The sequence below is a fragment of the Cryobacterium sp. TMT1-66-1 genome (assembly GCF_004403435.1).
Lineage (GTDB): Bacteria > Actinomycetota > Actinomycetes > Actinomycetales > Microbacteriaceae > Cryobacterium > Cryobacterium flavum.
The window spans coordinates 57672-114466 of the sequence record NZ_SOGP01000017.1; the positions used below are offsets into that span (position 1 = coordinate 57672).

Sequence of the window (56795 nt, forward strand, 5' to 3'; positions counted from 1 at the left end):
TTTCAGGGGCATGGTACCGCCGGCGTTCTCGAACCGGGTGGTTGCGGCCTGGGTCTCGTTCATCCAGACCCGGTCGCGGCTCGGATTGTCGACCAGTTTCGGCACCCGCGCGCTGATTCCGCCGAGGTAGCGCGGCAGGTGGCGCAGCCGGGCCAGGCCGGTATCGCTGACGAACCCGGGGTAGACCAGGGCCGTGAGCTGCTGGCGGGCATCGCTGATTCCGGGCAGCAGCGCCATGCTGGTCGCGGCCTTGAGCGCCTTATCGGCCAGGCGCTGGGCGGTGAGGATTCGCGCGACCAGGCCGACAGTTTCAAACATGGAATCCATCACGACCCCCGACACCCGGTCGCGAATGGTGTCGAATTCCGCCTTCATGAACACCTGGCCGCCTGGACGCACCCGAAACAATACGTCGTCGACCGCAGCGGCGAGGCAATCCTCGAACAGGGCCTGCGTGCTCTTGTAGGGGCTGGTCGCGAGCGAAAGCTTCTCGGCCGCGGTCAGGTGCTGCTGTACGTACGCGGCCGGCGACGGCGTCGCGAGCAGCAGCAGCCGCCGCACCCCGCGGGGCAGCGCACGGGCCTGCTCCAGCTCGGTGCTCATCATGCGAATAGAAACGGATGCCCCGTCATCGACCAGCGTCGGATACCCGCGAATCGTGTTGTCACCCTGCTTCGTGTCGAGGAAGCGGGGGAGTTCACCGAGGTCCCACGTGGTGATGCCGCCGCGTTCGATGGCATTGCTGGGGGCGGCGGCGCTGGTCGCCTTCGCGACGCTCTCCCGCACCCGGGTGACCAGGCGGCGCTGCAGGTCGGCGAGGTCCTTGTCGGAGGCGACCGTGCGGCCGCGCTCGTCGGTGACGACGAAGGTCATGCGTAGGTGGGAGGGAACGCGGCCGAGCTCGAAGTCGCGTGCGGTGACCGGCACATAGGTGAGCTTCTGAATCAGCGCGGCGAGGGTTTCAGCGAACGAAACCTCGGGCACCGGCGTCGGCAGGGTCTCCACAATTCCGGGTTCGCCAGGCAGCTCGCCGAGCAGGCGCGCGGCCCAGTCGGCGGCCGGAACGACATTGCGCCGGATGCTTTTCGGCAGCGACTTGATCATGGCGGTCACGAGTTCGGCGCGGAGGCCGGGCACCTGCCAGTCGAATCCGTTCGGCGACAGTCGGGCGAGCAGGGCGAGCGGGATGCGCACGGTTACGCCGTCGTCCTCCTCACCGGGCTCGAAGCGGTACCCGAGGGTCAGGCGCTGGTCACCCTGCTGCCAGCTCGGCGGAAACAGCCCCTCGTCGATCTCGGGGGAGTCTTCGGCCACGAGCGCGTCGGCGGTCATCGTGAGCAGGTCGGGGGTGTCGAAGCGGGCACTGCGCCACCAGCCCTCGAAGCTCTTGGTCGACGAGACATCAGCCGGAATACGCCGTTGGTAGAAGTCGAAGACAGCCTCGTCGTCAAAGAGGATGTCCCGGCGCCGGGTACGCTCCTCCAGCTCGGCCAGTTCCTCCCGCAGCCGGGCATTGGCCCGTTCGAACGCCCACATGCCGGGGTCGCCGGTCTGCCCGGGCCTTCCGCCGCGGCTCGCGCTGGAACCTACCGCGGGCGCGCCGCCGGACCCGCGCCCGCCCGAGGCAGCGCCCCCGTCCACGGAGATGCTGACGCGCTCGCTGCGCGAAGGCCCGCGACCGCCGCGGTCGGCTTCCTTCTCGGCGGCGACAGACTGCGGCCCCGACGCGCGGTCCCACTCGCCCTCGACCAGAGCGTGCCGAATGAACAGCTCGCGGGCATAGGCCGGGTCGATGCGGGAGAACTGCACCCGGCGCCGCGCCACGATCGGCACGCCGTACAGCGTCACGCGTTCGTACACGACGGCGGCGCCCTGCTTCATCTCCCAGTGCGGTTCGGAGTAGCTGCGCTTGCACAGGTCGCCGGCGAGCGGCTCGGCCCAGGCCGGGTCGACGACAGCGTTCATGCGGGCGAACAGTCGGCTGGTCTCGACCAGTTCGGCGCTCATGACGGCGTTCGGTTGCTTCTTCGCGAGGGTCGAGCCGGGAAACAGCACGAAGCGCTGCTGCCTCGCCCCGACATAGTCCTTCTTGGCGACGTCCTTCAGCCCGATGTGGGAGAGCAGCCCGGCCAGCAGCGAGCGGTGCACGCCGTCGGGGTTCGCGCTCGGCTCACCGAGGTGCAGGCCGAGCGGTTTGGCCAGCTGGCGCAACTGGCGCAGCACGTCCTGCCATTCGCGCACCCGCAGGTAGTTGAGGTACTCGTTCTTGCACAGCCGCCGAAAGGCGCTCGAGCCCAGTTCGGACTGCTGCTTCTCGAGGTAGTTCCATAGATTGAGCAGGCTGAGGAAGTCACTCGTGGGGTCAGCAAATCGCGCGTGGAACTGGTCGGCCTGCGCACGCCGCTCGAGCGGGCGCTCCCGCGGGTCCTGAATGGTGAGCCCGGCCACGATCGCCATGACTTCGCGGCTGGTGCCCTGGGTTTTCGACTCGATCACCATGCGGCCAAACCGCGGGTCGATCGGCAGCTGCGCGAGTTGCTGGCCGATTCGGGTGAGGCGCGGGGTGGCCGGGCCGGCCGGGGCCGCGGCATCCGTTGCAACGCGGCCGCGGCCGCTCTTGGTGCGGCCGGCTCCCTCTGCCTCGATCGCGCCGAGTTCGGCGAGCAGGTCGAGGCCGTCCTTGATATTGCGGGAATCCGGCGGGGTCAAAAACGGGAACGAGGCGATATCGCCGAGCCCGAGCGAGATCATCTGCAGAATGACGGCGGCGAGGTTGGTGCGCAGAATCTCCGGCTCGGTGTATTCCGGGCGCCGCAGATAGTCTTCCTCGGAATACAGGCGGATGGCGATGCCGTCGCTGGTGCGCCCGCTGCGGCCGCTGCGCTGGTTGCCCGAGGCCTGCGAGATGGCTTCGATCGGCAGCCGCTGCACCTTCGAGCGCACGCTGTACCGGCTGATCCGCGCAGTTCCGGCGTCGATCACGTAGCGGATGCCCGGCACCGTCAGGCTGGTCTCGGCGACGTTGGTCGCCAGCACGATGCGCCGCTTCACCCCCGCCACGGTCGATGGTTGGAACACGCGATGCTGGTCGGCAGACGACAGCCGGCCGTAAAGCGGCAGCACCTCGGTCGGGTTGCGACTGGCCGAGGAGGCGTATTTACCCTGCAGGGCGTCGGCCGCGTCGCGAATCTCGGTCTCGCCCGAGAGAAAGACCAGTACGTCACCGTTCGACTCGCGTTCGAGTTCGTCGAGGGCGGCGGTGATCCCCTCGATGTAGTCGCGGTCGACCGGGGGAGCGGCATCCGTCGTGTCGTCATCGTCGTCGATGCCGGGCTCGGCCACCAGCGGCCGGTAGCGAATCTCCACCGGAAAGGTGCGCCCGGACACCTCGACCACCGGCGCCGGGGTGCCGTCGGCGGCGGCAAAGTGCTTTGCGAAGCTGGCCGGATCGATGGTGGCCGAGGTAATGATCAACTTCAGATCAGGGCGCTTGGGTAGCAGCTGGCGCAGGTAGCCGAGCAGAAAGTCAATGTTGAGGCTGCGCTCGTGCGCTTCGTCGATGATGATCGTGTCGTACTTCTGCAGCATGCGGTCGCGGTGAATCTCATTCAAGAGGATGCCGTCGGTCATCAACTTGATCCGGGTATCGGCGCCGACCTTGTCGGTGAACCGCACCTGGTAGCCGACCAGCTGGCCGACCTCCTGGCCGAGCTCCTCGGCAATGCGCTCGGCGATCGTGCGGGCGGCGAGCCGGCGGGGCTGCGTGTGGCCGATGTTCTGGCGGCCGAGTTCGAGGCAGATCTTGGGCAGCTGGGTGGTCTTGCCCGACCCGGTCGAGCCGGCGACGATGACGACCTGGTTGTCGCGGATGGCTGCGGCGATGTCTTCGCGGCGCTGGCTGACCGGCAGTTCGGGCGGGAAGGTGATGTTGAGCGTTTCCATGAAGCTCCAATAATACTTCGTCGCACTCCGAGGGTGTTTTCGCGGTCAGTGAACACTGGGTATTCGGGGGGTGCACGGCTTTCGGGGCGCATAGGGTGAGGGGATGACGAAATCTGTTCCCACCATCACCCTCAACGACGGCCACACGATTCCGCAGCTCGGTTTCGGCGTGTTCAAGGTCGAACCTGACGAGACCACCCGCATCGTGGCCGACGCTCTGTCGGTCGGTTATCGCCACATCGATACCGCCGCCATCTACGGCAACGAGGCGGGCGTGGGCAAGGCTCTGGCCGCCTCCGGCATCGACCGCTCCGATTTGTTCATCACGACCAAGCTGTGGAACGACCGTCAGGGTACCGAGTCGGCCTTTGACTCGTTCGAGGAGAGCCTCGAGAAGCTTGGCCTCGACTACGTCGACCTCTATCTGATTCACTGGCCGGCTCCGGCGAACGACAAGTTCGTAGAGAGCTGGCGCGCCCTGGAGAAGATCCAGGAATCGGGCCGCGCCCGATCCATCGGTGTCTCGAACTTTCTGGTGCCGCACCTGGACCGCCTGCTGCACGAGACCAGCATTGTGCCCGCGGTCAACCAGATCGAGCTGCACCCAGCGCACCAGCAGCCGGAAGTCACCGCGTTCGCTCGCGAAAACGGCATCAACATTGAGGCCTGGGGCCCGCTCGGCCAGGGCAAGTACCCCCTGTTCGACGAGCAGGTCATAACGGATGCTGCCGACGCGCACGGCAAGTCGCCCGCGCAGATCGTCATTCGCTGGCACCTGCAGGTGGGCAACATCCTGTTCCCCAAGTCGAACCGGCTGGAGCGCATGATTGAGAACTTCAACGTGTTCGACTTCGAACTCACCCACACCGAGGTCACCATGATCTCCGCGCTCGAGCGCGCCGGCCGCGTCTCGGCGCACCCCAACGAGGTGAACTAGCCCGAAGCATCCGTTTGAGTGGCCCCGCAGACTCTGCGGGGCCACCGCTCTGTCATCGGGCGGCAGAGGGCCGGGCAGCAGCGGCGTAGATTGGACGCGCCGCGCTTCGTCAGGCGCGGCACATGCCGCGCGCGCAGAAAGATCCCCATGAACCCGATTGAATGGCTGTTCGACGCCCAGTTGCAGATCGGCACCCAGACCATTCTCTGGCGCGAGGTCGTCGGCAACGCCTTCGGCATCGCGAGCGCCGTCGGCGGCATGCGCCGCAAGATCTGGGCCTGGCCGGTCGGCATCATCGGTAACGCCCTGCTGTTCACCGTGTTTCTTGGCGCTGTGTTCGGCACTCCCAACCCGGTCAATCTGCTCGGGCAGGCCGGCCGGCAGATCATGTTCATCATCGTGTCGATCTTCGGCTGGGTACAGTGGCAGCGCAGCCGCAACTCGGCGGTGCACGTTGCCGTCGCCCCGCACTGGGCCGGTAACCGCACCCGCATCCTGCTGGGGCTCGGGCTCGTCGCCGGCACCCTGGTGCTCACCCCCATCTTTCGCGCCCTCGGCTCGTTCGAACCGGTCTGGGCGGATGCCTGGATCTTCACCGGATCGCTGCTGGCGACCTACGGAATGGCCAAGGGCTGGACCGAATTCTGGCTGATCTGGGTAGCCGTCGACGTGGTCGGCGTGCCGCTGCTGATCAGCGCCGGCTACTACGCCTCGGCCGTGCTGTACCTGTTCTACGGCGCCTTCACCCTTGTGGGTTTCGTGGTCTGGGTGCGGGTTCAACGCCGCCGCAACGCCCTGCTCGGTGCTGCCCTGCTGCCCTGACCTCGCCCGCCCGGGCAACGGGGCGCACAATAGAGCATGCCCAACAGCCTCGCCGACGCCATCAGCCCCTACCTGCGCAGCCATGCCGACAACCCGGTCGACTGGTTCGGCTGGGGCGAGGAAGCCTTTGCCGAAGCCCGCGAGCGCGATGTGCCCGTGCTGGTGTCGATCGGCTACTCCACCTGCCACTGGTGCCACGTCATGGCGCGGGAGAGTTTCAGCGACCCGGCGATTGCCGAGTACCTCAACACCCACTTCGTCAGCATCAAGGTCGACCGGGAGGAGCACCCCGATGTCGACGCGAGCTATCTCTCTGCCGCGAGTGCCTTCATCGAGGGACTCGGCTGGCCGCTCAACGTGTTCGTCACCCCCGACGGGCAGGCGTTTCACGCGGGAACGTACTTTCCGCCGGTGGCCCTTGCGGGGCATCCGTCGTTTCGCGACGTTCTGACCGCGGTGACGACGGCCTGGCACACCCGGCGGGCCGAGGTCAGGGCCGGCGCCGCCAAGGTGGCCGAGTTGCTCGCCGAATCGGCGCGCGAGTTCGCCGAGGGTGCCGCGGCGGCGGGTGGTGCCGCGGTGCCCCTGCATCCCAGCACCGCAGTGCTCGACCGGGCGGTCACCGAGCTGGTCGGTTATGAAGACGCCCGCTTTGGTGGCTTCGGCGGTGCACCAAAGTTTCCGGTGGCCCCTGCCCTCTCCTTTCTGCTCGGGCACGGCGACGCGAACGGCGACGGGCCAATGCTCGCGCTGCGCACACTCAAGCTCATGGGCGCGTCACCGCTTCGCGACCCGATCGAGGGCGGCTTCTTTCGCTACGCGGTCAACCGTGATTGGAGCGATCCACATTACGAACGGATGCTCTACGACAACGCCCAGCTGCTCAGCCTCTACACCCGCGCCTGGATGCTCACCGGCGCACCGTGGGCACGTCACGTCGCCGAGGGAATCGCCCGCTTTCTCTGTGACGTGATGCAGCTTCCGGGAGGCGGGTTTGCCAGCGCCCAAGACTCGGAAAGCACCGTCGACGGCCATCGGGTCGAGGGCGGCTACTACGCACTCGAACCGGGCGACCGCCTGCGGCAGACCCCGCCGGCCCTCGATACGAAAGTACTCACCGGCTGGAACGGACTCGCGATTCAGGCTCTCGCCCGGGCCGGCTTCGCCTTCGACCAGCCCCGTCTCATTGACGCCGCCCGCCGCGCGGCCGACTACCTGCGCGAACACCACGTGCGCGCCGACGGCACCCTCGTTCGTGCCTCCGTTGCCGCACGCACCTCCACAGCGAACGCCACGCTGGAGGACTACGGCATGTACGCACGGGGACTCCTCGAACTCGCACTCGTCACCGGTAACGTTTGCTACGCCACCCAGGCTCGTCACCTGCTCGACAGCACGCTACCGGCAGCCACCGACGCGCCTGCCTTCCGCTCTCCGAACGGCGCGGATCCAGTGCTCAGCGGGCAGGGCCTGGTTAGCGCCATCGACCCTTCCGAGGGCGCCTACCCCTCCGGACTCTCCGCCACAGCGGATGCCGCACTGCTGTTGCACAGCCTCACCGGCGACGACCGCTATCGTTTGGCCGCGCAGGCCGGCCTCGGCCTCGTCGCAACTCTGGCACCGAGCCGGCCACTTGCCTACGGCGCCGCCCTGCGCCTGTTCGACGAACTCAACGCCCCGATCGAGCAGCTCGTGATCGTCTCGCCCGACCGGTTTGGTGCCGCCGCGGCAAACCGCCCGGCCATCACCCTGCACGACCTCGCCCGACGCCACGCGGCGGGAGTGGTCGCATCCGTTTCAGAGTCACAGGCCCAAGCATTTGCGGCGGCTGGCTTCGATTTGTTCCTGGCGCGGACGGCCAAGGCCGGCCAACCCACCGCGTACTTCTGCCGCGACTTCGTCTGTCAGCTGCCGATCACTGACCCGGCGCAGCTGCCACCGATCGCGGGCACGGCCAGACTCCTGAGCGAAATTGCCGCCGAAGCGCAACAATCGGTGCGGTCGCACAAGCGCTAACATCGGCGTATAACCTCGCCCCACTTCCTCATTTCACATTTCCTGGGCTCATCTCCCTGACTGCTAGACGCCGCAGTAAACTACCGACATCGCGACGTACACTAAAGACAAATGCCCCCGCGTTTCACCAAACGCCAGTCGCTCATCGAGAACCTCGTCACTTCTCGACAAGATCGTCGCTGCGAAACACTCTGAACCATTCACGCCGGCACTTTCGGCCGCACTCCTCGGTTTCAGCCCCCGGCTGGTCGCGCTGGAGTGCTCCACTTTCTCAAGGAGGACCATGGCGACACGCAATATTCCGGACGCACAACCGGAGACTGGCGAGCAGGGGTACCCCGACTCGTTCGGCGGTGACATCTTCGACACCGACGCCTTTCGCCCCGACTCCGTGGGCTACGACTCCAGTGAACCCGAACCACCCACCAACACCGGCCTGATCCCGACGCTGTCGCTCAGCAGCGAGCCGGAGCTGGTGCTGATCACACCGGATGCCCGTACGCGCCGGTTCGACCGCGACGACCTCGTCGTGCGCAAGGGTGAGATCGCCCTCATCAACGGTCACTACACTCCGCACGAGTCCATGGTCAAGGACCTCGTGGCCGTGTACGACGCCCTCACCAACGCCGGCATCGACTTTCTACTCGTGCGCGGCGACCACAACCGTCCGGTCGTCGCCGTCGACCGCAAACGGCGCAAGGAAATCACCAAGGTCCTGACTGCGGCATTCGCCAACGAGCCGTTCTACGCCAAGCCGCTCGATGGCAACGTCAGCCAGCAGTTTCTGCTCGCCGATGGCGCCCTCATGACGCTGCGCAAGTCCTCCGTCTTTCGCGTCTACCGGCCGCGCATCGAACCGATCGGCCGCCTGCGCTACGGCGCCCAGACCGCGTTCCAGTTCGAGCTGTGGCGTTTCGGCGAAGATGAAATCATCGCCCCGGTCGAGAACGCGCTCATGCGCACCCGGCTGCCACGCTCCGAAGCCCGCGAAACCACGATCGACCTGTATGGACGCACCTGGCGGACCCTGCAGAACATGTTCGACGACCTGGCCAGCGACGTGTCCTTCGACATCGACCTGGTGTTCAGCTGGGTCGACGGTTCTAGCGACGAGTTTCAGCGGGAACGTGCCAAACGTATGAAGGCCTATGTCATCGGGGAGGGTGACGATTCCGACGCCCGTTTTCGCCAGATTGACGAGCTCAAGTACGCCCTGCGCAGCGTATACATGTTCGCACCCTGGATTCGACGCATCTTCATCGCCACCGACTCACCGGTGCCGGAGTGGCTCTCCGAGCATCCTCGCGTCACCATCATGCGCAGCGAGGACTTCTTCGTCGACACGAGCGTGCTGCCCATTCACAACTCGCACGCCGTGGAAAGCCAGCTGCACCACATTCCCGGGCTGGCCGAGCACTTTCTCTACTCCAACGACGACATGTTCTTCGGTCGCCCGGTCGGTCCGGAGCTGTTCTTCTCACCCGGTGGGGTGACCAAGTTTGTGGAGGCAGCCACTCGGATCGGCCTCGGCGAGAACGATCCGACCCGCAGCGGGTTCGAGAACGCCGCTCGCGTGAACCGGGCGCTGCTGCGTGGGCGCTTCGGCAAGGTCACCACCCGGCACCTCGAGCACACGCCAGCTCCCATGCGCAAGAGTGTGCTGCTCGAGTTGGAACAGGAATTTCCCGAGGACTTCAGCCGCACCGCGGCGAGTCGTTTTCGTTCGGCGACCGACATCTCGGTCACCAACTCGCTGTACCACTATTACGCCTTGATGACCGGTCGTGCGGTCGCCCAAACTCAGGTGCGTTCGCTCTACATCGAGACGACACTGCGCATCGCCCTGCGCCAGATGAATCACCTGCGCAAGCGTCGCGATCAGGACATGTTCTGCCTGAACGACGGCAGTCACCCAGAGATTTCCACCGAGGTGCGCCGCGCTGCGGTCACCGAATTTCTGGAGCTGTACTTTCCGATCGTGGCACCGTGGGAACGGGCCAGTGTTGCCACTATCGCAGAACTGGGATCGGTCGAGTCATTGGCGGCTCACGCAATGCAGGCAGAGTCTCCGACGGCGTGATCTCGACGCCGGAAGCGCGCAGACGACGTGCGCTTTCGGCGGCGTCGACGTAGTCGAGCGTTGGATAGTGGCCGAGCGGCACCACGGAGTGCAGCACGGTGCCCGGGTAGACGTGCACGAGGTTGAAGGCTCGTGCGCCGTCGCGACCCAGGGTGCCGCCCACCGGAACGTTCAGATCCTGGGTGTAGCAGGTGGCCGACGACACCGACACGGGGATACCGGCGAACATGGCCATGGACGAGTAGTGCAGGTGTCCGGCGATGATGCTGCGCACGTCAGTGCCGCGGAGCACGCTGGCGAGGCGATCCTGGTCGCGCAGCTCCACCGCGTTGGCCAGGTCGAGCACGCTCGGGATCGGCGGGTGGTGCATGGCCAGAATCGTGCCGTCGGGCGCCGGTACCCGCAGCTCGTCGGCGAGCCAGAGCAGCTGCTGGTCGCTCACCGCGCCGTGGTGGTGACCGGGCACCGAGGTGTCGAGGGTGATCAGGCGCAGGCCGTTGAGGTCATAGGACCGGTCGATCGGGGCCTCGCTCGCGGCCTGGTCGAGCAACTCGGTGCGAAAAACCGAACGATTGTCGTGATTGCCCATCACCCAGATGACGCGTGCACCGAGCCTGGCCGCGGCTGGCTCGACGATCTCGCGCAGCAGCTCGTAGGCGCCCGGTTCGCCCTTGTCGGCGAGATCACCGGTGAAGACGATGGCCTCGGGGCGGGCCCTGGATGCCTCGACCTCGGCGAACAGTTCGGCCAGATGGGCTTCAGCGTTGACGCTGCCATAGAGCTTTGAGCCTCCCGCCAGCAGGTGGGTGTCGCTCAGGTGTAACAGGAAGTGGTCCGGCCGGGGGTACTCAGCCGTTCGAATGCTCACAGAGCGTCCATTCGTTTGTCGGGTGCACGCTCTTTCGGCATGCCCTCTCGGTGGTAGACACTATTCGATCAGAAGTTCTTGAACAACCGGTGTACGCCACGCATCAATCGTGCAGCAATTGGGGTAAATGGGCGAGACAGGTCGTGGTCGGTCGGTGACATTCGAGCGGGCCTCTAGGCTGGCGGCGTGGCTCGATACGTACGCATTGACGAATTTGGTGAGCCAGAGGTGTTGAGCATCGTGCACGATGAGCAGCCGCAGGCCGGGCGCGGTGAGGTACGGGTGCGCGGGCGTAACCGAGGTGGGCGGACAGTTCGCGGACATCAACGACCTCGAGGCGCTGGCCACCCTGATTGCGAACGGTGAGATCGTGCTGCTGATCGACCGGGTGTTCCCGCTCGACCAGGTGCAGGACGCCTACCGCTACCTCATGGCCGGCCACTTGCGCGGCAAAGTCGTTCTCGCCACCCGGTAGCGGGCCCCAGAAACCGCGTCTCCCAGAAACCGCGTCTCCCAGAAACCGCGTCTCCCAGAAACACTGTGGCATGCTTGACCGTGCGCAATTGGTCCCCTCGAAACTCCCTGAAACAGGGTTCGCTCGGGTACGTCGCCGGGGCCGCGCTTACCACCGTGGCCTTCATCGGTCTCTACCTGTTCTTCGTGCGCAGCCACGCCGGCCAGGAAGCCGACCAGCTTGCCTATGACGGCGCCGAATTCGGCCGTCGCAGCATTACCTCGTTCACCGGTCGGATGCTGGACTCTGTTCCGGACATCGCCGTGGCATTCGGCGTGGTGCTGACCGCCGTCATCGCGCTCGTGCGCCGCAACTGGCGCACCCTCGTGGTTGCCCTGGTCGCCGCAGCGGCGGCGACTGCCTCGGCCCAACTGCTGAAGTATGGCATTCTGGCCCGTCCCGACCTCGCGGTCGAGGGTTACGCCGGAAACTCATTCCCGTCGGGGCATACGACGGTGGCGGCGGCATCCGCACTGGTGGTCTTTCTGGTCTCGAGCCCGCGCATGCGCCCGATGGTCGCCGGGTGGGGCACCGCTTTCGCCGTGCTGGCCGGTGTGGCCACGCTTGCCAACCAGTGGCATCGGCCGAGCGACGTGATTGCAGCCCTGCTCTGGGTCGCATTCTGGGGGTGCCTCGCCGGGGCGGTGCTGGCCTGGCCGCGGGTAGGTGTCGTGCCGCAAACGGATGCTGCCGCCCCCAGCTCACGATGGCCAGCCTTTACCGGGCTGCGACAGTCGACGATTCGCGTGGTGCGCTGGCTGTCGATCGGGTGCGGGGCGATCTCCGTCGTGGCCTTCATCGTGACCCTCGTACTGGACAGCAGCCTGTTCGAGCGCGTCGGTACGCTCGGCACCATCGTGGCCTACCTGGGCGGGGTTGCGGCCATCGTGACCGCCGGCCTGCTGCTCGCGCTGAGTGGAACTCGGCTGTTCGCTCGACTGCCCTAGATTCGCCAAAGCCCCCAGATTCGGCCTCGGAGGGGTGTACTCAGTCGAAACCACGTGCGAGACTAACTCATGGCCGTCACGCTGAGAGCGCTCCAGACCGTAGTTCCCCCGACGATTCTGATCCAAGAGCAGGTGCGCGACATTTTCGCCGCCCAGCCCGGACTCAGCCGACTGGCGCAACGGCTGGTCAGCACCAGTTTCAACGTGTCGGGTATTGAAACCCGACATACCGTGATTGCCGAGCTCACTCTCGACAACGATTCGGCCGATCCGCAGTTCTTCGATGCGCGGCAGCAACTTCTGCTGGTGCCGAGTACCCGGGTGCGTAACGAGCTCTACATCACGGAAGCCACCAAACTCTTCGTCGAGGCTGGCCGCCGGGCGCTCGCCGCCTGCCCCGACATTCGCCCGGAAGATGTGACCCACGTCGTCACAGTCTCCTGCACCGGGTTCTACGCCCCCGGCCCCGACTACATGCTCGTGCGTGAACTCGGCCTGAATGCCAGCACCCAGCGCTACCACCTCGGATTCATGGGCTGCTACGCCTCCATGCCTGCCCTCCGCACCGCGAAGCAGTTCGTCGAGGCCGACCCGAATGCGGTCGTACTCGTGGTCAGCGCCGAACTCTGCTCGCTGCACCTGCGCACCTCGAGCGACCCGGACACCATCGTCGCCTCCTCGCTGTTCTCCGACGGCGCGGCCGCCGGTATCGTCAGCTCCCGGGCACCGCTGCCCGGCGAGAAAGCCCTCGGTCTCGACCTGTTCGAAACGGTCATCACCCCGGTCGGTGAGGGCGACATGGCCTGGAAAATCGGCGATGAGGGCTTCGAAATGATTCTGAGCACCTACGTTCCGCACATCATCGACGAACACATCGAGAGTGCCCTCGCGCCCCTGTTTGCCCGCGATGCGTCGATCACCCGGCAGCTCGTGGCCGTCCCTTGTGAAACGGATGCAGCGGCCAGCGCGGCCCCGGTCCTCACCCTCGCGCCGCCGGCCACGCTGAGCTCGGTGATCGAGCACTGGGCGATCCACCCCGGTGGTCGGAGCATTCTCGACAAGACCGAGGCCAAACTCGGACTCCGCCCCGACCAGCTGCTGCCTTCGCGCGAGACGCTGCGCACCAACGGCAATATGAGCAGCGCGACCATTCTCTTCGTCATGAAGGCCATTCTCGACGGCCCAGCCACCGCCGACGGTGAACGGGTCTGCGCCATGGCGTTCGGCCCCGGTCTCACCGTGGAGTCCGGCCTGATGACCGTGATCGAGGGCTGAATGGCCCTTCCGTCACTGCGCGTGCGGGCGCATGGGGCCGTGGAGATCATGGATTCCCCGCTGTGCGACCCGGCCATGCTCACCCGCACGTACCAGGATTTTCAGGTGGTCAATGCGGTCGTGTCGGGCTGGCCGGGGATCTATCGCCGCAGCATCCGCCCGACCCTGTCCACCACGACCGAAACGACGCTGCTCGACGTCGGCTCTGGCGGCGGCGATGTCTCGCGATCGCTGGCCCGCTGGGCAGTGCGCGACGGACTGCGGCTCACCGTGACCGGCATCGATCCGGATGCCCGTGCGCACGTCTTCGCGACCAGCCAGCCGAAGATCGCCGGCCTCTCGTTTCGCCGGGCGCTCAGCTCCGACCTCGTCGCAGAGGGCGCGCGCTTCGACTTCGTGGTGTCCAATCACGTGCTGCACCATCTGAGCGTGGACGAGCTGAAGGGGCTGCTCGTGGACTCGGAGGATCTCGCTCGCGTGCGCGTGCTGCACGCCGATCTGGAGCGTTCCAACTACGCGTACCTCGGGTTCGCGGCGGCGACCTGGCCGTTCTTTCGGCATTCCTATATTCGCCCGGACGGGCTTACTTCGATTCAACGCAGCTACACGGCCGTCGAGCTGCGGGCGGCGGTGCCCGCTGGGTGGACGGTGTCGCGCGGCCTGCCGTCGCGGCTCGTGCTGGGCTGGGACGCGGCCTGATGCGTGACGTCGTCATCGTGGGTGGCGGCCCGGTCGGCACCATGCTCGCCTGCGTGCTCGCCGTCGGCGGGCTCGACGTTGAGGTGCTGGAGCAGCGCGAGACGCCGTCCCTCCGGTCGCGGGCGATCGGCATTCACCCGCCGTCGCTGGCCGCCCTCGCCGCCATCGGCATCACCGACGCCCTGCTCGAGCGGGCCGTGCGCATTCGCACGGGAGAGGTACGCTGCGATTCGCGCCGGCTCGGGCAGATGTCGTTCGAGAAGGCCGCGCCGGCGTATCCGTTCGTGGTCGCCCTGCCGCAATACGAGACGGAGGCCCTACTGCGCGATCGGTTCGAGCAACTCCGCCCAGGCCTGTATCGCAGCGGCGTGACCGTGTCCGGGGTGCAAGACCGCGGTGACGCCTTGAAACTCACGACCGACGCCGGCCCGATCGATGCCCGCTACGTGATCGGCGCGGACGGCGCGCGCAGCCGCGTGCGTCAGGCGGCAGGCATCGCCTGGCGGCAGCTTGGCCGCGGTGAAACGTATCTCATGGGTGACTTCGCCGATCCTGACCCGAGAGATACCGGCGCGGTGCTCTACTTCGAGCGCGGCGGCGTGGTCGAGTCGTTTCCGCTGCCCGGCGATCGGCGTCGGTGGGTGGCGATGACCGATTTTCTCGCAACGGATGCCGACAGCGCCGACTTCGCCGCGCTCATCCGTCACCGAACAGGAGTCAGCGTTGCCCAGCCGCTCGGGGCTGTCAGCGCCTTCGCCGTGCAGCAGCGGCTCGCGGGGAGCATGTGCACGGGCCGCGTGGTGCTGATCGGTGATGCGGCGCACCAGATCAGCCCCATCGGTGGGCAGGGCATGAACCTCGGCTGGCTCGACGCCGTGGCCCTCGCGCCGGCGCTGCAGCGGGCGCTTCTCGAACCGTCAGCGGCGGCATCCGTTTTGGCCCGCTACGACCGCACGCGCCGCCGCGCCGCCCGGCGAGCGGCCCTGCAAGCCGGATTCAACATGCAGATGGGCCGGCCGGCCCACGGTCTGCGACTCGGCGTTCGCAACGCCGTCGTGCGCGGTCTCACGCTGCCGCCGGCCAACGAACTGGTGGCCCGGGCGTTCACCATGCGTTGGTTGTGACCGCGCGCATCGAGTTGAATAGAACCGTGACTCCTGCAACTCTCGTTCCCCGCCTCCGCACCGACCTCGCGGCCGCTCATTTCTCGGTTCTTGGCCTGACCGGACTGTGGGGCATGGAAGCGGATGCCGCCCTCCGCCGCAATCAGCGGGTTCCGGCCCAGCGGGCGCTCGCCACGCTCGCCGTCAAACTGGCGCGGAATGAGCCCGCCGCGACGCTGGGTCGGCTGTTTCTGTTCGGAGACGCGGTGCCGCGTGCCGATCTCGATGCCGCGCTGCCGACACTCGGGGCAGCCGGGGCTGAACGACTCGGGCTCGTGGCCGCCGTCGATGCGCTCGTGCGCCCGCTAGTCGACCTCCGTCCGTACAGCTTCATCGACGCGCACGGGGCCGGCAGCTGGTGGATCGTGAGCGATCTGGGGGAGCTGGCGCTCGGGCATCCGCTCGGCGAAACGCACGTTCTCGGCATCGGCGGCGCCTCGCGCACCCTGAGCGGGCTCATGATGCCGCGCGCGGTTGAGCGGGCGCTCGACATCGGCACCGGCTGCGGAATCCAGGCCATGCACGCCTCCCGGCACGCCGAGCACGTCGTCGCGACCGACATCTCGGTGCGTGCGCTCGAGCTCGCGGCGCTGAACGCCGAGCTCAACCAGATCGACAACATCGAGTTTCGGTTCGGCAGCCTGTTCGAGCCGGTGGCGGGGGAGCGGTTCGACCACATCATCTCGAACCCGCCGTTCGTGATCACCCCGCGGGCCGAGGGGGTGCCGAGCTACGAGTACCGCGACGGCGGAATGGTCGGTGATGCCCTGGTCGAGGCTGTCGTGCGCGGCGCCGCCAACCACCTCACGCCCGGCGGAGTTGTTCAGCTGCTCGGAAACTGGGAATACCACGGTGAAACGGATGCCTTCGAGCGCCTCGAGCGCTGGCTCACGCCGGGTGCCCTCGACGCGTGGATCATCGAGCGCGAGGTGCAGACGCCGGGCGAGTATGCCGAGACCTGGATCCGCGACGGCGGCACCCGCCCCGGTCCCGATTTCGACCGGCTGTACAACGCTTGGCTGAACGACTTCGAGGCGCGCGGAGTGGGCCGGGTCGGCTTCGGCTACCTGCTGCTGCGCCGGCCGGATGCCGCATCCACCCGGGGCACCGCTCCCGGCCTGCGTCGCCTCGAGCGCCTGCCCGATGCCCTGGGCCACAACCCGGCCGGGCTCGGCGCGCACCTCGCCGAGTGTCTCGCCGCGCACGACTGGCAGGCGGCAACGGATGATGCGCGCCTGTTGCGCACAAATCTCACCGTGGCCTCCGACGTCACCGAAGAGCGCCACTACTGGCCAGGACAGCAGGATCCGACGCTCATGACCCTGCACCAGGGCAGCGGATTCGGCCGCTCGTTGCCGCTCGACACCGCCCTGGCCGGGCTGGTCGGTGCCTGCGACGGTGAGCTCGCCGTCGGCGCCATCATCGGAGCCCTCGCCCAGCTGCTCGACGCCGACGAGCCAGCGCTGACCGCCGAGCTGCTGCCCAAGGTGCGCGCCCTGTTCGTCGATGGCTTCCTGACATTCCCTGATCCCGTCTAACTCGGCCCCCAGCCCCCGGGTACGCCCGGCCACCCGGCATAACTCTGCAACTAACTACCTTAAGGAGAAAATGTCAACCGGCACGGTCTGCGGTGAGAGGGCACTAACCTGACGCCATGACTCCCGCACCCGCGCTCCCGGCCGCCTTCGACCTCGGCGGGCACACCGCACTCATCACCGGGGCGGGCAGCGCCACCGGTATCGGCTTCGCCGCAGCACGGATGCTGGGTGAACTCGGTTGCCGGGTGATCCTCACCGGCACGACGGCGCGGGTGCACGACCGGGCGCGCGAACTGACGGCACACGGACTCGATGCGAGCGGAATCGTCTGTGCCCTCGACTCGGCCGTCGGTGCCGAGGGACTGCGGGTGGCGCTCGCCGCGACCGGGAGCGAGCCGACGATTCTCGTGAACAACGCGGGCATGGTCGCGGTCGGCGACGCCGAGATGGGCCACGGAGATATCCTGACCAGCCCGGCCGAGTGGGAACACGGCCTCGCCATCAACCTGTCCACAGCATTTCATGCCACTCGCACGGTGATCGGGTTCATGCGCGCGGCCGGATGGGGTCGCATCGTGATGGTGTCGAGCGTGAGCGGGTCGATCATGGCCAGCCGCAATGATGTCGCCTACGCCGTAGCGAAGGCCGGGCTGGTCGGGCTGGTGCGGGCGCTCGCAGTGGACGAGGCCGAAGTGGGCATCACGGCGAACGCCGTCGCGCCCGGCTGGATCGCGACCGGTTCCCAGCTCACCAGCGAGGCCCTGGAGGGTGCGCTGGTTCCGGCCGGCCGAAGCGGCACGCCGGGGGAGGTCGCATCCGTCATCGCGTTTCTTGCCTCGCCAGGAGCCGCCTACGTCACCGGGCAGGTGATCGTCGTCGACGGCGGTAACTCCGTGGCCGAGGAGCGCCGGTAACCAGCGGCTCTCGAGAAGAAAATGTCAAGCGGCACGGTCTGCGGTAGTTTGGTCTCATGACTGGCGCCGTACTGAAGCACTGCGGGCGCGCGCCCGGGATCCGCCGTTCTAAAGCAGACCGATCGTGAAGCGGCGCACTTTTCTGCTCGGCACAGCGTCGGGTTTTTCCGTGTTGGCTCTCGCCGCGTGCGTGTCCCCGGCGCCGGTTCCGACGACATCCCCGGCGCCAACCACGCTCACCCCCTCGCTGGTTCCGCAGCCGCTCACGGTCTCCAGAACCAACTGGTCGGCCGACCCTTTCTCCCGCGGATCCTTCAGCTACGCCAGCGTCGGTGCCACCCCAGAGCACCGAGCAGCCCTCGGCCAGGCCGTCGATGCCCGAGTGTTCTTCGCTGGCGAAGCGACCGCGGCCGATGAGCCCGGCACTGTGCAGGGTGCCCGCGCTTCTGGTCTGCTGGCGGCCAGCCAGGTGCGGGATGTCGCGGCTCCGGGGGAACGCATCACGATTGTCGGTGCCGGAATTGCGGGGATAACGGCGGCCCGTCAACTCGTCAACGGTGGCTTCAACGTGGTCGTGATTGAGGCGCGCGACCGCATCGGTGGGCGCATCGACACAGTCAGCGACGAGTGGCCCTTTCCGATCGAACGGGGTCCCTCGTTCGTACACAACACCTCGGACAATTTTTTGGACGACGAGCTCACGGCGCTCGGGGTGAAGCTGCTGCCGTTCGTGCGCACGCCCGAGGTGCGAACCCGAGCCGGGGCGATCGTCGAGGTGTCACCACTCGGCACTCAGGCCGTGGCCGGAGCCCTCAGCTGGGCAGCCAATCAGCAGCAGGATGTCTCGGTTGAACGTGCCCTGGTCGATTCGGGCGAAGCAAGCCTGTCGAAGACCCCGAACGCCGATGGCCTCTCGGATGCCGACTGGCTCCAGTACGAGATCGCCACGAAACTCAAGGTTGAGACCGGGGCCACACCGAGCCAGCAATCGGCCTGGTACACGACCGACATCGCGAGCACCGACGACGACCAGCTCGTTGTGGGCGGCTACTCCACCCTGCTCGCCCGTGACGCCGAAGGCCTCGAAATGCTGCTCTCGAGCGTGGTCAATCGCGTGGCCCACGACGACGGCGGCGTGAGCCTGCGCCTAGGTACCGGCGAGTCGCTGTCCGCCGATCGGGTGATCGTGACCGTGCCACTCGGTGTGCTGAAGAACGCGGCCATCGAATTCTCGCCGGCGCTGCCATTCGCCCACCGCGGTGCCATCGGCGCGCTCGGCATGGGCGTGGTCGACAAGGTCTGGTTGCGGTTCGACGTGCCGTTCTGGGATACCTCCGCCCGCCTCTGGACCATCGTCGGCGAAGACGCCGACTTCCCGGTCTGGATCAACATGATGCCGCTGACCGGCGATCCCGTTCTAATGGGTCTGGTCGCCGCCGAAAACGCGACCCGGCTGAGCGAGCTCGACGACGACGACTTTCTCGCGGCGGCGCTCACCGCGCTCGAGCCGTTCCTGGCGGTACCCGACCCGCAGTAGTGCAGCTGAACAGCTCAGGGGCGCCAGTACGCAAGTCGGTGGTGCGGCATCCGCTTGAGCCTTGTGATCCAGGTGAGCAGGGCCGCAATGCTCGTGATGATCACCACGATAATCAGGCAGTAGAACACGGTCTCGCCGGGGCCGCTCACCTGGCGGGCGTCGAGAAAGAAGTACGGGTACCAGCCCACGATGGGCCCGCGTAACAGGGTGAAGACCAGCCAGAACACCGGAAAGACGATGGCCCAGCCGAGATATCTCCACGGCAGGCGGGCCTTGAACGGGTCGACGATCCAGTCGATGAGGGCCAAGACCGGAATAACGAAGTGCAGCAGCTGGCTCGACCAGGGCACCTCGATGGAATAGTTCGCGCTCGAGGACTGCCAGACGATGATGCCGTAGACGACTCCGGAGACCAGAATGTAGGTCGTCACCATCGCTCGCAACATGTCGAGCCAGGCCGGGTCGGTCGATCGCCGCAATGCGACGACGGCGGCCGCCACGAAGACGAAAATCGACGCTATGGCGCTCTGCACCGTGAAGTAGCTGAAGAAATTCGCAATGGCGAAGGTAGTCACGCCGAGGGTGTACTGAAAGTAGCCGATCAAGGCCACGAGTTCGACCGCGGTCAGGCCGAGGCGCGCCACACCGAACGCGGTGCGCGCTCTCATTCCCGTACCCCGGCGGGGCTCGTGCGCGCGGTCATAGGCTAACGCTACGCCAGCGCCGGGCAGCCCCCGACCTCAACCGGTGATCTGAAACTCGCTCTCGCTGGTTGCCGCGACGTCACTCACCTCGAGGGCGGTCACGACGGCATACCGCGGGCCGGTTTCCAGCCAGTGCAGCATGCGCGCAACGGATGCCTCCCGCCCCTCGATTTCGAGTTCCACCGACCCGTCCGGCCGGTTCCGAACGTACCCGACCAGCCCCAGGTGCAGCGCTTGGGCCCGGGCATGGTACCGAAACCCGACGCCCTGCACCTCGCCGCGGGCGAGCACTCGTTTGCGAATCACCTGACTATTGTGCCCCGGGTGCGCTGGCACAACAGCTAGTCGGCCACGCGCAGGCTCAACCACAGCGTCAGGGTGTCGTCGGCGTTGTCGAGGTCGATGGTGAATAGGTCACGCACCCGGCGCAACCGGTAGCGCAGCGTGTTCTGGTGCACCGAGAGCAGGCCGGCCGTGCGAGCTGAGTCCCGCCCGCAGTCGAGGTAGGTACGCAGGGTGAGCGCGTACTCGGTGCCCGAACGCTCATCCAGGTCGAGCACCGCGCGCGCCTGGGACGAGAACAACCGCGGGGTGTCCCGCAGCACTTGCCCGAGTTCGAGCAGGCTCAGCCGACTGCCCACATTGCGCGCACTTACGACCGGGCCAGCCGGGTCCGTCAGCAACAGAACAAGATCGGCATCCCGCCGTGACCGGGCGATTGTGTCGACACGGCTCACCCGCGATCCAACGGATGCCCGCAGCGCGATCCGCATCGCAATGGTCGCCCGTGCGACCAGGCGGGCGGCCATCGCTTCGATGCTGACCAACTGTGCGTCATTCAGCTGCTGGCCGAAGAACAGTGCATATACAGTCGTGCCGATGGCGACACACTCGGTGCCGCTCTGGTGCGCCTCGCAGGCCATCGCCACGAGGTCGACCAGCCGGTTCATTCGCAATTCATCGCCGGCGGGGCCGAACTGTGGTTGAAAAGCGAGGGCCACGTACTGACTGCCCGGGTCGAGGCCGAGCTGGGCGGCGACGAGGCGGGCATCCGTGTCACCGTCGAGCAGTCGGCGCAGCAGCACTGCGCGTTGCGCCCGGGCCAAATCGGCGGCGCTGCGGGCACGCAGAATATGCAGCGCGGCGATGTCCGCTGCGCGTTCCAGTTCGGCGGCGGCAGCGGCGTCCAGCTCCCCAGTGGCGTCGACCACCCAGATCGATCCGAGCGGCTCGGTGCCCGCCCGCACGGCGACCGCCAGCCTAGCCAATCCCACCGGTACTGCCGGTTCACCGGGCAGATTCGGTGTCATGGCTCCGGGCAGCCGCACGGCGCCGCGCGCCCGAAACAGCGAGGCGTAGGCCTCGTCATTGTCGGGCAGGTCCGGCACCTGGCGGCCCAGAATGCCATCGCGCCGGGTATCATCGATCGGCTGGTCGGGCAATGTCGAATAGGCCAGCACGCGGGTCTGCACGTCTTCGATCGCTGTCGCTCCGCCGACCATCGCGGCGATGGCGTTGGCCAGCGCGAACAGGTCGCCGACCGGTAGTCCCAGGGAAGTCATCCGTCCACGGTAGCGAACCCGCACTGTGCTGGACAACCATAATTTACTGAGTTATTCGTGCTGAGCGCTAAAGATCGCGGCCTGCGACCCGGCCACACTGGGCAGATGTCGCCCTCACTCACCCTCGCCGCCGTCACGGAACAGGCTCAGGGCGCAGCCCGGGTGGCGGCCGAATCAGCCGGCGTGCGGGTGAGCGACGAAAACAGCCTCGCCGGCTTTCTCGAGATTGAGGCCCTGTTCAACCGGGTCTGGCTCCTGCCGCCCGGCGAGAGCGCAATCCCCTCCGAACTGCTGCGCAGCATCAGCCACGCCGGCTGTAACGTGACCGCTGCCCGCGACCCGGCCGGCCGGCTAGTCGGTGCCGCCGCGGCCATCGTCACGCCGCAATCGACATCGATGTATTCCCTGATCGCCGGTGTTCTCCCTGGAATCAGCGACCGCGGCGTTGGGTTCGCCCTCAAACAGCACCAGCGTGCCTGGGGCCTGGCCCGCGACCTCACCGAGATGACCTGGACCTTCGACCCCCTGGTCAGCCGCAACGCCCGCTTCAACCTCACCAAACTCGGCGCTTACGCCAGCGGGTACGCCGTCGATTTCTATGGCCCTATGCAGGGCGAGATGAATGCCAACGATGAGAGTGACCGCCTGGTGGCCGTCTGGCCGCTCACCAGCGACGAGTCAGCGGCCTGCAGCGAAGACCGCCCGATCGCGGTCGAACGTCCTGACTTCGCCCCGAACGACGTGCTGAAACTCGGCCCAGACGGTGACCCCGTGCTCGTGGCAGCCGACGGCGACCTGTGGTGCCGGGTTCCCGCCGACATCGTGGCATTGCGCGGGCAGAACCCGCAGCTCGCGGCCGAGTGGCGGCGTAGCATCCGCTCTATTTTTACCGACATATTCGCTTCCGGGCATATAGCCCGCGGGGTCAGCCGTGACGGCTGGTACCGACTTCCACCAGGAGGAACAGCATGAAAATCGAGACCATCGAGCTACGCCGCGTGCACATGCCGCTGGTGCGGCCGTTCCGCACCTCGTTTGGCACGTCCACCGAGCGGGAAGTCACCGTGGTGCGAGTGATCACAGCGGATGCCGAGGGCTGGGCCGAGTGCGCCGCCGACGCTCACCCGCTCTACAGCTCCGAATTTCTGGACGCGAGCGACCTGGTCATTCGCGACCACCTCGTGCCCCGGCTGCAGGCACTCGGCGACAGGCTCAGCGCCGAACTGGTCGCGACCGCGCTCGAACCGGTCAAGGGCCACATGATGAGCAAGGCCGTGCTCGAAACGGCTATCCTCGACGCGCAGCTCAAAACCACCGGCGTCTCCTTCGGCAGCCACCTCGGCGCTGTGCGCGACACCGTACCGGCCGGTGTCTCGGTCGGCATCATGGACTCGATCTCCGAACTGCTCGACGCTGTCGCCGGCTACCTCGCCGAGGGCTACCTGCGCATCAAACTGAAGATCGAACCCGGCTGGGACCTGGAACCGGTGCGGGCCGTGCGCGAGAAGTTTGGACCTGACCTGCTGCTGCAGGTCGACGCCAACACCGCATATACCCTTGCGGATGCCCGTCACCTCGCGCTGCTCGACCCCTTCGACCTGCTCCTGATGGAGCAGCCGATGAAGGAAGACGACATACTCGGCCACGCCAACCTAGCCAAGCTCATCAAGACCCCGATCTGTCTCGATGAGTCGATTGAATCGGCCCGCGACGCCGCGACCGCGATCGCCCTCGGTGCCTGCAGCATCATCAACGTGAAACCGGCCCGGGTCGGCGGCTGCCTCGAGGCCCGGCGCATCCACGATGTCGCTGCCGCCCACGGTGTTCCGGTCTGGTGCGGCGGCATGCTCGAAACCGGCATCGGCAGGGCCGCGAATGTGGCCCTCGCCGCCCTGCCAAACTTCGTGCTGCCTGGCGATACCTCGGCCTCCAGCCGGTACTTCGCCCAGGACCTCACCGCACCGTTCGAGCTCGAGAACGGTCACCTGCGGGTGCCCACCGGCCCCGGCATCGGCGTAGAGGTACTGCCCGACGTCTTGGCCAGCGTCACCGCCAGCACCGACAGCATCCGTTTCTAGCCTTTCCACAACCAGAGGAGACCGCCATGACCCTGCACCTGAACACAGTTTCGCCCCGCCCGCGCTGGCAGCTGCTCGCGTCGGTCGGCCTCGTCGCCGGTCTGGCGCTGAGCGGATGCTCCGCCGCCGTTGACAGCGAAGAACCCGCCGCGGTGACCGGCGACGTCGACCCGGCCGCGGCCGCCGCACTTCCCGAGTCGATCAAATCGGCCGGAATCATCAAGGCCGCCTCGGACATTCCCTACCCGCCGATGGAAATGTACGACGCCGAACAGAACATCACCGGCTTCGACCACGACCTCGCCGCCGCCCTCGGCGTGAAACTCGGCGTGCGGTTCGAACTGCAGAAGCAGGCCTTCGCCACCGCGATTCCGTCGCTGCAGGCCGGCAAGAACGACGTGATCATGTCGGGCATGAACGACACCGAGGAACGCCAGGGCACCCTCGACTTCGTCGACTACTTCCGCGCCGGCTTCTCAATTCTCGTGCTGGCCGGCAACCCCGAAGGCATCACCGGGGTGCTCGACCTGTGCGGCAAGGAGGTCGCCGTGCCCAAAGCCACCGTGCAGGCCGATATTCTGCGCAGTTACGACGAGGAATGCACGGCGGCCGGCCCCGGTCCGGTGGTCATCTCCGAGCTGCCCGGTGAGACCGAGGTGCAGACCGCGGTGCGGTCCGGCCGCGCGGTCGCTGAAGTCGTCGACTCGGCCGTCGCGGCGTACACCGCACAGACCGCCGGTGACGGAGAGATGTTCGAGGTGGTCACCGATGAGGCGAACCCGAACGGGTACAGCCCGGTCTACAGCGGAATCGGCATTCTCAAGGAGAACAGCGAACTGAGCGAAGCCATCCGCCTCGCCTTGGTAGCGACTATCGCCGACGGCACCTATGCCAAGATTCTGGCCACGTACGACCTCAGCAATTACGGGCTCGACGAGGCCGGCTTCAACCTCGGGTCGTGACCCGGTGCCGAATCTTCCGCTCGTGCGGCCCGGCGCGGAAGCGCAGCAGCGGCTGAACCGACCTGAAAACGAACGCGACCCCGACGACATCGACGCGGTGCCACTCCGGCACCCGTGGCGCTGGGTCATCGCGATGCTGCTCCTCGTCGTCTTCGCTGCAGTGGCCGTCTCGCTCTGGCAGAACGACAACGTGAACCATCCCACGATCAGCGAGTTCATCTTCGACCGGCGCATTCTCGACGGCGTCGTGCTCACCCTCGTGCTCACGATCGTGTCGATGGCCGTGTCGACCGTGCTCGCGGTGCTGCTGGCGGTCATGCGGCTCTCCAACAACCCGGTGATGAACGCCCTGTCCTGGCTCTACATCTGGGCCTTTCGCGGCACGCCGCTGCTGATCCAGATTGTCTTCTGGGGCTACCTCGGGCTGCTCTACGCGCAGATCACCCTCGGCGTTCCATTCACCGATTTCAGCCTGTTCTCCATGGACACCAACACACTCATTCCGGCATTCACCGCGGGACTGCTCGCCCTCACCCTGAACCAGGCTGCGTATTCGGCCGAAATTGTGCGGGCCGGCATGCTCTCGGTAGATGAGGGGCAGTATGAGGCCGCCTACTCGGTGGGGATGAGCCCCACCTTCACCCTGTTCAAGGTGGTGCTTCCGCAGGCGATGCGGGTGATCATCCCGCCGATGGGCAACGAGACCATTTCGATGCTCAAGAACACCTCGCTGCTCTCGGTCATCGCGGTGCTCGAGGTCTACACGGTCGCCACCCAGATCTCCTCGCAAAACCTGCGCCAGGTGGAACTGCTCGTCGTGGTCAGCTGCTGGTATCTGCTGCTCACCTCGGTGCTGTCGATTCCGCAGTACTACCTGGAACGCCACTACGGCCGCGGCAACGCCCGCACGCTGCCACCGACCCCGCTCGCCCGGGTCTGGGCGCTACTTCGCACCCAGAGAACGGATGCCCCGTGACCGACTCCACGCGCGTAACTGTCACGTCGGCATCCGCTGCCGGCACCGCAGCGGCACCGGCCCTGCTGAGTGCCCGCAAAGTGCGTAAGAGCTTTGGCGGCGTCGAGGTGCTCAAGGGCATCTCCCTCGACGTTGCGGCCGGTCAGGTTATGTGTCTGCTCGGGCCGTCGGGCTCGGGCAAGAGCACGTTTCTGCGCTGCATCAACCACCTGGAACGTATCGACGGCGGTCGCATCTCCGTCGACGGCGAACTCGTCGGTTACGCCGCTCGGCACGGCCGCATCTTCGAGATGAACCGCCGCGAGGTCGCCAAACAACGCCGGGGTATTGGCATGGTCTTTCAACGCTTCAACCTGTTTCCGCACATGACCGCCCTCGAGAACATTACGGCGGCACCGATTGGAGTGCGCGGGTTGCCCAAGCCCGCTGCCCGTGACCGTGGACGGGAGCTGCTCGACCGGGTCGGCCTGGCCGATCTGGCACAGTCCTATCCCGCGCAGCTGTCGGGTGGTCAGCAGCAGCGGGTCGCGATCGCCCGCGCCCTCGCGATGGATCCGAAGCTGCTCTTGTTCGACGAGCCGACCAGCGCCCTCGACCCCGAACTGGTCGGTGATGTGCTCGACGTCATGCGCGCCCTCGCGGCCGACGGCATGACGATGGTCGTGGTCACCCACGAGATCGGCTTCGCCCGCGGCGCCGCCGACGAGGTCGTCTTCATAGACGCCGGAATCGTTGTGGAGAGCGGCCCTCCGGCCAGGGTGCTCGACAATCCACAGAACCCGCGCACCCAGGCCTTCCTCGACAGCGTCATGTAGGCCGCCCGCCCGGGCCTACTCTGGAAGCAACGAAACCCTGGAGGAACAATGACCGTATTGACCGCCGATTTGTACGACGAGCGTGGCGACGAGCTGCAATCCGTACCCCTGCAGTTTCAGACAATCGGCGGGCGAGCCCGCTTCAGCGGCCCGATCCGCACGGTCACCTGCTTCGAAGACAACGCCCTGCTCAAGTCCATCCTGTCCACGCCCGGTGACGGTGCCGTGCTCGTCATCGATGGCGGCGGCTCCCTCAACTCGGCCCTCATGGGTGACTTGATCGCCGACCTTGCGGTCGCGAACGGCTGGTCCGGCGCCATCATCAACGGCGCGGTGCGTGACCGGGTCGCCATCGGCGCCCTCGACCTCGGCGTGAAAGCCCTCGGCAGCAATCCGCGCAAGAGTTCCAAGACCGGCTCGGGCACAGCGGATACCGTGGTCGAGTTCGCCGGTGTGACCTTCACGCCCGGGCGCACCGTCTACTGCGACGAAGACGGGATTCTGGTCGAACGCTAACCGTTGATCGAGTGCGGCTGTTACTGCTGAACGTCGTCGATGCGCACGACGACGAAGTTGGCGTCGAGCTCGACGTCGCGGTCGCTGCCGTTGTCGAGGGTGACCTCAACCTCGTAGACGTGGTCCCAGTCGTCGTCCCGGTCGAAGTCGGTCACGCGCCCGCTGCCGATCGCAGCGAGGGCTGCGGCTTCGGCGCTCGCGCGCTCGCTGGCAGCCTGGTCGGCGGCGCTCGTGTCGGTCGCCGCGCTCGGTGCCGACGAGCTGTTGTTCGACGAGTTGTTCGAGTTGTCATTGTCGAAGTCGCCGACCCAGACCACGTCGAAGGCGTCGTTGAGTTCCACGTCGACCGTGGTGCCGTTCTCGAGGCGCACCTCGAGGTCGTAGGCGCTGCCGCCGTCATCGTTGCGCTCCGCGCTCGTCACGGTGCCGCGGCCAACTTCGGCCAGGGCTGCGTTGCTGGCACGATCGAGCGTCTCGCCGGAGAGGGGCCCATCGTTATCGCCGATATCGCTGAGGGCCAGGGCGATACCGGCGCCGCCCAACACGAGTACGACACCGATGGCGCTGGCGATGAGAATATTCTTCTTGTTCATGGTACAGGTGCCTTACGTCGGTGCCCCCAGGCGAAGGGGGACCGAAAAGGCCATGCCTAAGTTGCTTAGCTTCAGCATATTCGAAGGAATATACGTCCCCTAATGGTCGCGCGCACGCTCAGGTAATTCACTGGTTGAGAGAGCGACCGATCGGTCAGAGGCGATTCAACGCATCCGTTGCGGCAAACTGATCGAGAACGGCCCGCACCTGGATCGACGCCTCGGTGCGCCCCGATCGTACGTCGGGAATGCGCAGAGCCGGCAGTTCGCTCGGCGTCGGAAAATTCGTGTAGGAGTCGCGCATGAACTGGTCGAGGCGCTCGCCCACCTTCGGATCCTCGGTCCACAACCGTGGCAGCCGGGCCGGGTCGGTGAGGGGATCGAACCCGAGCAGGGCCACCCGGTTAGCGAATCCGGCTGTTAGATCGGAGTCGTCGGTGGGTAGCGGGCGAGCCATTCGTGCTCCGGCGAAGACCACTCCGGCACCGAGCAGGAGCCAGGCGACGGGCAGAATAGCCTGCATGCTGACTTCACCGCCGGTGAGCAGAACAAAGAAGTAGGCGAAGACCCAGACCACGGGCGACAGCAACATGAGGGCAATTCCGCCTCGACGAATGGATCGCGAGCGCTTCGACCGGAGCGTGGTTGTGCCGGCCTGGCTGGCGGCGAAGGCCTCCTGCTCTGCCGGCGAGATAACTTGGCTGGCATCAAACCGCCAGGCGGCCAGGATGGCCTCGTCGCGAGCTGCGATAGCCTGGCTCAGCAGGGACGCCCGCGGGGCCCAATCGCAGTATCTCTGACCGTCTGGTGATTGCACCCACAACCGATAGTTGATGTGGCGTTGCTCACTGACACCTTGCCAGGTGGCATAGGACGTTGCCGAAGCCGCTGCGGTCGCCCGAGCAGTCGTTGTAAACGGAGTTTGGAGTCCCTCCGGCTGTTCCGGGGAGGTACTGGCATTGAATGCGGCGACGGCGGCCGTCGCCGCGGCCTGCGTATTGGTGACCGCGCGCGACAGATCATTGTCGATCATGAATTTCCCCCGGTCATTTCTACGACCAACGGCAACATGCCGGGCTGGTCGTGCCGTGGGGTTGCTGTCGAACAACCGGGCAATGTCATCGTGACACAACTCATTCGGTAAAAGTCCAGCCGAGCCGATGCCGCCCCCGTACTGGGGTGAACAAAGTCGTCCTCGTGCGATAAATCAGGCATCTGACCCGCGCGCAAGCTCCCGATCGGGGGCTGCTGGGGCTGGCCGTCCGACGGCTAAGTTCAAAAACCCGGAGAGGAGAACCGTGACCATCGATGCTTCCATAATGAGACAGCGTTGCCCTGCGCAGTCGATCATAGAAGTGCTCCTGCTGGAGCAACACCTGGTTGCGCCCCGCAGCCCGGTGCAACGCCTGGTCGGTCGGTCGCCGCTCGGCGCGGACAGCGCGCGCTGCTTCGACGCCGCTCGCGCTGAAATTGCCGTGGGGCTGGCTCTGGCCGAACTGCCCCGGGAATGGATCGTCTTCCACTCCCTGCCGGTGGGTGAGCGCGGCGCCGACGTCGATCACCTCGTGATCGGGCCGGGCGGGGTATTTGCCCTGCACTCCGACCGTCAGGCGCGCAAGTCGGTACTGGTCGCCGGGCGCAGTGTGCTGGTCGGTGCCCGCAAGATTCCCTATATAAGGGAGGCCGAATTCGAGGCGGTCAGCCTCACCACTCTGCTGTCCGAGCGGATGCCGCGCGCCGCGTCGGTGCACGGAGTGGTCGTGCTCGTCGATACCAAGAGCGTGACGGTGAAGGCCCAACCGTCGCGGGTAAAGGTGATCGAGGCGGCCGATCTGTGCGCCTGGCTGCAGGGGCTCCCTCCGGTGCTTGCCCCCCTCGATCGGTTGGAAATTGCCGGGTTCGTCGAGAACCCCGCGCTCTGGCAGGCCCTCGTAGCGTTGGAACCGGCTGAGATTCTGCAGCGCTTCGGCGAGCTTGAGTCAAAAGTGGCGCGGGCGCGTCGTACCCGCCTGCTGTGGTTGCCGCTCGGAATGGTTCTCACGACGCTCGGGGCCCTGGAAATGCTGCTGACGTTGCCGCGGCTCGTCAGCGCGCTCTAACCCGCGCGGCGCGGTACGGCAGAAGCCGCTCGGCGCCGCGCAATGCACGGCTTCGAGCGGCTTCTGCTCGTGCTGGTTAGGAGGTCGGTGCGGTCGGGGCATCCGTCGGCGGGGTCGGTGCGACGGGTGCGGTGCCGTCATTGGTTCCCTGCGGGCCGCCCTGGGCCGGGCCGCGTCCGGGACCGTCCTCGCCGCCGGGGCGGCCCGCTCCGGGCTCCGTGGCCGAGTCGCCATCGGCTTCGGCGCCGGGACCGTTGGAGATGCTGGAGTTATTCGAGGCCAATTCGGTGTTCGAACCCACGCTGGTGCCAATGCCGAAACCGATCCCGGCGCCAACGAGGAGCAGCGCAGCCGCGGCGACGCTTCCGATGAGAACGGGCTTGCGGTACCAGGAGTCTCCCGTTTTCTTCTTCGGGGCGGCCGGGGCGTACGGCGCGTTCGGCGTGGCGTAGCCGTTCGCGGCGGCCGCGAACGGAACGGTCGCGTGCGCCTCGCTGGCCAGCGGCTGCCCGGCGTTCGGCACATCGTGCAGCGGAACCGTCGCGTTCGATTCAAACGGCAGGGTGGCCTGAGCGTCATAGGGCAGGCTCGACTGCGAGTCGACGGCTTCGGTCGCGGCCGTTTCGTCCTGTGCGGCCGCAGCTGTTTCGGGCGTTGAACCCTCCGAGGCGATGGACGACGGGTTCGGGTCGTTCGGGTCGGTGGGCTGGGAATCGTTGGTGCGGGTCATAATGTCTCCTACGCGTGAGCTAGTGGGTGCCCACTCGGGGCTTCTCTCTTTTTCAGCCTCGGGGGCGAATCTGAAGACGAACTGAATCTTGCCGGGGGTCGCCAAACGGTCAGCAGGCGCATAGCAAACGCTCAGCTTGGCCCCGCACTGTTAGAGCGTGCCCACCGAACCTGCCCGCGTTCTCGTCGTCGAAGACGAGGAGACGCTGCGCAGTACGATCGGCCAGGCGCTCGTTCAGGCCGGTTTTGTCGTCGATACCGCGCCCGACGGTGAGAACTTCGCCGAGCGCATCGCCAGATTCCGGCCCGATGCAGCGGTGCTCGACATTATGCTGCCCGGCGAGAATGGGCTGCACCTGGCCCAGCGGCTGCGGGCTGCCGGCAACACACCCGTGCTCTTCGTGACCGCGCGCGACGCGGTCGACGATCGGCTTGCCGCGTTTCAGGCCGGCGCCGACGACTACATCATGAAGCCCTTCGTACTGGCCGAGCTCGTGGCACGGGTGACCGCCGTGCTCCGCCGCACCGGACGCCTGGTCTCCCCGACCATGCAGGTCGGCGACCTCGTCATTGACGAAGAGGCCGCGACCGCCACACGAGCGGGTGTGCTGGTCGACCTGACCGCCACGGAGCGCCGCCTGCTCACCTACCTCGCCCACAACCGCGGACGAACCCTCTCCAAGACCCAGATCCTCACCCAGGTCTGGGGTTACGACGATTACGACCCCAACCTGGTCGAGGCCTACGTGAGCACCCTCCGCCGAAAACTCGACGCCAACGGTCCGCGCCTCATCCACACCGTGCGGGGGATCGGCTACCGCCTCACCGCCTGACCGGCACCGATACCAGCGGATGCCGTCCGCTCGCCGCGCACGCGGCATCCGTTTCCCTTCTACGAAAGTACGCCCGATGCGCACCACCTCACTGCGACTGCGAGTCGTCGCCGCAGTTCTGGCGATGCTCACGATTGTGCTGGTGACGGTCGGTATTCTGATCAACCTCGTGCTCGGCGGTCAGCTGCGCGCCGACCTGCAGCAGCGGCTGATCGACCGGGCCGGGTACGCGCAGATTCTGGCCGAGCAGGGCCTGGAGGCGCAGAGCCTGGCGAACCGGCTCACCGGCGACGACGTCACCGTGACCTACTCGGTCGGCGGCGACACGGTCTACGGGCGGGCCGACCCCACTCCCGGCGCCGACCGTGGCCCTGGCGCGCCGCCGCACGCCGAATCGGTGCCGGGCGCCGTCGTCACGCAGAGCGGCGACCGCCTCTCGGTCACCCAGACGGTCGCCGGCGGAACCCTCACCCTCAGCTCGAGTGAGGCCGGCATCGACGCGGTGCTGGTGCAGCTGCGCACGATCGAGGTCGTGGCTGGCCTGCTCACCATCGTCGTGACCGGGCTGTTGCTGACCGGTGTGGTCGGAGTCGCGCTGCGTCCACTCACTCGCATGACCGCGCTCGCGCTCGCCATCACCCAGGGTGGTCGCGGCGGGAGGCTGCGTCCGAGCAATCCGCGCACCGAAATCGGGCGCACCGCCGGCGCCATCGACGACATGTTGCAGGCACTCGAAACCGCCGAGAATACGTCGCGTGAGGCCGTGGCCGATGCGCAGGCCGCCGAAGCGACGGCCCGCGAGGCCGCGCAGGTGGCAGCCGCCGCCGAAGAGCGGATGCGCCAGCTGCTCGCCGACGTCTCGCACGAACTGCGCACCCCCGTCGCCGGCCTGCAGGCCAGCGCGGAAACCCTGCTGCGCGACAATCCGCCTCGCGCCGAACGGGAGAGCCTCACCGTCGGCATGATCCAGCAGACCCAGCGGGCCGCCCGACTGGTCGACGACCTGCTGCTGATGACCCGGCTCGACCAGGGCGACCAGGGAACGGCCTTCGAGCGGGTCGACCTGTCGGAACTCGTCAGTGGTGTCGTGGCCGAGCAGCGGATGCTGGGCGCCAGCCGCGAGTTCGACCTCGCGGTCGATCCCGGAATCTGGGTGAGCGGTGACGCGCAGCGACTGGCGCAGATTGCGACCAACCTGCTCGGGAACGCGCGCAACGCGACCGCGGTGGGCGGCATCATCCGCACCGATCTGGCCGTTGGTGACGGCGCGGTGCAGCTGACGGTCAGCGACTCTGGAGCCGGTGTGCCCGAGGCCGACCGCGAGCGCATCTTCGAACGTTTTGTGCGCCTCGACCCGTCGCGGGCGAGTAACCGCGGTGGTTCCGGCCTCGGTCTGTCGATTGCCCGAGCTCTCGCCAGGGCGCACGGCGGAACCCTCGAGTGCCTGGGCCCGATCGCCACCCCTGGCGCGCTGCCCGGTGCTCGTTTCGCATTGACGCTGCCGCGCGCCGACTGAGCAGACTCGGCCTATTCGCAGCCGGTTCCGTCGCCGTCGCGGTCGAGATGGCGGCCGTAGCCGGGCTCGCCAACGTGCACCGGGGCCGCGCCGGCCTCCCGCGCGGCGGTGCAGTTCTGAAAGAAGACGTCACTCGGCGGGTCGGCCACCGGGGCCGGCGCCGGTGCGACGACGGGGTCGGTGGCCGTCGCGACCTCGTTCGGGCAGTCCGACAGGATGCGCGTCATCGCATCGTGTTCAGCCGTCGTCACCCACAGCGCATAGGTCGCCTTCACCGAAATCTGCCGAGCCACATAGGCACACCGATAGCTTTTCAGCGGCGGCAGCCAGGTGGCCGTGTCGCCATCCCCCTTGCGCGAATTGATGACGCCGTCGACGGCGAGCAGGTTGAGCGGATCGTTGGCCAGCGCCACCCGCTGCTCCTGCGACAGCTGCTGCGCTCCGGTCTGCCAGGCGTTTGACAGAGCGACGACGTGGTCGATCTGCACGAGCGACGAGGTCGTCTGGCCGCGCACGAAGTCGATGCTCAGTCCGGTGTACGGACCGAGCAGGACCCCGCTCTGCACCTCACAATCAGTGGCCACTACGAGCACGGTCAGGTCGCGGGCCAGGATATCGTTTCGGGTGTCGCATCCGTTTTGGTCCAGGTCCTGCCAGGCCGAACCGAAGCTTCCCTCACGGTCGTAGCCGGTCTTGGGCGCGCGCCCCTTCACCGGCAGGGTCGCCAGCACGGCCAAGGCCGCGGTGTCGGGCCCGGGCGGCGGCGCGGTTGTTGCCGTTACCGTCGGCCTGGGCTCGACGGTCGCCGTCGGTGCCCCGCTGCTGGTTGGGTCGGCCAGATTCGACGAAACGGATGACCCCGCCACCGACGTTCCCACCAGGATCGCCGCGAGCACCCCCACGATCAACCCAATTAGCAGGAACGATCGGGTCGGGCGTCGAACGGTCATGGGGCTCCTTCTGGCCGCGCGGCACGACCCTTCGAATATACGTGGTGCGACCCGGTCGCCTCGAGACGTGGCGGCATCCGCTTGGTGAAAAGTCACCCATTCTGGGGGTCTTGCGGCGGGGGCGGCACTGGCAAGATATAGAACCCGGTGAGGAGCCCGATGACTCACATACTCTCCACGCGGCGGCGTCTGTCGACGCCCCCGGTACTGCCCGAATCGACGCGCACCGGAGCGCCTCGAATATCAACCGGCCCAACCTGGCTGCTCGGCCGCGCGTCCCGCCCCGCGGCGACGCCAACCGACTTGGCGCTGGCTCGCGCGCGGGTTGAATCCGCCGTCGACAGGCTGCTCGCGACGCTGCCCGAACACTGGGCCGCATTCACGTTGCCCACACTCGATGCTGATGGCCCGAGCGCGATGCGCCTGCTGGTCGGCCCCGGCGGGGTTCTCGCCCTGCACGCGCAGCTCTGCGACGGTCAGATTGCCTGGGTGCATCGCCAGAGCGTGCTCGTGGCCGGGCGGCGCTCGCCGGATCTCGCGGCGGCACAGGCCGACGCGAATCAGCTCACCACGCTGATTCGCGGGCGGCTGCCGCTGCGCACCGCGGTGCAGCCGGCGCTGGTGCTGCTGGGCGCCCGCGTAATGTGGGTCACCGGCCGTTCGGGAAGAATGACCCCAGTGCCGGTGCTCGGGGCGGCGACGCTCGGCGACTGGCTGGCCGCGCGCCCGCAGGTGTTGCGCCCGATCGAACGCATGGAACTCGCCGCCGTGATCGACAACCCGCTCACCTGGGGTCGTCGCCCGACTATTCTGCCCCGGCCCGGTAGCGTGGGGGACTAGCCACCCGGCGACCGCGGTGGCACGGCAATGACGCCCCCGGATTGGACCCTCGATGCACACCGACGACCTCGCCCAGCTGCAGATTCTGCTCGACCAGGAACGCACCCTGCAGTTCGACGCGTTCAGTCACGACGATGCGTGGGCGCTCGGCACCCGCCTCCGCACGATCGCCGCCGCCCAGGCGTTGCCGGTCGCGATCTCGATCGTGCTGGGTGACCAGCGGGTGTTCCAGGTGGGCCTGGCGGGAGCATCCGCTGATAATGACGGCTGGCTGGAGCGCAAGTTCGCCGTCGTGCGCCGCTACGGGCACTCATCGCTCGCCGTCGGCGTGGAATTTCGCAGCCGCGGTGTCGACTTCGACGTTGATGCCCGACTTGATCCCATGCGTTTCGCGGCGCACGGGGGAGCGTTTCCGCTGTTCGTGCGTGGGTCGATGGTGGGCGTGGTCGGCGTCTCCGGGCTGCCACAGCTCGACGATCATGCCCTCGTCGTCGAGGCGCTGCGGGCGCAGTTGGCGGCGGCCTGACCCGTTAACGTTTGGCTGGCCGGTGACCCTTGGCCGAGAGCAGTCGGGCCCGCACCGAGAACGCGCCGCCGATCACGAGCGACACCACGGCCGCCGGCAGAATGACGTCGACGAACTGGTTGCCCGAGAGCAAGTTGGCCAGCAGCAACAGAACGGCCAGACCGCTGAACGCGAGCCCTGAGATCGCGCAGACGTTGAAGGTCAGGTGTGACACGAGTGAATCCAATCAGTGGGGTGGCTCTCAGGTTAGCCGACGTTGCCCGGCTGAGTGGGGGAGGCCGTCGCCTCCGCAACACGAATGAGCATTACTTATTAATTGCTAACCAATGTTGCGACCCTGCCGATTGTTAACACTGAATCGACAGGTGCCGATGGCACGATAGTACGGGGGCGAACCCGTGGTGAGGCAAGTGAACGTGGCTATGACAACTCTTAGGCCTGGACTACCGTCTCGTGATCACGAGCCGGCTGCTTCAGTGATGCCCATCGCAACCCTGGTCCCGGCTACTCCCGGTGGGTTTGCCGGGCAGTCCGTCGTCGAAGAACTGCTCCGCCAGCACGCCGATCGGCCGGCACGTTCTCGGATCGCGCGCACCCTGGGAGCCTCGCCGCTTGACGCGAACGAGCTCAGCTGGTTGCGCGCCGCGCAGGCCGAGATGATCGTCGGCGATATTCTCGGTCGGCTCCCTGAGGGCTACAGCGTTTACCATTCCCTGCCCATTCGCAATACCGCGTTCTGGGTCGACCACCTCGTCGTGGGCCCGGGTGGAATCTTCGCGATCAATTCCAAGACGCACTGGGATCGCGACCTGACCGGGGCGTTGCGCTCGATTCCGATCAATGATCACGCCATGCCGTACCTGCGCGATGCCCGGTTTGAATCGGCCCAGATCACCGCACTGCTCGGTGCTGTGCTGCCGGCCGCGACCGTGGTTCAGCCCGTTATTGTGCTGGTCAATCCGCACAAAATTCTGCTGGCTCGCAAGCCGGATGCCGTGACGGTCATCGATTCTCCGCGCCTGCGCCGGTGGCTTGTGGCTCGCCCGCGGGTGTTCAGCGCCAAGCAGCAGGCCGCGCTCACCGCCGCCATCGACGACCCGGCGACCTGGCGCGCAGCGGCCCAGCCGCTCGCTCCGGCGCACCTGCACGCACGATTCACCGCACTCGAACAGCAGGTTGCCGCAGCCCGCACCCGACGCACCACGTTCGCGGTGCTCGCCGGTGCGGCTGCTGCGACGGTGCTGGCTGTCGCCACCTTACCCCTGATCGCCGCCGTCGAGTATCTCGCGGTGCGCTAGGCGAGGCGCTCGAGAACCGTGCCCTCGCGCATCCGCTCGACGCGTACGACGTGGTCGCGCAGGTCGCGCACCCCGCGCGGTATGGCGAGTTCGGCGATATCCTGCCCCTTGGTCACCGCGTGCGACCGGGTCGGATGCTTGTAGTCCTCGATCGACTGAAAGGTGTCGCGCCCCCGCGGCTCCTTGCTGTGCCGCTGCGCGAAGCCGGAGTTGAGCGCGCTCAGCTCGATCTCGTTTTCGTGCGCGGCGACCAGACTCTTGGTGCTGAGGGTGATCAAGGTGTGGGCGTCGTCCCGATAGGAGCGGGCGTTCAGCAGGTCGCGCAGCAGCCGCGGCTGCAGGTGAAAGAACACCCGGTCGTTCAGGGCTGCGTACCATTCGGCGAGGGTCATATCGTCGAGGGCGTCCTCGAGCGACGGCTCATGAATGGCCTTCTGATGACGGATGACCGCGAGACCGAATTCCGCATGCTCCAGCACGCGTGACTCACCTCGTCGCTTGCCGAGAATTGCCGCCTGAGGTGCACCCTGCTTGACGCCCCAGCGGGTCACGAGCACGGCCGGACTGAGCAGCCCGTGCCGCTCGATGGCGGGCCAGCTGCCGTCGGCGGCCACGTGGTAGAGCTCGGGGTACAGACGAATCAGATCGCGGGACAGCACGGTTTCGAGCGTACTCGCCGCTGGAGTGGCCGCGAGCCAGACCGCCCGTTCAGGTCAGCTGCCGAGCTTGAGCGTCGCGAGCACCGTGCGGCCGCTCGATGACGCGCGCGGCACCATGTCCACAAGCGCGATCTGGGTCAGCCTGAGCGCGTCGCCCGCGTGCACTCGACCCTGCGACTTCACGGTGACGTGCGCCCGAAAATCCGGCCCGGAAAACGCCGGCTCGGCCGGAGACGTGGCGAGAAGCCGCAGCACGGCGACGAGCAGGTCGTGCAGCCTGATCAACGCGGCGTTCTCGTCGATCAGCGTCACGGCAATGTCATGGTGCCGACCAAACAGCTCGTCCTGCCCGGCGACCACGGTGATAGCAGGGAATCCGGCCAGCGCGGCGGCGGTGACGCGTGCGATCTCGTCTGGGGAGGCATCCGTTTCAAAAGGCGCGAGCACGGTGATGTGCAGCGGCCAGGCGGCGACGAAGAAGCTCGCTCCGGTTTCGAGCGGCGTAAGCGGCAGAACGACAACAAGGCGGGGCATGCGCCGAGTCTAAACGGGCCGATGTGGTCGACTCGTCGTTCACAACTGCGGAGATCTCGACCAGACCTACGTGCTGCAGTGAAAATTTTGCCTGATTCTGGTGATCCATCCGCAGTTCTGCACGCCGGCCCAGCTTCGGGAAGCGGTTCGCCTAAGCGGATGCCCGCCGAGCCAGCGCGATGACGGCAGTCATGCCCGCCAGAAGAGCCAGGAGTGCGCCGGCTAGTGGCAGCGCGGGGTCGGAATGACTTCGATATTGATCGACGTGCTCACTCCGTTGAGGGTCGCCGTGATGATATGCGGGGAAGATCTTCGATGACCACGACATTCGCGACGACTGGAACACGTCCCTGGCCTGGAAGCGCGACATGGAGGCGACGTCGTGGTGGCACGGCCGCATCGTGGCGGGGCTGGCCTCCTACTGGGTGTACCAGCATCTCGGCAACATGTCGCCGGCGGAACGCGCCGCCGACGAGATCTGGCGGGAGATCGCGGCCCACACCGGTGAGACCGAACTCGATCTCACCGCCCGGCTCGACGAGCGGATGCGCGGCGGCTTTCGGCACCTGCTGGTCGGCACCTCACTGCCCTTTCTCCTGCCGCCCGGCCTTCACCACCTCGAATCGTGGGATGAAGCAGTCTCCACAGGAGCGTGGGGCAGGCCTGCGGCCCGGGTGGGCGAGCGCCTGCGCCGGCTCGTCGATCTGGAGCATTGGGCCGCGTTTGAGCGCAGTTTTCGCCAGCTGGCACGGATGGCCACCGAGGTGGCCGACGGCCGCCGCGGCCCGGCTCCGCAGACCGTGACATTCCTGTCAGGCGACGTGCACTACTCAACGGTCTCCGAGGTGCAGCGCGCGACGGGGAGCCGCATCGTGCAGGCCGTCTGCTCGCCGATCCGCAATCCGCTGCCCATCATCAAGCGCTCGTTTGAGAATCGCGGCCATGGCGTGCTCGCGAATACCGAAATGAATGAAATCCCCGCCGGGGTTGGTCGCCGAAACGGCCGTGCCCGGAACGGTCACGTTGATGGAGCCGCTCAGGTCGGCCGATCCGCCCCAGAGCGCCAGCGCTGGCGTCAGCGCCTGAATGACCTGGCCGTTGGTCTTGCGACCTGCAGGCAGCCGTCGCCGGCCACCGCCCAAACGGTGCATCAGCAACCGCCCGAGCTTCAGCGGAGCGATCAACATCGGCATCGATGGTGACAGAACGAGAATTCTCAGTCATACTTTACACATTGGTATATAAATATACTTAAGTCAATCGAAGGAGCTGCGGTGGCCCACGCCATGTCGACCGGGTCCGGTGTCGTGCTCGATCTCATTCGCGCGGGCTGGGCGACCACTCGCCCGGCACTGATCGACGAGCTCGGCTGGTCGCGCATCACCCTCGCCCGCCGGCTCGACGAACTGCTCGCGGCCGGCATCATCATTGTCGCCGGCCAGAGTGATTCCCGTGGTGGCCGCCCCGCCGAAAGCTTCGCGATCAACACAGACGCCGGCCTGCTGCTCAGCGTCGACATCGGCGGCTCGCACACCCGCGTGGCGGTGACCGATCTGGTCTCCACGATTCTCATTGAAGATCAGGCTGATATCGGCCTCTGGGAAGGCCCGGACACCGTCTTCACCTGGGCCAACCAGGTGTTCGACTACCTGTTGCGCCAGCTCGGCAAGACCCGCGCTGACGTGCGGGGGATCGGCGTGGGCGTTCCCGGTCCAGTGGATGCCGCGACCGGCCGGCTCGCCGCCCCCCAGATCGACGAGCAGTGGAACGACGTGCTCGTGCAGGACTATTTTTCGGCCGACTACACCGCCATTTTCGCCGTCGACCGTGACGTGAACATCATGGCGGTCGCGGAATCCCGGCTCGGCTGGCCGGAGCATCGGGACCTCACCGTGCTCAAGGTTGGCCTCGGCATCGGCTGCGCGCTCGTGCTCGACGGCCGGGTCTACCGCGGTGCCCGCGGCGGTGCCGGCGACTTCTCCCACAGCTTTCGCTACGGCGACGAGCTATGCAGCTGCGGGCAGCGCGGCTGCCTCGAGGCCGTCGCGAGCGGTTACGCCATTCGCCGCGAGCTCAACGCTCTCGGCTACCGCATTCGCACCACCGGCGACATCGTTGCCTTGTCGCGCATGGGCTCACCCGATGCCGTGCGGCTGCTCGCTGCCGCCGGCGCCGAGATCGGGAACGCCCTCGTCGATGTCGCCGGGCTGCTGAACCCCGCCATGATCGTCATCGGCGGCCAGCTCGCCGAGGCCGGCGACCCCTACCTGTCGTCGTTGCGCGAGGCCCTCCTCGCGCACGTGCGCGCCTTCTCCGGCACCGGCCTCACCGTGGAGCCGAGCCGGCTCGGCAACAAGGCCGGCGTTCTCGGTGCCTCGCTCATCGCGCAGGATGCCCTGTTCGAGGCCGACCGCATCAGTCACCTCACGCGCTAAGGACTTTCGTCTCGACTTTAGATCACTTATAGACGAAAGTTCCGAATGCGCATTAGGCTCGGAGACACGGCACCAAACATTTTGGGGCAGACGACGTGGTCTTGCAGTTTGAGGGCCAGAACCAAGGAGTCAGGCATGGCAGTCAATCTCGCAGACGAACTCGACCAGGCCTCCATTCGCACCCACGTCGTCGCCGCCGACTGGCAGGCCGCGATCACCCTGGCCGGCGACGCGCTCGTGGCCGGTGGCGTCACGACCGACGACTACACGGCCGAGATGATCGCTGCGGTTGACAAGCTCGGCCCCTACATCGTCATCGCGCCCGGCCTGGCCATCGCTCACTCCCGCCCATCTCCCGCCGTGCTGCGCGCCGGTCTCAGCTGGGTCACCCTCGACGAGCCAGTGAAGTTCGGCCACAAGAAAAACGACCCGGTGTCGCTCGTTATCGGCTTGGCCGCCCCCGACCACGAAGGCCACCTCGAGATGATGCAGGCCCTCGCCGGGGTGCTGATGAACGCCGACCTGCTCGTCGCGCTCAAGGCGGCCGATTCGCCGGCCGAGGTTCTCGCGATCATGTCCAGCCCCCAACTGCTCACAGAAAAGGCACTCTCATGAAGATCATCGCGGTCTGCGGGATGGGGATCGGCACATCCGTTCTCTTGAAAATGAACACCGAGAAGGTACTGCGCACACTCGGCATCGACGCCGACGTTGAGGCCGCTGACATCGGCGTGGCTCGCGGCATGGCGCGTGACGCTGAGATCGTGCTCACGAGCGAAGAGCTCGCCGAGGAGATCGGCGACGTCGAGGCCCAGGTCATCGTCATCGACAACTTCTTCGACCTTGAAGAAATCACCCAGAAACTCACCGACGCACTCGAATAATCCTGCTTCATCAACCGCACGTCTGAGTAAGAGAGGGAGCACCCCGACATGGAGTGGTTCTTAGTCATTCTGGATTTCATCGGCCAGCAGATTTTGAATGTGCCGGCCTACCTGGTGGGCATCATCACGGCCGTCGGGCTCATCGCCCTGCGCCGCCCGGTCGGAACCATCATCGGCGGCAGCCTCAAGGCAGCCCTCGGCTTTCTCATTCTCGGCGCCGGTGCCGGTGTGGTTGTCGCTTCACTCACCCCGCTCGGCGACCTGATTCTCAAGGTCACCGGCGCGCAGGGCGTGATTCCGACCAACGAGGTCATCACAGCCCTCGCCGCCGAGGAATTCGGAGCGACCAGCGCCTACGTGCTCGTCGTCGGATTCATCGTCATGCTGCTTCTGGCACGATTCACCCCACTCAAGTACGTGTTCCTCACCGGGCACCACATGGTCTTCATGGCCATGATGCTCGCGGTCGTGCTCTCGGTCGGCTTCGGTTCTGAGCTCAGCTGGCTCGTCGTCGTCATTGGCGGTGGCCTGCTCGGCGTGATCATGGTGGTCATGCCGGCCTTCGCCCAGCCGTGGACCAAGCGCATCACCGGCGACGACACGATCGCCATCGGCCACTTCGGAACCCTCGGCTACATCGCTGCCGGCGCCGTCGGCCAGGCCGTCGGCAAGCGCAGCAAGAGCACCGAGCACATCAACTTTCCGCAGAACCTGCGCTTTCTGCGCGACTCCATGGTGGCTACCTCGGTCTCGATGGTCGCCATCTACATGGTCTTCGCCATCTGGGGCCTCATCGCGCTTCCCCGAGCGGATGCCCTCGCTATTTTCGGCTCCGTCGACGGCGGCGCGTTCATCATGGCCGCCTTCGCCCAGGCGCTGCAGTTCGGCGTGGGTGTGGCCATCATCCTCTACGGTGTGCGCACCATCCTCGGCGAGCTCGTCCCAGCGTTCCAGGGCATCGCCGAAAAGGTCGTGCCTGGTGCCCGCCCCGCGCTCGACATTCCGATCGTCTTTCCGTTCGCGGCCAACGCCGTGCTCATCGGATTCCTGGCGTCCTTCGCTGGTGGCTTGATCAGCCTCGGTGTGCTGGCCATCTGGCTCGGACCGGTGTTTGGTCTCGCTCTGATTCTGCCCGGCATGGTGCCGCACTTCTTCACTGGCGGTGGCGCCGGTGTCTACGGCAACGCCACCGGTGGTCGTATCGGTGCCATGGTCGGTGGTTTCGTCAACGGAATCCTGATCACCATCCTGCCGGCCATTCTGCTGCTCGTACTCGGCAACTTCGGCTTCGCCAACAGCACCTTCGGTGACGCGGACTTCGGCTGGTTTGGCACGCTCATCGGCGTGAGCCTGCTCGGCGACAACACCGCCATCGGCGTGATGCTCACCGTGCTCATCGGCGTGGTGTTGGTCGTCGCTGCGATCATCTTCCAGGTCAAGGTCACCAACAAGGGCTGGATGCCCGGCGCCAAGCACACCGCTTTCGTCGACGCTATCGAAGCCGACGTCAAGGCGGCCGCTGCGGCAGCAAAGGCCGAGGCCAGGGCAGCACGCCTGGCCGCAGCCGAGACCGCGAAGACCGCCGAGCCGGCCGACAAACCAGCGTAACTGCGGTACGCAGGGGCCGCGCCGGTCGGAGCGGCCCCTGCGGGCATAACGCTCAGCGCAGGCGCCCCGGTTAGAGGCCGAGCTCGCTGTCGATGCGGCTGAGGCGAGCCAGTGACGACACATAGGCGGCATCGGCCTGGCCGGCTAGCAGCCCGAGGGCGTGTACGGCGGCGCGATCATCGCTGCCCATCTCGGTCGCGCACCACCGGCGCAGCAGCTCGGCATCTCCGCTGGCCCGAACGGATGCCCCGACCGCGCTCGTGATCTCGGCCCGCAGCGGTTCAATCGCCCGGGCGGTTGAGCGGGAGAGGAACGGGGCCGTATAGGCGGCGAGTGCTGCCGATACCTGTCCCTGGCGCACCAGGTGCAAGACCCGCGCCGCGTCAGACGTGCCGCGCAGGCCGGGGGCCAGGCGATACGGCGTTGACTGCAGCGCATCGCCGAGAACCTGCCGAATACGGTGCATTTCGATGCGGATGGTTGCCGCAGAACCGGTCTCACCGTGAATGGAGTAGGCGAGTTCGTCGGCCGTCCAGCCGCGATCCCGCGACTCCAACAGGGCCAGAATTTCCGCGCGCCGCGGCGAGAGGAGTACCCGGTGGCCGTCGGCGGTGAGAACCGCCGGGTGCTCACCCAATAAGTCGAGGGAGACCGCAGACGAGTGCCCGGCTGTCGGATTAACCGTGACCGCACCCACGGTTCTGGTTGTGCGCTCGTTCACCCGTTGTGCGGTCCGCAACAACTCCTCGGCAACGCGCACCCCACACTTGACCATGCGCACGCTGTCTGCCGTGACCGTCTGGAGAGGCCCGGACACGGTGAGTACCCCCAGCACCACTCCGGTCTGCGGGTCTCGGATCGGCGAGGCCGTGCACGCCCAGGCATGATGCGAGCGCACGAGGTGCTCCGCCGAGAACAGCTGGGCCGCTCGGCCGCTGAGGACAGCTTCACTGATGGCGTTCGTGCCCACACCCGCCTCGGACCAGTCGGCCCCCTCCACGAACTCCAGCCGATCGGCCTGCCGCAAGGCCGCCCGGCTGCCGACTCGCCACAAAACCTCACCGTGGGCATCGGCCAGCACGAGCAGATGCTGACCCGGAGAGCTCTCATCAGCGAGAAGCTCACTGAGGGCCGGCATCACCATCTGCAGCGCATGCCCGCGGCGGAGCGCCACGGCATCCGCTACCTCATGCAGGTGCCGGGGCAGATGGCGGTCGGGGTCAATGCCGGCGGCGAGTGAGCGCTGCCAGGAGTTCCACACGTCGCCGGTGATCGCGGGCGGTGGTGCACCGTCGCGGGTGTGATCGTGGGCAGCGCGGAGCATCCGCTCGTATTTGCGGGGCGAAGAAAAACGCAGGCCAGCAGTGAGAACCGCGCCGCTGGGCTCTGTGGACATGCGCTGTCTCCCTCATTGGATACGACGATGAGGCCGAGCAGAGACCAGGTGTAACGCCTGTGCAACCCCTGCGGCCGTGTACTTGAACATACAGGTCGCGCCCGACAATGGGCCGATTCTTCGCTGGTTCACAAAGGAGTGACATGCCCGATACACCAATTACTATCGTCGAGAACTGGCTCGCCCGGTTCGATACCGCCCTGCAGCACCGTGACCTCGAGGGCGCCCTCGCGCTCTTCGCTGACGACTGCTACTGGCGGGATTTCATCTCGTTCACGTGGAATTTGAAAACCCTTGAGGGTAAGGACGACATAGAACGGATGCTCGCCGCCACCCTCGACCAGGTAAATCCGCATAGCTGGGCGCTCGCCGAACCGGCAACCGGTGTAGCCAGTGCCGTGGAGGCCTGGGTTACGTTCGAAACCGGTAGTGCTCGCGGATACGCCCACCTCCGGTTGAACGACGGATTGTGCTACACCCTGCTCACCACGATGCAGGAGCTCAAGGGTTTTGAGGAGAAGAAGGGGCGCACCCGGGAGCAGGGCGTGTCGCACGAAATCACGAAAGGACGCACCTCGTGGCTCGAGAAGAAGACGGCCCAGGAGGCTCGGCTCGGTTATGAGGAGCAGCCGTATTGCGTGATCGTGGGCGGGGGCCAGGGCGGCATCGGCCTGGCAGCCCGCATGAAGCGGCTCGGTGTTCCCACGATCGTGATCGAGAAGAACGCCAAGGCGGGTGACTCCTGGCGAAATCGCTACAAATCCCTGCATTTGCACGACCCGGTCTGGTACGACCACCTGCCATACCTCAAGTTTCCCGAGGACTGGCCCGTCTTTGCCTCGAAAGACAAGATCGGTGACTGGCTCGAGCACTACACCAGCATCATGGAACTCAACTATTGGTCGAGCACTGAATGCACCAAAGCGACTTTCGACGACGACGCCCAGGAGTGGCTGGTACAGGTCGTGCGTGACGGCACACCGGTCACCCTGAGACCCAAGCAGCTGGTCTTCGCACTCGGCGTCTCCGGGTATCCGAATACGCCGGTCTTCGCCGGCGCGGAGTCGTTCGCAGGGGAGCAGCATCACTCATCGCAGCACGGCGGCGGCGGTGACTACACCGGCAAAAAGGCCGTCGTGATCGGGTCGAACAACTCGGCCCACGATATCTGCGCCGACCTGTGGGAGCACGGAGCAGACGTCACCATGGTGCAGCGCTCGTCGACGCACATTTCACGCAGCGATTCGCTCATGGAGCTCGCACTCGGTGGGCTTTACTCCGAGCAGGCGCTCGCCAACGGGGTGACCACCGAAAAGGCTGACTTGCTCTTCGCGTCGTTGCCTTACCGCCTCCTGCCCGCCGCGCAGATTCCGGTGTTCGAACAGATGGCGCAGCGCGACGCCGAGTTCTACTCCCAACTCACCGCCGCAGGCTTCGACCTCGACTTTGGCACGGATGGTTCGGGCCTGTTCCTGAAATACCTGCGACGCGGCTCCGGCTATTACATCGATGTGGGAGCCTCGCAGCTGCTTATCGACGGTCGCGTCGCGGTGAAGTCGGGGCAGGTCGACCGCATCACGCCCGAGTCGGTGGTGCTCGCCGACGGTGCCGAACTCGATGCTGATCTCATCGTTTATGCCACCGGGTATGGCTCTATGAACGGATGGCTTGCCGATCTGGTCTCACCGGAGGTCGCCGACCAGGTGGGGCGCTGCTGGGGATACGGGTCCGACACGCCAAAGGATCCGGGGCCGTGGGAGGGTGAACTACGCAACATGTGGAAGCCCACGAACGTTCCTCAACTCTGGATTCACGGCGGCAACCTGCACCAGAGCCGGCACTACTCCAACTACCTTGCGCTGCAGATCAAAGCCCGCATGGAGGGGCTTAATACCCCGGTGTACGAGCTGCAGGAGTCTCACTACACGCGCTGAAGGCGCTGAGCCCGAAAGCGGCTTACTGGCGGCCGGTCACGGATATCAGCGGCGGAAGGCGAGTGCCGCGGCCCGATCGGCCTGCACATTTGCCCGGTGAAGTTCGTGGTGGGCGGCCAGTTCCGGGCGGCGGCGAATGATGAACCACACCGTGGCGAGCCCGATGAACCACACCGGCGTCACGAGCAGCGCCTGCAGGGTATCGGCCTTCTGGGTGAGCGCCCAGATCAGGAAGACGAAGAACGCGAGCAGGACATAACACATGTAGACGCCGCCGGGCATTTTGAACTTGGAGGCCGCGTGCAGTGCCGGGCGACGCTTGCGGTACACGATGTAGCTCACCACGATGATGGACCACACGAAGATGAACAGTACCGATGCCATGGTCGTCACCACGGTGAACACGGCGATGATCGACGAGCTCGCATACAGCAGAACAGCGGATACGAGCAAAAACATGCAGGAGAACAACAGCGCGTTGGCCGGCACCCGGTGGCGGCTCAGGCGTTGAAAACGCCCCGGTGCCGTACCCTCGACCGACAGCCCGAAGAGCATTCTCGATGTGGAATACAGCCCGGAATTCGCGGAGGATGTCGCGCTCGTGAGCACGACGAAATTGATCACGGCTGCGGCCGCGCCGAGCCCCGCGAGGGCGAACATCGCCACGAACGGGCTCACATCGGCGGTGACCTCACGCCACGGAGTGACCGCCATGATCACGATTAGGGCCAGCACGTAGAACAGCATGATGCGAATGGGGATCGAGTTGATGGCCTTGGGAAGGTTCTTCTCCGGGTGCTGCGCTTCAGCGGCCGTCGTGCCCACGAGCTCGACCCCGAGGAACGCGAACACAGAGAGCTGGAAGCCGGCGATGAACCCCATCGGACCGGTCGGAAACATCCCGCCGTCGTTCCACAGATTCGTGAGGCTTGCCGGGGAGCCGCCGGGGGACTGGAACTTTGTGAACACCATCACGAGCCCCACGATGATGAGCGTGACGATCGCGACGATCTTGATCAGCGCGAACCAGAACTCGGTCTCGCCGAACGCCTTGACGCTCGTGAGGTTGAAGCCAAGCAGAATCAACACGGCACCGAGGGCCGGAATCCACAGCGGCAGATCGGGCCACCAGAAGCTCGTATACAGCGCGATCGCGATCAGCTCGGCGATGGCGGTCACGATCCAGCAGAGCCAATACGTCCAGCTCGTGAAGAAGCCGGCCCACGGCCCCAGCAGGTCACCGGCGAAGTCGCTGAACGACTTGTATTCGAGGTTGGAGAGCAGCAACTCGCCCATGGCCCGCATCACGAAGAACAGCATGAAGCCGATGATCATGTAGACGAAGATCACCGACGGTCCTGCCAGCGAGATGGTCTTGCCGGATCCCATGAACAGGCCCGTTCCGATCGCCCCGCCGATGGCGATGAGCTGGATATGACGATTCGACAGTGAGCGTGCCAGGTGCGGCTGCGCGCTGGGCGCGGATCGAGTGCTGGGTTTCAATTGCGACATCGGAGATACTTCCTTGTAGTCCAGGCGATTGGCACGGGGAGAACACGGTAAGGAATGCCGGGGGCCGGTGAAATCGGCCGACCCCGGCATCCGTTACCAACGACTACACGAGGGTGAGCTCGGCCTCTGTCACGAGGTCGGTCCAGTCCGCGAGCGGCAGGTTGAGAGCAACGCTGACCGAACGGTTCGCGATCTTGCCCGCGGCGATGTTGAGCCCGCCAGCGAGGGCGGCGTCACGCTCGAACGCTGCTCGCACGCCACGGTCGGCGATCGACAGGGCGTAGGGCAGGGTGACGTTGGTCAGCGCGAGGGTCGATGTCTGCGGCACGGCGCCGGGCATGTTGGCCACGCAGTAGAAGATCGAGCCGTGCACGGCGAAGGTGGGGTTCTCGTGCGTGGTGGCGTGGGTGCCTTCGAAGCAGCCGCCCTGGTCAACCGCGATGTCGACGAGCACGGAGCCCGGCTTCATACGGGAGACGAGCTCGTTGGTGACGAGCTTGGGGGCCTTGGCACCCGGAATCAGCACTGAGCCGATCACGAGGTCGGCCTCGGTCACCGACTGGTCGATGTTGTAGGCGTTCGAGGCTATGGTCTTGAGGCGTCCGGCGTACTGGGCGTCGAGTTCGCGCAGGCGATCGATGTTGATGTCGAGAATCGTGACGTCCGCGCCCATGCCGATGGCCATTGCGGCGGCGTTGGAGCCGGCCACACCGGCGCCGATCACGGTCACCTTGGCGGCACGTACTCCGGGTACGCCGCCCATCAGAATTCCGGGGCCGCCGCCGGGGCGGGTCATCGACGCGGAGCCGACCTGAACGGCGAGGCGCCCGGCGACCTCGCTCATCGGGGCGAGTAACGGCAGCGAGCGATCGGCTTTCTGCACGGTCTCGTAGGCGATGGCGGTGACGCCGGCCTCAAGCAGGGCGGTGGCGAGTTCGGGCTCAGCGGCCAGGTGCAGATAGGTGAAGAGAATCAGGCCCTGACGAAAATGCACGTACTCGGCGGTGATCGGCTCTTTCACCTTGAGGATCATGTCGGCGCTCGCCCACACCTCGAAGGCGGTTTCGACGATCGCGGCGCCGGCGGCCGCGTAATCGGCGTCGGAGAACCCGGAGGCGATTCCGGCTCCGGCCTGCACGAGCACGGTGTGGCCGTGCAGCTTGGCTTCGTGGACTCCGGCGGCGGTGATCGCCACACGGTATTCGTTGTTCTTCACTTCGGTCGGAACACCAATGATCATGGGGAACTCCTACTTCTTCAGGGCGCGTCGCCGATCGACTTTGGTCAGCATAGAAACGATAAGCCCGCGTTTTGAGGGCTGTCGCGGCAGGGCCCTGCTGATAGCGGATGCCGTGGGCTGGCCCCCGCACGTCTCACCGCCCCGGAATTAGCACTTGTCCGGGAGTTTTATTCCCGGAGATGCGCCGCATGGCCCGAGCCTCGGGCGGGCCTGGTTCGACATCTGTAGCGCCACGCCGCGTCGATTGTCGCCTGGCGTTCACACGCTTGCGTAAGATTAAACCCATGAACGCGGCCGATATCGACCGGGCGGTGGCCTTCATCGCCGCGCGCCTTGGCCGCGCCCTCTCCCTGGAAGACCTCGACGGCGGCCTGCTCGCGTACAGCGCGCATCAGGCTACGGCCGACCGCGTGCGCACGAACTTTCTGCTGAGCAAGCTCGTTCCGCCCGATGTCAGCGTCTGGCAGCTCAGCCACGGCATCGCCAGGGCCGTCAAGCCTGTTCCGGTTCCGGCGAATGCCGAGCTCGGCATGTTGGGCCGGGTGTGCGTGCCGCTGCTTGCCCGGGGATTCCGAGTGGGGTATCTCTGGGTGCTGCAGCAGGATGACGAACTCGAACCCGATTCCATCGTGCAGGAACTGCGGATCATTCGCCCCGAGCTGGACGTACTCGCCGAGATGCTGCTCAATGGCACGAGCGCGGATTCCGATGGCCGTCGTGCCCGCGAGGCGCAATTTCTCGCCGCCTGCTTCGGCGACCGCGACGCCGTCGTGTCCGTGGGCGGCTGGCCGGGAGTGCACGGGCGCGGGCCGTGGCGACTGGCCACCCTGCTCGACCGGGGCAACAACGCCCGGCGCACTTCCGCCGAGAGCAACCTGCTGCAGCGGCTCTCTGCCCTGTATGCCACGCTCGGAATCAACACAGTGCTGTTCTCCGCAGGCACCGAAACGCACGCTGTTTTGCTCCTGCAAGACGTGATCGACTGCATCGACGAGTCCGAGATTCTGCGTCGGTTCGGGCTGGAAGTTTCGCGCCGCGGTGGGCAGCCGGCCGCGCCGGCCCTGCTCGGCCTGAGCGAGCCCTTTGCCGACCTGCGCCGGCTGCCCGGAGCCTACGCCGAGGCGCGTAGCGCCGTGCAGGCAGCGTGGGTGGACGCCCAGTTGGGGGCTCTGGTGTCGTTTCGCGCCATCGGGGTGTACCAGTTCCTGGCGGTTGAGGGGCGGGACGTGTCGCCGGGGGAGTCGACCCTCTACACCGAGCTGCGCGAACTCGACCCCAACGGGGAGCTGCTGCCGGTACTCGAGCTGATGTACGACAAGGACGGTTCGGTGGCCGAGGTCGCCGAGCAGTTGCACCTGCACCGCACGAGTATTTACAACCGGCTCGGACGCATCCGTTCGCTCATCGGCGTCGATCCGCTGGGCGGTCAGGCTCGCCTTGAGCTGCATCTGGCCCTCAAGGCCGAACGCTGGGCCGGGCGCCCCCGGCTCTAGCGCCATGCGAGCGAGCAGGCCCGCGAACTCGGCGACTTGGCTGTGCAACTTGCACTGACCGAATAACCCACGGCAGTGTGCGGCGGTCGCACCGTTTGTGACCCGTGTCGTGCTCGGTCAGGGCACCAGCACGATCTTGCCGACGTGAGCGGATGATTCCAGCCGGCTATGGGCATCCGCTGCGTTCTCGAAAGAGAATCTCCCGTCGATCACCGGGCGAAACTCGCCCGACGCTATCCACGGCCAGATCGCCGATTCGAGAGCGCGCACGATATCGATTCTCTCGGCGAGGGAGCGAGCACGCAGCGTGGTGGCCCAGTAGCGTGCACGTTTTTGCATGAGGCGGGCCGGATCGAAGGTGGCCGGTTCGTTGCTCTGGTTGGCAATCACCATGATGCGACCGTTGATCGCGACCGCCTCGATGTTGCGCGCCGCGTAGGCGCCGCCCATGATGTCGAGAATCACGTTGGCACCGCGCCCATCGGTAGCGGCCTTGATCTCGGTCACAAAGTCCTGCTCGCGATAGTTGATGAGCGTCTCGGCCCCGAGGCTGGCGCACATGGCGAGCTTCTCGGCGGAGCCGGCCGTCACGGCCACGCGGGCATCCAGGAGGCGGGCCAACTGAATGGCGGTGGTGCCGATTCCGCTGCCGCCACCGTGCACGAGCAGGGTCTCGCCGGGCGCGAGTTCGGCGCTCATGAACACGTTAGACCACACCGTGGCTAGGGCTTCGGGCAGGGCGGCGGCGTCTACGAGGTCCATCGAGAGCGGCACCAGCAGCGCCAGGCCTTCGTGCACCACCACTTCGGTGGCATACCCACCGCCGGGAAGCAGCGAGCAGACCCGGTCGCCCACGCCGAAGCGGGTCACGTCATCGCCTACCTCGGTGACCACGCCCGACACCTCGAGCCCCGGCCATTCCGGGGCGCCGGGAGGTGACGGGTAGCGGCCCTCGCGTTGCATGATGTCGGCGCGGTTGATGCCCGCTGCGGCCACCTCCACCCGAATGTCGTGGGCGCCGACCTCGAGGTCGGGCACGGTTTGCATGGTCAGGGCTTCGGGCCCGCCGGGAGAGTTCACGATGATTGCGCGCATGCCCGCAGCCTACGCGACGCCCTCACGGCGGATGCCGCCGCTCGCCCCGCTACTCGCTCGCGATCCGTGCGTGCACACCGCGTGCAGCGCGGAGCAGCCAGGGGTCGCCGTCTCGCGCCCACCGCGCCAGCGCTCCATCCGCTCTGGCGCGATTCGCGCCGGTCAGTCGCTGCACGAGCGGCAGCACCACGTCGACCGTGAGCGGATCCGCGAGCTCGGGCACAGCCGCACCGCGCAGAAACCCTTCGATGCGGGTGAGGTCGTTGTTGTCGAGCCGGGTCACGTTCGCCTGCAGCAGCACGATCGCGGCGAGGCGGCGCTCAAAGACCGGAACGCTCCACAGCTCGGAACTGAGCGCGGTCACCTCGTCGTGGGTCATGCTCTTATGTCGACGGGCCAGGTCGCGGATGGTGCCACGCACGGCGCCCACCGAGGCGCCGTAGACCTCGAGCTCGGCGCCCAGCTGCGCCTGCCACTCGGCTGCCCGCTCCCAGGTCGCTTCGTACTGCAGCGTGCGATCTACGAAGTCGCCGGCGTCGGTCATTCGTCTATTCTGCGCCGGCCGAGACCGCGCGAGCGGCCCGAATGATCACCACGATCAGGGCAAGCAGGGCAGCCGCACTCACCAGGTACAAGACCATGCCCCACGGGGTGTGATCGGCACCCGAAATCAGGAACGTGTCGGCGAGCGACATACCGGGGCCGAACGAGACGAAGAAATGTCCGGGAGCAGCAAACACCAGCAGCACGAGATAGGCCGCGATGACCGGCCACACCCGACTGGTGCGGCGCATGGTCGCGACCAGCAGGATCACCCCGGCCAGCAGCAGCCCGATGCCAGCCCAGGTGACGACTCCGTTTGCGCTGAGGCTTTCACCGGCGAGGGCCATGTCGGCACGAATCTGCCCGAGCGTTGCGCCCGGCACCGCCGCGAGCGGATTCCACACCAGAATCTGCAGCGCCCCGGCAATTGCATACAGCATAACGACTGCGAAGCCCACGATCCCCGCTAGTACGGTCGGACGCGGTGGTCGTGTTTCGGTGGTACTCATCAAGCAAGCGTATCGAGCATCCGTTCAGAAGCGGATGCCGGCATCTCAATGCACCAGCGCCAGCAGCAGCGCGACGGCCACGAACAGCACGCCGAACGTGCGGTTGAGAATTAGCTGACCACGAGCGGTGTTCGTGAAGCGCTGAAACGACTTCGCCGCCACCGCGAAGAACAGCCACATCACGATCACGTCGATCAGCACCACGGTGACCGTCAGCACAAGGTACTGCGGCAGCAGCGGCTGCTCGGGCTGAATGAACTGCGGCATGAACGCGAGAAAGAACACGAGCGCCTTGGGGTTCAGCAGGTTCACCCACAGACCGCGGCGAAACATCGACCCGGCCGGTTCGCGCGTGCGCGGTGCAGCCAAATCCCGCGTCGGATCAGGCTTCTGCACCAACAGACGGATGCCCAGAAACACCAGGTAGGCCGCCCCCGCATACCGAATCACATTGAACAGCACGGGAGAATTGGCCACGAGCACGCCCACGCCGAGCGCCACCACAGCCACGTGCACCACGAGTGCCGCCTGCTGCCCGAGGATTCCCCAGATCGAGCGACGAAACCCGCTGGTCAGCGAGTTGTTCATGGTGTTGATCGCTCCCGCGCCCGGGGTGAAGCTGATCAGCACGCCGGCGCCGACGAGGGCCAGCCATAGGGAAAGTTGCACACGTCAGCGTAGCGCGGGCGCCCGCACGCCGGTGGCGACAGAGACTCCGGCGGAGCCGAGGCGGGCTGCCAGCTTTGTCGGAACTCTCTAGTTACGGCCAAACAGGTTGCCGAGAGCAGAGAGGCCGGGGATCTCGAAGTTCGCGCCGAGTTCTTTCACCTGCTCGCCCAATCCGGTCGCATACTCGTCGGCGCCGTCGGCGACGCCCTGGGTGATTCCCTCGAGACCGCCGGCGAGGCTCTCGAAATCGACGCCGAGGCCGGCCGCCTGTTCCAGGAGGGGCCCGGCCACATTGCTGAGAACTGCGCCACCGGCGACAGCGGCGAGTAGCCCGCCGGCACCGAGCCCGAGCGCGGCGACACCCGCTCCGGCAAGTGCGCCGCCGGCTCCTCGGCCGGACGACCGGGCAAACAGCTTCTTCAGGAAGCCGGGGTTCTGGGCTTCGCCGCGGGTGGCCGACCGGGCCAGGTCCTCCGGGCTGGTCGATGCCGGATATTCGTTGGCCGGCAGCTCTGTGCGCAGCTGAGCGTTGACCTCGTCGCGTTGCACCGGCGTGAGGCGCGCGAAGGCATCGCGGTGAACCTGCTCAAGCTGCTGGGGCTGCGCGGTCTGCAGCAGGTAGTCGTAACGGGCGATGGCCGCGCGGTCTTCGGCGCTCACCGCCGGCGCCGCTTTCGCAGCTACGACGGGAGTGGCACTTCTCTGCACGTTGTTCGCCGTGGGCCTGCTGTCTCCGGTGACCTTGTCGGCTGCGGTGCGCACCATCTCGCGCCAATCCGTCTTGCCAGACCCAGCGGAGGACGGCTGTCCCTTCTTATCAAGGGCCTTGGATGCCATGCTCAGAATGCGCTGGAGGTTGCTCATTGGGGGCCTTTCGGTTTGGCTGGGTTTCCATTGTGCCCAGCCGCACCTGAGCAAAGCCTCCCAGTCGCTTCCATCCGGCGACGAGGGCATGAGTGATGTGGCATCAAGCCGCACTATCTCACGTGCGGGTGCGGGCTGTGCCTTCGCAGTCCGAGCCCGCGGCATCCGCTGTGCGAACACTCGCCGGTCCCGAAAACGCGACTGTCCGTGCGAATTCAGCTTCGCACGGATATCCCAAAATATGTGAGAATGGCTCGACTTCTGGAGTTGGGCTTGGTACACTTGTTCTATGAGCCAGAGCGGCGACACCCCCCAGCCGAGCCTCGTCGATCCATTCTTCGCTTGTCACGGCTACCCGCCTTCCACTCCCGAGGAGCGCGCCGAGTTCGAGGCGTTCTGGGCGCAGTGCCAGGCCGATTGGCGGGTCGAGATCGCCGAGGGGCTCGAAGAATTCACCCCGGACGATGCCCCCGTACCGGTCCGCCCGGAACCCGTCAACCTGAAATCGGTGAGCCCGATGGCTAACCGTCCGGTGCTGATTGACGGTCCACCGATTCCGATCGGCCTGGACCTGACCGAGGTGTTCGCTGCGGTGCCGCCCGAGCATGTGTTCGATGGGGAGCTCCGTGAGGAGATCCTCTACGCTGAGTATCTCGCGGCCAATTTCCTCCCGGATTTCCTCTCGGATGAGGGCGCCACTGACGAGCTCCGGGCTCATCCCGCTGCCGCTGACCAATCAGATTCAGCCGCCGCTGACCCGGACCAATTCGACCCGGCCGACAGCAGCACGGGCGGCGTCTTAAGTCCGTTTCAGCGGCATCAGGCGCAGTTCGTCGACCGGGTGCTCTACCTGGAGAAGATCATCGCCTGGGCCCAGGCGAGCAAGGCTGAGGTTCTCACCGAAGCGTGGGACTACACCACCAACACCGCCGAAACCGGCCGCCCCCTGTCCGGGCCGGGCCATGAGCACGATTGGGATGCTACCTTCGCCGCGCAGCAGGGCCTCGTGGCGGAGATGGCGTGCGCGCTGCGCATCCCGAACGGCACCGCGTCCGGCCTCCTCCAAGAGAGCCGGCAACTGGTGGTCGAGCGGCCCGATACTCTTACCGCGCTCCGCACCGGGGACATCTCCCTCCGCCACGCCCGCCGCCTGCTCGACCAGCTCGTCTCCGTGCCGCGGCCCGCCCGCGCCGCACTGGAGGCGGTGCTGCTGCCGCACGCCAAACGCCTCACTCCCACGCAGTTCGAGGGCAAGGCCCGCAAACTGCGGGAACGGTTCCACCCCGACAGCATCACCGTGCGCCGCGCCAAGTGCCTCTCCGACCGCAAGGTGCTGTTCTTCCCCGATAAAGACGGCATGGCCACCCTCTGGCTGCGCGGTGCAGGTGACGACTTGCAGGGCATCTACACCCGCGTCACCGACGCCGCCATCAGCCTGCAGGGCCCGGGCGAAGAGCGCACCCTCAGCCAGCTCCGCGCCGATGTCGCCGTCGACCTGCTCCAGCAGGGCGTCACCGGCAGCGGCCTCGGCGCCGGACTCACCGCCAACGTCAACATCACCGTCCCGGTGCTCACACTGATGGGCAAAAGCGAAGAACCCGCCGAGCTGGAAGGGTACGGGCCGATCGACCCGGAGACCGCCCGCCGCCTGGCCGGCACGGCGACAAGTTTCCTGCGCATCCTCACCCACCCCCACACCGGAATCGTGATCGACGTCAGCCAAGACCCCTTCCGAGTACCGGCCAGCCTGAAGAAGTACCTGCGACTGCGGGATGGAACCTGCCGGTTCCCCGGCTGCAACCGCTCCGCCGGGCACAGCGACCTCGACCACACCATCGACAAACAATTCGGCGGCCCCACCACCGCCACCAACCTGCACTTTCTCTCCCCGGCGCACCACAACCTGAAGCACTTCAGCGAGTGGAAAGCCGTCGCCGACCCCGACGNGTGGAAAGCCGTCGCCGACCCCGACGGCACCCTGCACTGGACCAGCCCCGCCGGCAAACACTATGCCACCGACCCCGCCACCCGCATCAGCCCCCACCTACAACAACCACCGCCAGCACCACCCCCGCCAACCATTCCAGCACCACCCCCGCCCAACCCGTGGACCTCCGTCTGGAACACCGACAACGCCGACAACCCCGACCCGCAACCTTTCTAGGATCGATCCTGCTGGCGGTGCTGCCCGGTAATCTTGTGGTGATCGGCGTCGTGACCGTACTCTGCTCCCTTCTGCCAATTGTCGGCATCGTCGTGCGGCTGACGCAGCTCGCCTGACCCAGCTGAAATTCCAGAGCGGATGCTGGCACCGACTCCCAATCAAATTTGGATCGCGCCGGACGAGTTTCGGTATCAGCTCAGTGACCCTCATTGAGTTGCCGGCGTGGTTGAGCAAATGACTCTCGCCGTGCTGCCTTACGCCACCTAAAATGTAAGTCATGAAGGCCATCGTCACCCTGAGCAGCAAAGGCCAACTAACGCTTCCCGCAGCAGTGCGCAAAGCCCTACAGCTTGAACGCGGTGATCGACTGGAAATCTCGATCGACGAAGCCAGCGGCACGATCAACATAGCGCCGGTGGCGCACATCGAAGCCCTCAGTGCACGAATCTCCAGCTACGCGACGATCGTCGAGCCCGTCACAGACGTCGACGCCTACTACCAGGAACACCGTAACGACGAGAGTGCACATTGAGCGCATCCTTGGACGCAAATGTCGTTCTTCGATTGCTGCTGAACGATGTGCCCGAACAGCACGCCGCCGCTGTGGCGCTGCTTCACACGGGCGGCACCTTTGTCGTATCGGATATCGCACTCGTCGAGACAGTGTTCGTGTTGGGGCGCGCGTACGGGCTCAATCGTGAGCAGCAGCGAGAAGCAATCCAGGGTCTCGTGAATCTGCCCCAAATCGTCGCCAATGCCGCCCTGTTCGATCGAGTACTGGCTTTGTTCGTTGGGCACCCCAAACTTTCTTTTGAGGACTGCTACCTCGTGACGTCGGCAGAGCTGACATCGAATCAACCGATGTACACCCTCGACCGCAAACTAGCCAGCCAAACGGATGCTCGTCTGCTGGTGACCGCCTAACGACCCGCGCGTCCATCAGCCGTCGCCGCACGGATCAGCTCAGCGGGCCGCTGACGACCACCCCGGAGCCCGCACGCTCCAGC

At 66.4% G+C, this 56795-nt stretch carries 55 protein-coding genes (2 of these 55 cut by a window edge); 34 read left to right on the plus strand and 21 right to left on the minus strand.

Translation table 11 applies throughout. From position 1 onward, the window contains the following. Positions 1 to 3942: the 5' portion of an ATP-dependent RNA helicase HrpA gene (hrpA, locus tag E3T29_RS12450; protein ID WP_134345717.1), read on the minus strand. 132 nt of this gene lie to the left of the window's left edge; 3942 of the gene's 4074 nt are visible here — the first part of the coding sequence; the start codon lies at positions 3940 to 3942; its stop codon lies off the left edge, out of view. Positions 3943 to 4045: 103 nt separating this feature from the next. Here hrpA and E3T29_RS12455 point away from each other — a divergent pair, with 103 nt between their 5' ends. The 4 genes from E3T29_RS12455 (at position 4046) to E3T29_RS12470 (ending at position 9797) form a co-directional block, all read left to right on the plus strand. Then, positions 4046 to 4879 carry an aldo/keto reductase gene (locus E3T29_RS12455; RefSeq protein ID WP_134345719.1) on the plus strand — a complete coding sequence of 278 codons (834 nt, stop codon included), beginning with the start codon at positions 4046 to 4048 and terminating at the stop codon, positions 4877 to 4879. A 147-nt stretch (positions 4880 to 5026) separates the two neighbouring features. Beyond that, entirely contained in the window at positions 5027 to 5701 is a 675-nt protein-coding gene (gene pnuC / locus E3T29_RS12460) for a nicotinamide riboside transporter PnuC (protein ID WP_104089706.1), read from the plus strand. 36 nt (positions 5702 to 5737) lie between these two features. Then, positions 5738 to 7717, plus strand: coding sequence for a thioredoxin domain-containing protein (locus tag E3T29_RS12465; protein ID WP_134345721.1), 1980 nt, complete (start codon positions 5738 to 5740; stop codon positions 7715 to 7717). Positions 7718 to 8000: 283 nt separating this feature from the next. Further along, a complete protein-coding gene (locus tag E3T29_RS12470) occupies positions 8001 to 9797 on the plus strand; it encodes a stealth family protein (protein ID WP_134345723.1) in 1797 nt (598 codons plus the stop codon). Here the strand turns inward: E3T29_RS12470 and E3T29_RS12475 are convergent. After that, positions 9727 to 10665, minus strand: a complete 939-nt coding sequence (locus tag E3T29_RS12475) for a phosphodiesterase (protein WP_134345724.1) — start codon at positions 10663 to 10665, stop codon at positions 9727 to 9729. The genes E3T29_RS12470 and E3T29_RS12475 overlap by 71 nt on opposite strands. A gap of 247 nt (positions 10666 to 10912) precedes the next feature. On the opposite strand from E3T29_RS12475, the gene E3T29_RS12480 reads away from it, so the two are divergent. From E3T29_RS12480 to E3T29_RS12515, 8 genes are all read left to right on the plus strand, one after another. Then, positions 10913 to 11140, plus strand: a complete 228-nt coding sequence (locus tag E3T29_RS12480) for a zinc-binding dehydrogenase (RefSeq protein ID WP_134345725.1) — start codon at positions 10913 to 10915, stop codon at positions 11138 to 11140. 80 nt (positions 11141 to 11220) lie between these two features. Beyond that, a complete protein-coding gene (locus E3T29_RS12485) occupies positions 11221 to 12126 on the plus strand; it encodes a phosphatase PAP2 family protein (RefSeq protein ID WP_241987818.1) in 906 nt (301 codons plus the stop codon). Between the two features lie 69 nt (positions 12127 to 12195). Continuing rightward, complete coding sequence (locus E3T29_RS12490) at positions 12196 to 13401, plus strand: type III polyketide synthase (RefSeq protein WP_134345729.1); 1206 nt, start codon at positions 12196 to 12198, stop codon at positions 13399 to 13401. Then, on the plus strand, positions 13402 to 14100 hold the full coding sequence (locus E3T29_RS12495) for a class I SAM-dependent methyltransferase (RefSeq protein ID WP_134345731.1): 699 nt from the start codon (positions 13402 to 13404) through the stop codon (positions 14098 to 14100). Then, positions 14100 to 15224, plus strand: a complete 1125-nt coding sequence (locus E3T29_RS12500) for an NAD(P)/FAD-dependent oxidoreductase (protein ID WP_134345733.1) — start codon at positions 14100 to 14102, stop codon at positions 15222 to 15224. The genes E3T29_RS12495 and E3T29_RS12500 overlap by 1 nt, the downstream gene beginning before the upstream one ends. A 26-nt stretch (positions 15225 to 15250) precedes the next feature. After that, positions 15251 to 16801 (plus strand): methyltransferase, encoded by a 1551-nt coding sequence (locus tag E3T29_RS12505; protein ID WP_241987797.1) that lies wholly within the window; start codon positions 15251 to 15253, stop codon positions 16799 to 16801. A 116-nt stretch (positions 16802 to 16917) separates the two neighbouring features. Next, positions 16918 to 17715 (plus strand): SDR family NAD(P)-dependent oxidoreductase, encoded by a 798-nt coding sequence (locus E3T29_RS12510; RefSeq protein WP_134345735.1) that lies wholly within the window; start codon positions 16918 to 16920, stop codon positions 17713 to 17715. Between the two features lie 124 nt (positions 17716 to 17839). Further along, the gene (locus tag E3T29_RS12515) at positions 17840 to 19252 is read left to right on the plus strand and encodes an NAD(P)/FAD-dependent oxidoreductase (protein ID WP_134345737.1); all 1413 of its coding nucleotides are present in this window, start codon (positions 17840 to 17842) and stop codon (positions 19250 to 19252) included. 14 nt (positions 19253 to 19266) lie between these two features. On the opposite strand, the gene E3T29_RS12520 is transcribed toward E3T29_RS12515, so the two are convergent. From E3T29_RS12520 to E3T29_RS12530, 3 genes are all read right to left on the minus strand, one after another. Continuing rightward, a complete protein-coding gene (locus E3T29_RS12520) occupies positions 19267 to 19920 on the minus strand; it encodes a Pr6Pr family membrane protein (RefSeq protein ID WP_134345739.1) in 654 nt (217 codons plus the stop codon). A 72-nt stretch (positions 19921 to 19992) separates the two neighbouring features. Further along, positions 19993 to 20262: an acylphosphatase gene (locus E3T29_RS12525; RefSeq protein WP_134345741.1), complete on the minus strand. Its 270-nt coding sequence runs from the start codon at positions 20260 to 20262 to the stop codon at positions 19993 to 19995. A gap of 35 nt (positions 20263 to 20297) precedes the next feature. Beyond that, positions 20298 to 21518, minus strand: coding sequence for a CdaR family transcriptional regulator (locus tag E3T29_RS12530; protein WP_134345743.1), 1221 nt, complete (start codon positions 21516 to 21518; stop codon positions 20298 to 20300). Positions 21519 to 21623: 105 nt separating this feature from the next. On the opposite strand from E3T29_RS12530, the gene E3T29_RS12535 reads away from it, so the two are divergent. From E3T29_RS12535 to rraA, 6 genes are all read left to right on the plus strand, one after another. Further along, positions 21624 to 22490 (plus strand): chorismate synthase, encoded by an 867-nt coding sequence (locus tag E3T29_RS12535; RefSeq protein ID WP_134345745.1) that lies wholly within the window; start codon positions 21624 to 21626, stop codon positions 22488 to 22490. Next, positions 22487 to 23596: an o-succinylbenzoate synthase gene (gene menC / locus E3T29_RS12540; protein WP_134345747.1), complete on the plus strand. Its 1110-nt coding sequence runs from the start codon at positions 22487 to 22489 to the stop codon at positions 23594 to 23596. The genes E3T29_RS12535 and menC overlap by 4 nt, the downstream gene beginning before the upstream one ends. Before the next feature lie 26 nt (positions 23597 to 23622). Further along, positions 23623 to 24558 (plus strand): ABC transporter substrate-binding protein, encoded by a 936-nt coding sequence (locus E3T29_RS12545; protein WP_134345749.1) that lies wholly within the window; start codon positions 23623 to 23625, stop codon positions 24556 to 24558. A 4-nt stretch (positions 24559 to 24562) separates the two neighbouring features. Then, positions 24563 to 25534 (plus strand): amino acid ABC transporter permease, encoded by a 972-nt coding sequence (locus tag E3T29_RS12550; RefSeq protein ID WP_241987798.1) that lies wholly within the window; start codon positions 24563 to 24565, stop codon positions 25532 to 25534. Positions 25535 to 25596: 62 nt separating this feature from the next. Further along, on the plus strand, positions 25597 to 26349 hold the full coding sequence (locus E3T29_RS12555; protein ID WP_134346029.1) for an amino acid ABC transporter ATP-binding protein: 753 nt from the start codon (positions 25597 to 25599) through the stop codon (positions 26347 to 26349). Positions 26350 to 26397: 48 nt separating this feature from the next. Beyond that, a complete protein-coding gene (gene rraA, locus E3T29_RS12560; RefSeq protein WP_134345752.1) occupies positions 26398 to 26865 on the plus strand; it encodes a ribonuclease E activity regulator RraA in 468 nt (155 codons plus the stop codon). Between the two features lie 20 nt (positions 26866 to 26885). Here the strand turns inward: rraA and E3T29_RS12565 are convergent, their stop codons facing one another. Together E3T29_RS12565 and E3T29_RS12570 are read right to left on the minus strand one after the other, a co-directional pair. After that, the gene (locus E3T29_RS12565; RefSeq protein ID WP_134345754.1) at positions 26886 to 27458 is read right to left on the minus strand and encodes a PepSY domain-containing protein; all 573 of its coding nucleotides are present in this window, start codon (positions 27456 to 27458) and stop codon (positions 26886 to 26888) included. A 154-nt stretch (positions 27459 to 27612) separates the two neighbouring features. After that, positions 27613 to 28491 (minus strand): hypothetical protein, encoded by an 879-nt coding sequence (locus E3T29_RS12570; protein WP_134345756.1) that lies wholly within the window; start codon positions 28489 to 28491, stop codon positions 27613 to 27615. A 265-nt stretch (positions 28492 to 28756) separates the two neighbouring features. Here E3T29_RS12570 and E3T29_RS12575 point away from each other — a divergent pair, with 265 nt between their 5' ends. Next, positions 28757 to 29557: a nuclease-related domain-containing protein gene (locus E3T29_RS12575; RefSeq protein ID WP_166789913.1), complete on the plus strand. Its 801-nt coding sequence runs from the start codon at positions 28757 to 28759 to the stop codon at positions 29555 to 29557. 76 nt (positions 29558 to 29633) lie between these two features. Here the strand turns inward: E3T29_RS12575 and E3T29_RS12580 are convergent, their stop codons facing one another. After that, a complete protein-coding gene (locus E3T29_RS12580; RefSeq protein ID WP_134345759.1) occupies positions 29634 to 30287 on the minus strand; it encodes a hypothetical protein in 654 nt (217 codons plus the stop codon). Between the two features lie 157 nt (positions 30288 to 30444). Here E3T29_RS12580 and E3T29_RS12585 point away from each other — a divergent pair, with 157 nt between their 5' ends. Together E3T29_RS12585 and E3T29_RS12590 are read left to right on the plus strand one after the other, a co-directional pair. Next, on the plus strand, positions 30445 to 31119 hold the full coding sequence (locus tag E3T29_RS12585; RefSeq protein WP_134345761.1) for a response regulator transcription factor: 675 nt from the start codon (positions 30445 to 30447) through the stop codon (positions 31117 to 31119). 76 nt (positions 31120 to 31195) lie between these two features. After that, positions 31196 to 32635, plus strand: a complete 1440-nt coding sequence (locus E3T29_RS12590) for a HAMP domain-containing sensor histidine kinase (RefSeq protein WP_166789912.1) — start codon at positions 31196 to 31198, stop codon at positions 32633 to 32635. Positions 32636 to 32646: 11 nt separating this feature from the next. On the opposite strand, the gene E3T29_RS12595 is transcribed toward E3T29_RS12590, so the two are convergent. Beyond that, a complete protein-coding gene (locus E3T29_RS12595) occupies positions 32647 to 33585 on the minus strand; it encodes a DUF1524 domain-containing protein (RefSeq protein WP_134345765.1) in 939 nt (312 codons plus the stop codon). 159 nt (positions 33586 to 33744) lie between these two features. Between E3T29_RS12595 and E3T29_RS12600 the strand changes: the two genes are divergently transcribed. Both E3T29_RS12600 and E3T29_RS12605 read left to right on the plus strand, forming a co-directional pair. Continuing rightward, entirely contained in the window at positions 33745 to 34425 is a 681-nt protein-coding gene (locus E3T29_RS12600) for a hypothetical protein (RefSeq protein WP_134345767.1), read from the plus strand. A 52-nt stretch (positions 34426 to 34477) separates the two neighbouring features. Beyond that, positions 34478 to 34951, plus strand: coding sequence for a heme-degrading domain-containing protein (locus E3T29_RS12605; RefSeq protein WP_134345769.1), 474 nt, complete (start codon positions 34478 to 34480; stop codon positions 34949 to 34951). Between the two features lie 4 nt (positions 34952 to 34955). On the opposite strand, the gene E3T29_RS12610 is transcribed toward E3T29_RS12605, so the two are convergent. Next, positions 34956 to 35165 (minus strand): hypothetical protein, encoded by a 210-nt coding sequence (locus E3T29_RS12610; RefSeq protein ID WP_134345770.1) that lies wholly within the window; start codon positions 35163 to 35165, stop codon positions 34956 to 34958. A 265-nt stretch (positions 35166 to 35430) separates the two neighbouring features. On the opposite strand from E3T29_RS12610, the gene E3T29_RS12615 reads away from it, so the two are divergent. Further along, entirely contained in the window at positions 35431 to 36249 is an 819-nt protein-coding gene (locus E3T29_RS12615) for a nuclease-related domain-containing protein (RefSeq protein ID WP_241987819.1), read from the plus strand. On the opposite strand, the gene E3T29_RS12620 is transcribed toward E3T29_RS12615, so the two are convergent. Beyond that, the gene (locus E3T29_RS12620) at positions 36246 to 36908 is read right to left on the minus strand and encodes a hypothetical protein (protein ID WP_134345774.1); all 663 of its coding nucleotides are present in this window, start codon (positions 36906 to 36908) and stop codon (positions 36246 to 36248) included. The genes E3T29_RS12615 and E3T29_RS12620 overlap by 4 nt on opposite strands. 54 nt (positions 36909 to 36962) lie before the next feature. Beyond that, positions 36963 to 37442, minus strand: a complete 480-nt coding sequence (locus tag E3T29_RS12625) for a 2'-5' RNA ligase family protein (protein ID WP_134345776.1) — start codon at positions 37440 to 37442, stop codon at positions 36963 to 36965. 368 nt (positions 37443 to 37810) lie between these two features. Between E3T29_RS12625 and E3T29_RS12630 the strand changes: the two genes are divergently transcribed. The 5 genes from E3T29_RS12630 to E3T29_RS12650 all read left to right on the plus strand — a co-directional run bounded on the left by E3T29_RS12630 (position 37811) and on the right by E3T29_RS12650 (position 42369). After that, positions 37811 to 38644, plus strand: a complete 834-nt coding sequence (locus E3T29_RS12630) for a hypothetical protein (RefSeq protein WP_370449168.1) — start codon at positions 37811 to 37813, stop codon at positions 38642 to 38644. A gap of 72 nt (positions 38645 to 38716) precedes the next feature. Continuing rightward, positions 38717 to 39877 (plus strand): ROK family protein, encoded by a 1161-nt coding sequence (locus E3T29_RS12635; protein WP_134345778.1) that lies wholly within the window; start codon positions 38717 to 38719, stop codon positions 39875 to 39877. A gap of 135 nt (positions 39878 to 40012) precedes the next feature. Beyond that, on the plus strand, positions 40013 to 40492 hold the full coding sequence (locus tag E3T29_RS12640) for a PTS sugar transporter subunit IIA (RefSeq protein WP_134345780.1): 480 nt from the start codon (positions 40013 to 40015) through the stop codon (positions 40490 to 40492). After that, positions 40489 to 40761, plus strand: coding sequence for a PTS sugar transporter subunit IIB (locus tag E3T29_RS12645; protein ID WP_104089755.1), 273 nt, complete (start codon positions 40489 to 40491; stop codon positions 40759 to 40761). The genes E3T29_RS12640 and E3T29_RS12645 overlap by 4 nt, the downstream gene beginning before the upstream one ends. Before the next feature lie 48 nt (positions 40762 to 40809). Next, the gene (locus tag E3T29_RS12650) at positions 40810 to 42369 is read left to right on the plus strand and encodes a PTS ascorbate transporter subunit IIC (protein WP_092338887.1); all 1560 of its coding nucleotides are present in this window, start codon (positions 40810 to 40812) and stop codon (positions 42367 to 42369) included. A 70-nt stretch (positions 42370 to 42439) separates the two neighbouring features. Here E3T29_RS12650 and E3T29_RS12655 read toward each other — a convergent pair whose 3' ends face one another. Continuing rightward, positions 42440 to 43765: a helix-turn-helix domain-containing protein gene (locus tag E3T29_RS12655; protein WP_134345782.1), complete on the minus strand. Its 1326-nt coding sequence runs from the start codon at positions 43763 to 43765 to the stop codon at positions 42440 to 42442. Between the two features lie 143 nt (positions 43766 to 43908). On the opposite strand from E3T29_RS12655, the gene E3T29_RS12660 reads away from it, so the two are divergent. Continuing rightward, complete coding sequence (locus E3T29_RS12660; RefSeq protein WP_134345784.1) at positions 43909 to 45699, plus strand: NAD(P)/FAD-dependent oxidoreductase; 1791 nt, start codon at positions 43909 to 43911, stop codon at positions 45697 to 45699. A 45-nt stretch (positions 45700 to 45744) separates the two neighbouring features. Here the strand turns inward: E3T29_RS12660 and cycA are convergent, their stop codons facing one another. Both cycA and ald read right to left on the minus strand, forming a co-directional pair. Further along, a complete protein-coding gene (gene cycA, locus E3T29_RS12665) occupies positions 45745 to 47211 on the minus strand; it encodes a D-serine/D-alanine/glycine transporter (protein ID WP_134345786.1) in 1467 nt (488 codons plus the stop codon). A gap of 103 nt (positions 47212 to 47314) precedes the next feature. Beyond that, positions 47315 to 48451 (minus strand): alanine dehydrogenase, encoded by a 1137-nt coding sequence (ald, locus tag E3T29_RS12670; RefSeq protein WP_134345788.1) that lies wholly within the window; start codon positions 48449 to 48451, stop codon positions 47315 to 47317. Positions 48452 to 48735: 284 nt separating this feature from the next. Here ald and E3T29_RS12675 point away from each other — a divergent pair, with 284 nt between their 5' ends. Continuing rightward, on the plus strand, positions 48736 to 49944 hold the full coding sequence (locus E3T29_RS12675; protein ID WP_134345790.1) for a CdaR family transcriptional regulator: 1209 nt from the start codon (positions 48736 to 48738) through the stop codon (positions 49942 to 49944). Positions 49945 to 50061: 117 nt separating this feature from the next. Here E3T29_RS12675 and E3T29_RS12680 read toward each other — a convergent pair whose 3' ends face one another. The 5 genes from E3T29_RS12680 to E3T29_RS12700 form a co-directional block, all read right to left on the minus strand. Next, complete coding sequence (locus tag E3T29_RS12680; protein ID WP_134345792.1) at positions 50062 to 51039, minus strand: NAD(P)H-quinone oxidoreductase; 978 nt, start codon at positions 51037 to 51039, stop codon at positions 50062 to 50064. 49 nt (positions 51040 to 51088) lie between these two features. Beyond that, positions 51089 to 51583 carry a DNA alkylation repair protein gene (locus E3T29_RS12685; RefSeq protein ID WP_134345794.1) on the minus strand — a complete coding sequence of 165 codons (495 nt, stop codon included), beginning with the start codon at positions 51581 to 51583 and terminating at the stop codon, positions 51089 to 51091. 4 nt (positions 51584 to 51587) lie between these two features. Beyond that, positions 51588 to 52091 (minus strand): hypothetical protein, encoded by a 504-nt coding sequence (locus E3T29_RS12690; protein WP_241987799.1) that lies wholly within the window; start codon positions 52089 to 52091, stop codon positions 51588 to 51590. A gap of 45 nt (positions 52092 to 52136) precedes the next feature. Beyond that, a complete protein-coding gene (locus E3T29_RS12695) occupies positions 52137 to 52760 on the minus strand; it encodes a LysE family transporter (protein WP_134345796.1) in 624 nt (207 codons plus the stop codon). Between the two features lie 87 nt (positions 52761 to 52847). Next, a complete protein-coding gene (locus tag E3T29_RS12700; protein WP_134345798.1) occupies positions 52848 to 53624 on the minus strand; it encodes a hypothetical protein in 777 nt (258 codons plus the stop codon). 289 nt (positions 53625 to 53913) lie between these two features. On the opposite strand from E3T29_RS12700, the gene E3T29_RS12705 reads away from it, so the two are divergent. The 3 genes from E3T29_RS12705 to E3T29_RS12715 all read left to right on the plus strand — a co-directional run bounded on the left by E3T29_RS12705 (position 53914) and on the right by E3T29_RS12715 (position 56712). Further along, positions 53914 to 55788, plus strand: a complete 1875-nt coding sequence (locus E3T29_RS12705; RefSeq protein WP_134345799.1) for an HNH endonuclease signature motif containing protein — start codon at positions 53914 to 53916, stop codon at positions 55786 to 55788. Positions 55789 to 56065: 277 nt separating this feature from the next. Continuing rightward, positions 56066 to 56320 carry an AbrB/MazE/SpoVT family DNA-binding domain-containing protein gene (locus tag E3T29_RS12710; protein WP_198417757.1) on the plus strand — a complete coding sequence of 85 codons (255 nt, stop codon included), beginning with the start codon at positions 56066 to 56068 and terminating at the stop codon, positions 56318 to 56320. Between the two features lie 8 nt (positions 56321 to 56328). Next, complete coding sequence (locus E3T29_RS12715) at positions 56329 to 56712, plus strand: PIN domain-containing protein (protein WP_166792406.1); 384 nt, start codon at positions 56329 to 56331, stop codon at positions 56710 to 56712. 34 nt (positions 56713 to 56746) lie between these two features. On the opposite strand, the gene E3T29_RS12720 is transcribed toward E3T29_RS12715, so the two are convergent. Next, positions 56747 to 56795, minus strand: partial view of a DUF3320 domain-containing protein gene (locus E3T29_RS12720; protein ID WP_134345803.1) — the 3' end only. The gene runs 6359 nt beyond the window's last position; the window shows 49 of its 6408 coding nt (coding positions 6360-6408); its start codon lies beyond the right edge, outside the window; its stop codon occupies positions 56747 to 56749.

What these genes read in the sequence shown, in the direction of transcription:
- E3T29_RS12455 (WP_134345719.1), top strand. Translation starts at nt 4,046, where the DNA reads ATGACGAAATCTGTTCCCACCATCACCCTCAACGACGGCCACACGATT.
- pnuC (WP_104089706.1), top strand. Translation starts at nt 5,027, where the DNA reads ATGAACCCGATTGAATGGCTGTTCGACGCCCAGTTGCAGATCGGCACC.
- E3T29_RS12465 (WP_134345721.1), top strand. Translation starts at nt 5,738, where the DNA reads ATGCCCAACAGCCTCGCCGACGCCATCAGCCCCTACCTGCGCAGCCAT.
- E3T29_RS12470 (WP_134345723.1), top strand. Translation starts at nt 8,001, where the DNA reads ATGGCGACACGCAATATTCCGGACGCACAACCGGAGACTGGCGAGCAG.
- E3T29_RS12480 (WP_134345725.1), top strand. Translation starts at nt 10,913, where the DNA reads ATGAGCAGCCGCAGGCCGGGCGCGGTGAGGTACGGGTGCGCGGGCGTA.
- E3T29_RS12490 (WP_134345729.1), top strand. Translation starts at nt 12,196, where the DNA reads ATGGCCGTCACGCTGAGAGCGCTCCAGACCGTAGTTCCCCCGACGATT.
- E3T29_RS12495 (WP_134345731.1), top strand. Translation starts at nt 13,402, where the DNA reads ATGGCCCTTCCGTCACTGCGCGTGCGGGCGCATGGGGCCGTGGAGATC.
- E3T29_RS12500 (WP_134345733.1), top strand. Translation starts at nt 14,100, where the DNA reads ATGCGTGACGTCGTCATCGTGGGTGGCGGCCCGGTCGGCACCATGCTC.
- E3T29_RS12510 (WP_134345735.1), top strand. Translation starts at nt 16,918, where the DNA reads ATGACTCCCGCACCCGCGCTCCCGGCCGCCTTCGACCTCGGCGGGCAC.
- E3T29_RS12520 (WP_134345739.1), bottom strand. Translation starts at nt 19,920, where the DNA reads ATGAGAGCGCGCACCGCGTTCGGTGTGGCGCGCCTCGGCCTGACCGCG.
- E3T29_RS12530 (WP_134345743.1), bottom strand. Translation starts at nt 21,518, where the DNA reads ATGACTTCCCTGGGACTACCGGTCGGCGACCTGTTCGCGCTGGCCAAC.
- E3T29_RS12535 (WP_134345745.1), top strand. Translation starts at nt 21,624, where the DNA reads ATGTCGCCCTCACTCACCCTCGCCGCCGTCACGGAACAGGCTCAGGGC.
- menC (WP_134345747.1), top strand. Translation starts at nt 22,487, where the DNA reads ATGAAAATCGAGACCATCGAGCTACGCCGCGTGCACATGCCGCTGGTG.
- E3T29_RS12545 (WP_134345749.1), top strand. Translation starts at nt 23,623, where the DNA reads ATGACCCTGCACCTGAACACAGTTTCGCCCCGCCCGCGCTGGCAGCTG.
- rraA (WP_134345752.1), top strand. Translation starts at nt 26,398, where the DNA reads ATGACCGTATTGACCGCCGATTTGTACGACGAGCGTGGCGACGAGCTG.
- E3T29_RS12565 (WP_134345754.1), bottom strand. Translation starts at nt 27,458, where the DNA reads ATGAACAAGAAGAATATTCTCATCGCCAGCGCCATCGGTGTCGTACTC.
- E3T29_RS12570 (WP_134345756.1), bottom strand. Translation starts at nt 28,491, where the DNA reads ATGATCGACAATGATCTGTCGCGCGCGGTCACCAATACGCAGGCCGCG.
- E3T29_RS12580 (WP_134345759.1), bottom strand. Translation starts at nt 30,287, where the DNA reads ATGACCCGCACCAACGATTCCCAGCCCACCGACCCGAACGACCCGAAC.
- E3T29_RS12590 (WP_166789912.1), top strand. Translation starts at nt 31,196, where the DNA reads ATGCGCACCACCTCACTGCGACTGCGAGTCGTCGCCGCAGTTCTGGCG.
- E3T29_RS12595 (WP_134345765.1), bottom strand. Translation starts at nt 33,585, where the DNA reads ATGACCGTTCGACGCCCGACCCGATCGTTCCTGCTAATTGGGTTGATC.
- E3T29_RS12600 (WP_134345767.1), top strand. Translation starts at nt 33,745, where the DNA reads ATGACTCACATACTCTCCACGCGGCGGCGTCTGTCGACGCCCCCGGTA.
- E3T29_RS12605 (WP_134345769.1), top strand. Translation starts at nt 34,478, where the DNA reads ATGCACACCGACGACCTCGCCCAGCTGCAGATTCTGCTCGACCAGGAA.
- E3T29_RS12615 (WP_241987819.1), top strand. Translation starts at nt 35,431, where the DNA reads ATGCCCATCGCAACCCTGGTCCCGGCTACTCCCGGTGGGTTTGCCGGG.
- E3T29_RS12625 (WP_134345776.1), bottom strand. Translation starts at nt 37,442, where the DNA reads ATGCCCCGCCTTGTTGTCGTTCTGCCGCTTACGCCGCTCGAAACCGGA.
- E3T29_RS12630 (WP_370449168.1), top strand. Translation starts at nt 37,811, where the DNA reads ATGGAGGCGACGTCGTGGTGGCACGGCCGCATCGTGGCGGGGCTGGCC.
- E3T29_RS12640 (WP_134345780.1), top strand. Translation starts at nt 40,013, where the DNA reads ATGGCAGTCAATCTCGCAGACGAACTCGACCAGGCCTCCATTCGCACC.
- E3T29_RS12645 (WP_104089755.1), top strand. Translation starts at nt 40,489, where the DNA reads ATGAAGATCATCGCGGTCTGCGGGATGGGGATCGGCACATCCGTTCTC.
- E3T29_RS12650 (WP_092338887.1), top strand. Translation starts at nt 40,810, where the DNA reads ATGGAGTGGTTCTTAGTCATTCTGGATTTCATCGGCCAGCAGATTTTG.
- E3T29_RS12655 (WP_134345782.1), bottom strand. Translation starts at nt 43,765, where the DNA reads ATGTCCACAGAGCCCAGCGGCGCGGTTCTCACTGCTGGCCTGCGTTTT.
- E3T29_RS12660 (WP_134345784.1), top strand. Translation starts at nt 43,909, where the DNA reads ATGCCCGATACACCAATTACTATCGTCGAGAACTGGCTCGCCCGGTTC.
- cycA (WP_134345786.1), bottom strand. Translation starts at nt 47,211, where the DNA reads ATGTCGCAATTGAAACCCAGCACTCGATCCGCGCCCAGCGCGCAGCCG.
- ald (WP_134345788.1), bottom strand. Translation starts at nt 48,451, where the DNA reads ATGATCATTGGTGTTCCGACCGAAGTGAAGAACAACGAATACCGTGTG.
- E3T29_RS12675 (WP_134345790.1), top strand. Translation starts at nt 48,736, where the DNA reads ATGAACGCGGCCGATATCGACCGGGCGGTGGCCTTCATCGCCGCGCGC.
- E3T29_RS12680 (WP_134345792.1), bottom strand. Translation starts at nt 51,039, where the DNA reads ATGCGCGCAATCATCGTGAACTCTCCCGGCGGGCCCGAAGCCCTGACC.
- E3T29_RS12685 (WP_134345794.1), bottom strand. Translation starts at nt 51,583, where the DNA reads ATGACCGACGCCGGCGACTTCGTAGATCGCACGCTGCAGTACGAAGCG.
- E3T29_RS12690 (WP_241987799.1), bottom strand. Translation starts at nt 52,091, where the DNA reads ATGAGTACCACCGAAACACGACCACCGCGTCCGACCGTACTAGCGGGG.
- E3T29_RS12700 (WP_134345798.1), bottom strand. Translation starts at nt 53,624, where the DNA reads ATGAGCAACCTCCAGCGCATTCTGAGCATGGCATCCAAGGCCCTTGAT.
- E3T29_RS12710 (WP_198417757.1), top strand. Translation starts at nt 56,066, where the DNA reads ATGAAGGCCATCGTCACCCTGAGCAGCAAAGGCCAACTAACGCTTCCC.